Annotated in this window: 50 protein-coding genes (1 of these 50 running past the window's edge); 31 read left to right on the top strand and 19 right to left on the bottom strand. The window is 34.3% G+C overall.

Annotation, left to right across the window (positions count from 1 at the left end):
* Together Q5Y73_RS13185 and Q5Y73_RS13180 are read left to right on the top strand one after the other, a co-directional pair.
* Positions 1 to 3,283, top strand: a 3,283-nt coding sequence (locus Q5Y73_RS13185) for an S-layer homology domain-containing protein (RefSeq protein ID WP_305992375.1), incomplete at its 5' end; no start/stop codon positions are given.
* Positions 3,284 to 3,474: 191 nt separating this feature from the next.
* On the top strand, positions 3,475 to 3,780 hold the full coding sequence (locus Q5Y73_RS13180) for a DUF2019 domain-containing protein (protein ID WP_305992381.1): 306 nt from the start codon (positions 3,475 to 3,477) through the stop codon (positions 3,778 to 3,780).
* Positions 3,781 to 3,842: 62 nt separating this feature from the next.
* Here the strand turns inward: Q5Y73_RS13180 and cuyB are convergent, their stop codons facing one another.
* The 5 genes from cuyB to Q5Y73_RS13155 form a co-directional block, all read right to left on the bottom strand.
* Positions 3,843 to 4,586: a cysteate racemase gene (cuyB, locus tag Q5Y73_RS13175; protein WP_305992374.1), complete on the bottom strand. Its 744-nt coding sequence runs from the start codon at positions 4,584 to 4,586 to the stop codon at positions 3,843 to 3,845.
* 55 nt (positions 4,587 to 4,641) lie between these two features.
* Positions 4,642 to 5,709, bottom strand: a complete 1,068-nt coding sequence (locus tag Q5Y73_RS13170) for a C39 family peptidase (RefSeq protein WP_305992373.1) — start codon at positions 5,707 to 5,709, stop codon at positions 4,642 to 4,644.
* A 25-nt stretch (positions 5,710 to 5,734) separates the two neighbouring features.
* On the bottom strand, positions 5,735 to 7,630 hold the full coding sequence (gene asnB / locus Q5Y73_RS13165; protein ID WP_305992372.1) for an asparagine synthase (glutamine-hydrolyzing): 1,896 nt from the start codon (positions 7,628 to 7,630) through the stop codon (positions 5,735 to 5,737).
* A gap of 170 nt (positions 7,631 to 7,800) precedes the next feature.
* A complete protein-coding gene (locus Q5Y73_RS13160; protein ID WP_305992371.1) occupies positions 7,801 to 9,291 on the bottom strand; it encodes a UDP-N-acetylmuramoyl-L-alanyl-D-glutamate--2,6-diaminopimelate ligase in 1,491 nt (496 codons plus the stop codon).
* Between the two features lie 32 nt (positions 9,292 to 9,323).
* Positions 9,324 to 10,550 carry a carboxylate--amine ligase gene (locus tag Q5Y73_RS13155; protein ID WP_305992370.1) on the bottom strand — a complete coding sequence of 409 codons (1,227 nt, stop codon included), beginning with the start codon at positions 10,548 to 10,550 and terminating at the stop codon, positions 9,324 to 9,326.
* 456 nt (positions 10,551 to 11,006) lie between these two features.
* On the opposite strand from Q5Y73_RS13155, the gene Q5Y73_RS13150 reads away from it, so the two are divergent.
* Complete coding sequence (locus Q5Y73_RS13150; RefSeq protein ID WP_305992369.1) at positions 11,007 to 11,639, top strand: nitroreductase family protein; 633 nt, start codon at positions 11,007 to 11,009, stop codon at positions 11,637 to 11,639.
* Between the two features lie 393 nt (positions 11,640 to 12,032).
* On the opposite strand, the gene Q5Y73_RS13145 is transcribed toward Q5Y73_RS13150, so the two are convergent.
* The 5 genes from Q5Y73_RS13145 to Q5Y73_RS13125 form a co-directional block, all read right to left on the bottom strand.
* Entirely contained in the window at positions 12,033 to 12,776 is a 744-nt protein-coding gene (locus Q5Y73_RS13145; RefSeq protein ID WP_305992368.1) for a YwmB family TATA-box binding protein, read from the bottom strand.
* Between the two features lie 166 nt (positions 12,777 to 12,942).
* A complete protein-coding gene (locus Q5Y73_RS13140) occupies positions 12,943 to 13,260 on the bottom strand; it encodes a DUF4870 domain-containing protein (RefSeq protein ID WP_305992367.1) in 318 nt (105 codons plus the stop codon).
* Positions 13,261 to 13,458: 198 nt separating this feature from the next.
* Positions 13,459 to 13,962, bottom strand: a complete 504-nt coding sequence (locus tag Q5Y73_RS13135) for a hypothetical protein (RefSeq protein ID WP_305992366.1) — start codon at positions 13,960 to 13,962, stop codon at positions 13,459 to 13,461.
* Between the two features lie 115 nt (positions 13,963 to 14,077).
* Positions 14,078 to 14,353: a hypothetical protein gene (locus tag Q5Y73_RS13130; RefSeq protein WP_305992365.1), complete on the bottom strand. Its 276-nt coding sequence runs from the start codon at positions 14,351 to 14,353 to the stop codon at positions 14,078 to 14,080.
* 127 nt (positions 14,354 to 14,480) lie between these two features.
* Complete coding sequence (locus tag Q5Y73_RS13125) at positions 14,481 to 14,603, bottom strand: hypothetical protein (protein WP_305992364.1); 123 nt, start codon at positions 14,601 to 14,603, stop codon at positions 14,481 to 14,483.
* Positions 14,604 to 14,769: 166 nt separating this feature from the next.
* Here Q5Y73_RS13125 and Q5Y73_RS13120 point away from each other — a divergent pair, with 166 nt between their 5' ends.
* On the top strand, positions 14,770 to 15,162 hold the full coding sequence (locus Q5Y73_RS13120; RefSeq protein WP_305992363.1) for a DNA/RNA helicase: 393 nt from the start codon (positions 14,770 to 14,772) through the stop codon (positions 15,160 to 15,162).
* Between the two features lie 77 nt (positions 15,163 to 15,239).
* On the opposite strand, the gene Q5Y73_RS13115 is transcribed toward Q5Y73_RS13120, so the two are convergent.
* A complete protein-coding gene (locus Q5Y73_RS13115) occupies positions 15,240 to 16,499 on the bottom strand; it encodes a BaiN/RdsA family NAD(P)/FAD-dependent oxidoreductase (protein ID WP_305992362.1) in 1,260 nt (419 codons plus the stop codon).
* 141 nt (positions 16,500 to 16,640) lie between these two features.
* Here Q5Y73_RS13115 and Q5Y73_RS24865 point away from each other — a divergent pair, with 141 nt between their 5' ends.
* Positions 16,641 to 16,730, top strand: coding sequence for a putative holin-like toxin (locus Q5Y73_RS24865; protein ID WP_371320205.1), 90 nt, complete (start codon positions 16,641 to 16,643; stop codon positions 16,728 to 16,730).
* Between the two features lie 190 nt (positions 16,731 to 16,920).
* Here the strand turns inward: Q5Y73_RS24865 and mgrA are convergent, their stop codons facing one another.
* A complete protein-coding gene (gene mgrA, locus Q5Y73_RS13110; RefSeq protein WP_305992361.1) occupies positions 16,921 to 17,916 on the bottom strand; it encodes an L-glyceraldehyde 3-phosphate reductase in 996 nt (331 codons plus the stop codon).
* A 201-nt stretch (positions 17,917 to 18,117) separates the two neighbouring features.
* On the opposite strand from mgrA, the gene Q5Y73_RS13105 reads away from it, so the two are divergent.
* The 5 genes from Q5Y73_RS13105 to acpS all read left to right on the top strand — a co-directional run bounded on the left by Q5Y73_RS13105 (position 18,118) and on the right by acpS (position 20,836).
* Positions 18,118 to 18,261, top strand: a complete 144-nt coding sequence (locus Q5Y73_RS13105) for a hypothetical protein (RefSeq protein WP_305992360.1) — start codon at positions 18,118 to 18,120, stop codon at positions 18,259 to 18,261.
* 17 nt (positions 18,262 to 18,278) lie between these two features.
* Positions 18,279 to 18,674, top strand: a complete 396-nt coding sequence (locus tag Q5Y73_RS13100; RefSeq protein WP_305992359.1) for a DUF3905 domain-containing protein — start codon at positions 18,279 to 18,281, stop codon at positions 18,672 to 18,674.
* Positions 18,675 to 18,866: 192 nt separating this feature from the next.
* Positions 18,867 to 19,304, top strand: coding sequence for a BrxA/BrxB family bacilliredoxin (locus Q5Y73_RS13095; protein ID WP_305992358.1), 438 nt, complete (start codon positions 18,867 to 18,869; stop codon positions 19,302 to 19,304).
* 332 nt (positions 19,305 to 19,636) lie between these two features.
* Positions 19,637 to 20,446: an NAD(+) synthase gene (nadE, locus tag Q5Y73_RS13090; RefSeq protein WP_305992357.1), complete on the top strand. Its 810-nt coding sequence runs from the start codon at positions 19,637 to 19,639 to the stop codon at positions 20,444 to 20,446.
* A gap of 6 nt (positions 20,447 to 20,452) precedes the next feature.
* Positions 20,453 to 20,836, top strand: coding sequence for a holo-ACP synthase (acpS, locus tag Q5Y73_RS13085; protein WP_305992356.1), 384 nt, complete (start codon positions 20,453 to 20,455; stop codon positions 20,834 to 20,836).
* A 134-nt stretch (positions 20,837 to 20,970) separates the two neighbouring features.
* On the opposite strand, the gene Q5Y73_RS13080 is transcribed toward acpS, so the two are convergent.
* From Q5Y73_RS13080 to Q5Y73_RS13070, 3 genes are all read right to left on the bottom strand, one after another.
* Positions 20,971 to 21,327 (bottom strand): c-type cytochrome, encoded by a 357-nt coding sequence (locus Q5Y73_RS13080; RefSeq protein ID WP_305992355.1) that lies wholly within the window; start codon positions 21,325 to 21,327, stop codon positions 20,971 to 20,973.
* A 175-nt stretch (positions 21,328 to 21,502) separates the two neighbouring features.
* The gene (locus tag Q5Y73_RS13075) at positions 21,503 to 22,516 is read right to left on the bottom strand and encodes an anthranilate phosphoribosyltransferase (protein ID WP_305992354.1); all 1,014 of its coding nucleotides are present in this window, start codon (positions 22,514 to 22,516) and stop codon (positions 21,503 to 21,505) included.
* 17 nt (positions 22,517 to 22,533) lie between these two features.
* Complete coding sequence (locus Q5Y73_RS13070) at positions 22,534 to 23,133, bottom strand: ANTAR domain-containing response regulator (RefSeq protein WP_305992353.1); 600 nt, start codon at positions 23,131 to 23,133, stop codon at positions 22,534 to 22,536.
* Between the two features lie 584 nt (positions 23,134 to 23,717).
* On the opposite strand from Q5Y73_RS13070, the gene Q5Y73_RS13065 reads away from it, so the two are divergent.
* The 12 genes from Q5Y73_RS13065 to Q5Y73_RS13010 all read left to right on the top strand — a co-directional run bounded on the left by Q5Y73_RS13065 (position 23,718) and on the right by Q5Y73_RS13010 (position 41,473).
* Complete coding sequence (locus tag Q5Y73_RS13065) at positions 23,718 to 25,199, top strand: NarK family nitrate/nitrite MFS transporter (RefSeq protein ID WP_305992352.1); 1,482 nt, start codon at positions 23,718 to 23,720, stop codon at positions 25,197 to 25,199.
* A 303-nt stretch (positions 25,200 to 25,502) separates the two neighbouring features.
* The gene (gene nirB, locus Q5Y73_RS13060; RefSeq protein ID WP_305992351.1) at positions 25,503 to 27,923 is read left to right on the top strand and encodes a nitrite reductase large subunit NirB; all 2,421 of its coding nucleotides are present in this window, start codon (positions 25,503 to 25,505) and stop codon (positions 27,921 to 27,923) included.
* A gap of 46 nt (positions 27,924 to 27,969) precedes the next feature.
* Positions 27,970 to 28,326, top strand: coding sequence for a nitrite reductase small subunit NirD (nirD, locus tag Q5Y73_RS13055; RefSeq protein ID WP_305992350.1), 357 nt, complete (start codon positions 27,970 to 27,972; stop codon positions 28,324 to 28,326).
* A 90-nt stretch (positions 28,327 to 28,416) separates the two neighbouring features.
* Positions 28,417 to 30,552, top strand: a complete 2,136-nt coding sequence (locus Q5Y73_RS13050) for a molybdopterin oxidoreductase family protein (RefSeq protein WP_305992349.1) — start codon at positions 28,417 to 28,419, stop codon at positions 30,550 to 30,552.
* A gap of 378 nt (positions 30,553 to 30,930) precedes the next feature.
* Entirely contained in the window at positions 30,931 to 31,545 is a 615-nt protein-coding gene (locus Q5Y73_RS13045; protein ID WP_305992348.1) for a PH domain-containing protein, read from the top strand.
* A gap of 235 nt (positions 31,546 to 31,780) precedes the next feature.
* Entirely contained in the window at positions 31,781 to 32,113 is a 333-nt protein-coding gene (locus tag Q5Y73_RS13040) for an ArsR/SmtB family transcription factor (protein ID WP_305992347.1), read from the top strand.
* Positions 32,114 to 32,188: 75 nt separating this feature from the next.
* A complete protein-coding gene (locus Q5Y73_RS13035; RefSeq protein WP_305992346.1) occupies positions 32,189 to 34,261 on the top strand; it encodes a heavy metal translocating P-type ATPase in 2,073 nt (690 codons plus the stop codon).
* Positions 34,262 to 34,453: 192 nt separating this feature from the next.
* Entirely contained in the window at positions 34,454 to 36,790 is a 2,337-nt protein-coding gene (locus Q5Y73_RS13030; RefSeq protein WP_305992345.1) for an ATP-binding protein, read from the top strand.
* Between the two features lie 144 nt (positions 36,791 to 36,934).
* Positions 36,935 to 38,161 carry an MFS transporter gene (locus tag Q5Y73_RS13025; protein ID WP_305992344.1) on the top strand — a complete coding sequence of 409 codons (1,227 nt, stop codon included), beginning with the start codon at positions 36,935 to 36,937 and terminating at the stop codon, positions 38,159 to 38,161.
* A gap of 24 nt (positions 38,162 to 38,185) precedes the next feature.
* Entirely contained in the window at positions 38,186 to 39,319 is a 1,134-nt protein-coding gene (gene mutY / locus Q5Y73_RS13020) for an A/G-specific adenine glycosylase (RefSeq protein ID WP_305992343.1), read from the top strand.
* Between the two features lie 383 nt (positions 39,320 to 39,702).
* Positions 39,703 to 40,398 (top strand): response regulator transcription factor, encoded by a 696-nt coding sequence (locus Q5Y73_RS13015; RefSeq protein ID WP_305992380.1) that lies wholly within the window; start codon positions 39,703 to 39,705, stop codon positions 40,396 to 40,398.
* Positions 40,388 to 41,473 (top strand): sensor histidine kinase, encoded by a 1,086-nt coding sequence (locus Q5Y73_RS13010; protein WP_305992342.1) that lies wholly within the window; start codon positions 40,388 to 40,390, stop codon positions 41,471 to 41,473. Before Q5Y73_RS13015 ends, Q5Y73_RS13010 begins: the two co-directional genes overlap by 11 nt.
* Positions 41,474 to 41,524: 51 nt before the next feature.
* Here Q5Y73_RS13010 and Q5Y73_RS13005 read toward each other — a convergent pair whose 3' ends face one another.
* Complete coding sequence (locus Q5Y73_RS13005) at positions 41,525 to 42,133, bottom strand: hypothetical protein (RefSeq protein ID WP_305992341.1); 609 nt, start codon at positions 42,131 to 42,133, stop codon at positions 41,525 to 41,527.
* 218 nt (positions 42,134 to 42,351) lie between these two features.
* Entirely contained in the window at positions 42,352 to 43,368 is a 1,017-nt protein-coding gene (locus Q5Y73_RS13000) for a transporter substrate-binding domain-containing protein (protein ID WP_305992340.1), read from the bottom strand.
* A 338-nt stretch (positions 43,369 to 43,706) separates the two neighbouring features.
* On the opposite strand from Q5Y73_RS13000, the gene Q5Y73_RS12995 reads away from it, so the two are divergent.
* The 6 genes from Q5Y73_RS12995 (at position 43,707) to Q5Y73_RS12970 (ending at position 52,106) form a co-directional block, all read left to right on the top strand.
* Positions 43,707 to 44,855, top strand: a complete 1,149-nt coding sequence (locus Q5Y73_RS12995; RefSeq protein ID WP_305992339.1) for a copper amine oxidase N-terminal domain-containing protein — start codon at positions 43,707 to 43,709, stop codon at positions 44,853 to 44,855.
* 362 nt (positions 44,856 to 45,217) lie between these two features.
* Positions 45,218 to 45,757: a hypothetical protein gene (locus Q5Y73_RS12990; protein WP_305992338.1), complete on the top strand. Its 540-nt coding sequence runs from the start codon at positions 45,218 to 45,220 to the stop codon at positions 45,755 to 45,757.
* Positions 45,758 to 46,248: 491 nt separating this feature from the next.
* Complete coding sequence (locus tag Q5Y73_RS12985) at positions 46,249 to 46,977, top strand: ABC transporter ATP-binding protein (RefSeq protein ID WP_305992337.1); 729 nt, start codon at positions 46,249 to 46,251, stop codon at positions 46,975 to 46,977.
* The gene (locus Q5Y73_RS12980; protein WP_305992336.1) at positions 46,946 to 48,202 is read left to right on the top strand and encodes an efflux RND transporter periplasmic adaptor subunit; all 1,257 of its coding nucleotides are present in this window, start codon (positions 46,946 to 46,948) and stop codon (positions 48,200 to 48,202) included. The genes Q5Y73_RS12985 and Q5Y73_RS12980 overlap by 32 nt, the downstream gene beginning before the upstream one ends.
* A 13-nt stretch (positions 48,203 to 48,215) precedes the next feature.
* The gene (locus Q5Y73_RS12975) at positions 48,216 to 51,164 is read left to right on the top strand and encodes an ABC transporter permease (RefSeq protein WP_305992335.1); all 2,949 of its coding nucleotides are present in this window, start codon (positions 48,216 to 48,218) and stop codon (positions 51,162 to 51,164) included.
* A 3-nt stretch (positions 51,165 to 51,167) separates the two neighbouring features.
* Positions 51,168 to 52,106, top strand: coding sequence for an ABC transporter ATP-binding protein (locus tag Q5Y73_RS12970; RefSeq protein WP_305992334.1), 939 nt, complete (start codon positions 51,168 to 51,170; stop codon positions 52,104 to 52,106).
* Between the two features lie 285 nt (positions 52,107 to 52,391).
* On the opposite strand, the gene Q5Y73_RS12965 is transcribed toward Q5Y73_RS12970, so the two are convergent.
* Positions 52,392 to 53,003: a superoxide dismutase gene (locus tag Q5Y73_RS12965; protein WP_305992333.1), complete on the bottom strand. Its 612-nt coding sequence runs from the start codon at positions 53,001 to 53,003 to the stop codon at positions 52,392 to 52,394.
* A gap of 194 nt (positions 53,004 to 53,197) precedes the next feature.
* On the bottom strand, positions 53,198 to 53,401 hold the full coding sequence (gene yfhS, locus Q5Y73_RS12960) for a mother cell protein YfhS (RefSeq protein ID WP_305992332.1): 204 nt from the start codon (positions 53,399 to 53,401) through the stop codon (positions 53,198 to 53,200).
* 233 nt (positions 53,402 to 53,634) lie between these two features.
* Between yfhS and Q5Y73_RS12955 the strand changes: the two genes are divergently transcribed.
* The 3 genes from Q5Y73_RS12955 to queG form a co-directional block, all read left to right on the top strand.
* Positions 53,635 to 54,000: a GNAT family N-acetyltransferase gene (locus Q5Y73_RS12955; protein ID WP_305992331.1), complete on the top strand. Its 366-nt coding sequence runs from the start codon at positions 53,635 to 53,637 to the stop codon at positions 53,998 to 54,000.
* Positions 54,001 to 54,463: 463 nt separating this feature from the next.
* Positions 54,464 to 54,907 carry a ribonuclease HI gene (rnhA, locus tag Q5Y73_RS12950; RefSeq protein WP_305992330.1) on the top strand — a complete coding sequence of 148 codons (444 nt, stop codon included), beginning with the start codon at positions 54,464 to 54,466 and terminating at the stop codon, positions 54,905 to 54,907.
* Between the two features lie 6 nt (positions 54,908 to 54,913).
* Positions 54,914 to 54,975: the beginning of a tRNA epoxyqueuosine(34) reductase QueG gene (gene queG, locus Q5Y73_RS12945; RefSeq protein ID WP_305992329.1), read on the top strand. It continues 1,111 nt past the right edge of the window; 62 of the gene's 1,173 nt are visible here — the first part of the coding sequence; it begins with the start codon at positions 54,914 to 54,916; the stop codon falls past the right edge of the window.

Genomic DNA, 54,975 nt, shown 5'->3' with positions numbered 1-54,975 from the left:
TGTAACGATCACAGTGAATCCAGTGAATTCGAAACCAGCAGCAAATAATCAAACTGTGGAAACGAATGAAGGAGAATCCGTAGAGATTATCTTAACGGGTAGCGACGCTGAGACATCTGACTTAATCTTTAGTGTAGATGAAGACAGTATTCAAAACGGAACATTAGTAGTGGAAGGCTCGAAAGTGACGTATACCCCAACAAAAGGATATAACGGAGAAGATAGTTTTACCTTTACGGTCACAGACTTGGGAGATGGAAGTGCAGAAGCAAAAACAAGTGAAGCAGCAATAGTTGAAATTCTAGTGAAACCATATCTTGACGGTTGGGTAGGAAATCGAGAACAAGGAGATGAAACTCCTATAATCCTCTTACGAGGAAACCCGCTAAAAATATCAGCAGTAAGTTCACTAGATGCTGATAAAGTTATTGCAACCTATTCTTATAAAAGCAATGATCTTGAAATTATAGAACAAGTAGAATTGACACTATCTAATGAAGATACAGCCGATTTAGATAATGAAAAAGTTTGGACTAACATCGAATATTACTTGCCAGATCATATTTTACAAGATGAATACGAAGTAACGTTTATTGCTTATGATGCAAGTAATAATGAGGTGCAAACTGAAGATCAAATCCGTATAGGCGAAGATAACAAATTTCATGTAAGAACAAACATTAATTTGGAAGGAACAATCACTGATCAAGAGACAAAGGAAATTATTGAAGGTGCCAAGGTTACATTATTTGATTCAACGGGATCTATTCAAATAGGTGAAGTATTTACAAAAGCAGATGGAAAATACACCTTTGAAAACATTAAAACAAATACTTATTTAATTGTTATTCAAAAATCTGGGTATGCAGTTAAAAGGAGTTCTATTTATGCCATTCCTGAAAATATAGAAGATACTACGATTAAGAAAGACTTTGAACTAGTAGAATTTAGTTTAGAATTATTTGCAGATCCAAGTGCTATCGTAGGTGATGGTAAATCTACATCTCAATTAAATGCCTTATTGAAGGATAAGGATGGAAATGTCATTCCTGGGGTAGATGTTGAATTTACAGCGCCAAGAGGTTCATTTGAGAATTCGACTGATCTTTTAACTGCAGTATCACAAACAAATGAGCAAGGAAAAGCTTTTGTAACCTATGCTTCCGAAAAAATTGAAGGGGTAAATTCTCAAAGCATAGTTGTCCAAGCAAAAGCAGAATACAATGGATTAATTGCGATTGAACAAATCATTGTGACGTTCCTACCAGGTTCTGTTAAGGGGATCGTTACTCAAAATGAGGATTTAGATGGTGACGGAAAGCCAGATCCTATTGAGGGAGCAACAGTCATCATTACAAAAGACTTTGATGGTGATGGAAATATTGATTTCTCTGAAAAGGCAATCACTGACTCAGAAGGTAAGTACTCAATTGCTATTCCACGTGGTGATGTTGATTACGATGTGACGATTATTAAAACAATTGAGCTGGATAATGAAACAAAGGAAGTTGAATTTCATCAAAGTGCTGAAGTTGGTGAAGTAACAGGTAAAGGTGATGAAGATTTTGATTCTACGAAGACGATTACTGGATTGATTGCAAGTAAGGAGTCTAGTGGTGATTCTGAATTAACCCCTCCTGTTGATCATAATATGAAGGTTTATTTAAAAGATTCAGATGACCAATATTTATTGGATAATGAGGGTCAACCTATAGGGCATACAGTGGATAACAATGGTATTTTTAACGCAGAGGATATTAAACTGGGTGAGTATACATTAGAAGTACGGTATGTGCATGATGATGGGGAAGAGATCATTATTAATGAGCGTGAAGATGGTACTCTGCCTAAAGTCAAAGTGACTGATGATGGCCAGTTAAACATTGTTGAAGAATTGATTGATCCTTATGGTGTGATTACAGATCAAAAGACGGGAGAAATCATTGAGGGAGCAAAAGTTATTCTGTTTTATGCAGATACTCAAAGAAATAGGGATAACGGAATAACACCAGGTACGAGAGTGGAACTTCCTGAACTAGTAGATTTTGCACCGAATGATAACCATAACCCACAATATAGTGATAGCTACGGAAATTATGCTTATATGGTTTATTCCTATACAGATTATTATTTAATTGCAACTAAAAATGGTTATTATACTTACACAAGTCCAACCATTTCGGTGGAAGAAGCCATTGTACGTCATGATATAGAAATGGAGAAAAAGCCTGGTGGTAACAGCGGAGGAACAGAGTCACCTTCCACAGGGGGCGAAGAAGAGAATCAGATGGACGTAGCTACAAACTTATCACTAGAACAAAGCATCTATCCAGAGGGCAGTCAAGCGCCAGTAAAAGTAGATTTTATAAATCTATCAGAAAAGATGTTGAATAAAGGAACTTTACAAGTGAAAATTCCTTCAGACGTGAAAGTGATTGATGCAGATGGTGGAATAGTAGAAGGTACGATCATTTCTTGGGATTTAGAAAATGTAGCTTCGGATGAAATCATTAGTTATGAAATGATGATAGAATTGCCGATGATTGATTCTGAGGAAAAACTGCTGGAGCTAACTTCTGATTTTATATACTCTGGAGAATTAGTACATCCTGAATGGGCTAAATCATCAGTTAAACTCAAAGTGGTATCCAATCGTTATGGTTCGCATGAACATGAAAGATATATTATGGGATATCCAGATGGTACGTTCAAATCAGAAAAATCATTAACTAGAGCAGAGCTTGCTGCGATGATGGCAAGATTAATTGGCAAATATAACAGTGAAGAAGCTTTTTATAGTGATGTGGATAGCGAGCACTGGGCGTATAAATACATCAATGTAGTAACGGAGGAAGGTTTATTCAATGGTTATACAAACAATGAATTCCGCCCAGATCAAGCTATAACTAGAGCAGAACTAGTATCTGTTATGACTAGATACTTAAAGCTAAATGTAAGTGCACCGATTGAGACTCATTTTGAGGATATTGAAACACATTGGGCAGAAGCAGCCATCGAAGCTTTATATCGAAATGGTATGATTAATGGATATGAAGATGGTACTTTTAAACCGTCTAATTCGATCACTCGTACAGAAACGGTTGTGTTAATCAACAATATGCTCTACCGTGGACCATTGGAGAATATTGCCCCTACATTCCCTGATGTTGACTCATCTTATTGGGGATTTGGACACATTGAAGAAGCATCCGTATCACATGAATCAGAGTATGAGGAAAGGCATGAGGAGTTCGTTAAGGAATTAAAGGATCAAGTGGAATAAAAGCTATCAACAAGAAAGAATCCTATGCGGAGTTCATCCGCGTAGGATTTTGTTTAACAAATCACAATGCTTATGAATTAGTTATCAATACTTTCTGTACATTAAAGTCAGATATAAGAGTAGGGATTTAAGTTGAATAAGATTAAACAGTTTTGTATTAAATTAAGATCGGGAGTAGTTATATGGTGACTATGGTGACTTTAGAAAAGCTTATTAATGAATTTACAGATACTTCAATTCAATTTGGTGAGGCAATAAAACAAGGGGATTTACAAGAATCCAATAAGCAAATGAAAAAAATATATGAGATAAGGAAAGAGTTGAGTTTGAGAGATTCGACGACTGAGATGGTTCGATTAATGAATCATTCAGATGAGTTTGTAAGATTAAAAACAGCTTACAGCCTTTTATTGATACTACCTGAACAGAGTAGAGAGGTTTTTAAAGAGCTTTCTCAATATGGGGATTTTTGGTCTTTAGGTTTAAAAAAAGATTAATGTGATTTTGTATTTCAGTATGTGAAATAGACGCTGGAGGGCGTCTATTTTTTCATTCTTTATTAGATAATCGCAGCATTCGATTTGTTTGGCTGCAAACTCTTTACCTGTTTTCCGGACAATTCAATCGATTTTCTCACAAGTACATCCATTGCGTCGATGGTGTGATTTTGAGCTTCCTCACTCAATTTAATAACAGAGAATTCAGTGCAAGCAAGGATGACACAGCTGCAGTCCTGCTTAAAAATAAAATCATGAATGATGGCTTCGATTTCATGGGTATCTGCATCTAAATCATTTTTAATATCATGATAGATGATATTCATGATCTGCTCTTGAAGTTCCTTGTCTGGGACACACAAGTCTATGTTATGTTTATTGCAGCTCTTTTCATAGATTCCACTGCTTATGGTTCCGTTGGTAGCCATAATCCCAACCTTCGTACCTGCACCATAGGTTTCTACTAAATGTTTTACTGTTTCATCAACCATATGGATGATGTTGATATCTGTCATTTTTACTAGTGCATCATAGAAATAATGTGAGGTATTGCATGGAATGGCAATATTGTCAACACCAGCAACCTCAAGAAGATTAATATCTTTCTGAATTGCGTTTAAAAATGTTTCTTCATTTTTATCTAGTATGACACGAGTACGATCAGGAATAGAAGCATGGTTTAAAATCACCATATCAATATGATCCTGGTCTTTATGTGCTTCTGTTGATTCTACTACTTTATCAAAAAATACAGAGGTTGCTTTTGGTCCCATTCCGCCAATTACACCTAAGATTTGGTCTTCCATAATTTCACCCTACTTCGATTCACTGTTTTCATGATTTAATATAGTGGAGTATAGATTATTTAGCGTTTTCTTTAGTAATCATCATAGCATGACTTCCTAGTGCATAGTAACTGCCAAAAAATGTATTAGCATCATAAGTCATTTCTCCTTTTAACGGGTCCATGACATACACGTTGTTTTGATCGTAACCGTGTAGTACCATTACATGCAGATTGGATGGAGCAGAGAAGAATTCACCTGTATCGTTGAAATACCATGAAAAGTCCATCTGTGGTTTATTAAGATCGATGGTTACCCATACCATGATGGGAACCCCTTGATTTAATTGCTCTATGATGTCTTCTCTAGAGCTTCCAGTAAGGTCAACGACACTATAATTCCCATCAACATTGTCAAAATAATGATTTGCTGCTTTAACGATAGGAGGGGTATATGAAAATAAACCTCCATTTTTATCTCTAGGATTACCAGCATATGCTTTATATGGATTAGCACTATATAGCTTGTTGTTTTTTCTAATTAATGGCTCCTTAGGTAAGTAATGATCTGCCATTTCTGTTTTGCTCACATGATAACCATAAAAGTGAAGTACAGAAGTTAATGCAGTAATTTCACATCCCTGAGGCAATTCAGGATTCTGTAATAGAGGCTCAAAAGGAAAGTACAGTTTAGTAATTTCACTTTGTCCAGTTTCTGTTAGTTTCGTATTTTTCACAAAATCAAACATCTTATTTTTAATGATTATAGCTTGGTTTTCTTCTGTGATTTCAATATGAAATATGGTTTCATTCAATTCATAAGGTGATTTGATTTTACTTTGTTTCATTGTATAACTTGTACCTGCTGAAAATGCCTCAGATGCAGCTCTGCCAGTTTTGTCAGTAATTAATACATCTACGACATTTCCCTGGCTGTTAATAACTAGAAACTCTGTCTCATTAATAGGAAGATCAGTATCTTCTTCCATATTAATGATGGTTATGATTCCTTGTTTGCTGGTATTTTTACTAGCGGCGGGATTTAATAATATATGATCTCTAACTAGTTCAGCTATAATAAGAAGGGCTAATATGAAAACAAGGAAAAATATAATGGTTGATATTTGTTTTAATACTTTTATCAAAATGTTTTAATCCCCCTAGACACACCTACGGAAATTCCACCTTTGACTGTTCTTCTTCGCTTTTTGAGGTGATTTGTTCATCTATAAAAAACGTTTTGTACCAAACTAAAAACACATATACCGTCCAAATATATCTTGCGTAGTTTTGCTTTTCCGCATAGTGGTCATCAAGAAAATTCATAAGCTCATTGGTATTAAAAAATTCTTCTGCCATATCAGACTGAAACATTTCTTTTACAATGTTATAATATTTTTCTTCTCTTAACCAGTATCGGATAGGTACAGGAAATCCTACTTTTGGTCGATTTGCCCATTCCTCAGGTAATGATTCTTTTGCCGCTATTCTTAAGGCATGTTTCGTATTTTCTTTACTCACACGTTGATTAGCAGGAAGCTGTGAGGCTAAAGACATGACTACTTTATCTAAAAAAGGGACACGAAGCTCAATCGAGTGTGCAGAGCTCATTTTATCTGCTTTTAATAAAATGTCACCTGGTAACCACAGCTTTAGATCTACATATTGCATTTTAGTCAGATCATCTTTATCACTTACTTTATCATATGCTTCTTTCGTAATTTTTTGGATAGAGGGGCTTTTTTTGTAGTCCTCTTTTAGCACTCTCAAAGCATCTTCTTCTTCAAATACTTTGGCTTGACCAATAAATTTCTCTTCAACCTTTTGACCGCCTTTTTCTAAAAATGCAGTGATTCGATTTCTAGGAAGTTTTTGACTCAACTTTGAAATCGGTCTGCGAACAGTAAAAGGAAGTTTTTCATATTTGCTCATTGCAGGTGTAGGTTGATACCAAGCATATCCGCCAAATATTTCATCCGCGCCCTCACCAGACAATACAACAGTCACATGTTTACTTGCTAGTTCTGCTAAAAAGTATAACGGGACTGAGGATGGATTGGATTGAGGTTCATCCATATGATATTGAATCTTAGGAAGCATGTTAAAGCATTCATCCGCATCAATGATTGTTTTATGATTTTCGATATGCAAAATATCTGATAAATCCTTTGCTAGATTTGTTTCATTAAAAATTCCTTCATGATCCTGAAAGCCAACAGAGAAGGTTTTATTTGGATTTAATAGGGAAGTAATATAACTTGAGTCAACCCCACCTGATAAAAAAGATCCTACTTTTACATCACTAATTTTATGATATTTTACAGATTCTTTTAAAGTATCTTTAATTTGCTGAACGTAATAGTCCATACTATTATCCTTTTCAGAAAAATCAGCATCCCAATACGGTTTGATTTCAATATTTCCTTTTTTATAGAGCATATAATGACCTGGCTTTAGCTTATACACGCCTTTGAAAAAGGTTTCATCCATGACGGAATATTGAAAGGTTAGGTAAGGTTTCAAAGCATCTTTATTCATCTCTTTTTTAAAGCTTGGATGTTTTAAAAAGGATTTGATTTCTGAACCGAATAAAAAGGAATCGTCTGTTGTATTTTGAGTATAGTATAAAGGTTTGATGCCGAAGAAATCTCTTGCAAGGAACATGGTCTCGTTTTTTGAGTCCCATATTGAAAATGCGAACATACCTCTTAATTTCTGTAAAATGTCAACGCCGTATTCTTCATATCCATGAAGAATAACTTCACTATCTGTTTTGCTAATAAATTCATGACCTTTATTAATTAGGTCCTCACGTAATTCTTGATAGTTGTAAATCTCTCCATTGAAGATAAGTACACAGCTCTCATCTTCATTGTACATGGGTTGGTTGCCTTCTTCTACTAAGTCAATGATCATTAGACGGCGGAAACCGAAGGTGACCTTTTTATCAGAAAAGACCCCACCACTGTCAGGGCCTCTATGAACGATGCTATCCATCATATCTTGAATTGTTTTTGTTTTATCTACTGATAAACTGGTATCTGCAAAACCTACAAAACCACACATAAAGTAATCACCTTTCGTTGTTTTAAACTAATATTTAACAGTTTTATTGGCTATGGGCCCCGCAAAAGTAATCGGTCGACTAATATCACACCACGTCCATGTGGTGAACATCGACACCAGTTCGTCCAAGAACTGGGATTCATAGTAGTGAACTTCACTTTTGGGGTTCATTATATTTCAAGAACTTGATTTTTATTTTTTATGATATCAAGCACGATTTCTTTTTCATTAAATGGAATTTCTGTTGTGCCAATAACTTGTGATGTTTCATGTCCCTTGCCAGCGATAAGTATGATATCGTCTTGCTCGCTGATGTCGATGGCGTATTTAATGGCTTCTTTACGATCAACCACAGCATCGTAAGTGTCTGTTCCACCCGATTCTTCGATGGCTTGAGTAATTTCTTGAATAATTAAATCAGGATCCTGATCCTTGGGATTATCAGAGGTAACAATAGAGAAATCTGCATAATTTGCAGCAACTTGTCCCATTGCTCTTCTTTTGTCTGTACCTGATTCTCCAGGGTCTGCATAGACACCAAACACAACGATAATTCTTCCTTTTGCATGCTGTTTTAACGTAAGTATCGCATTTTTTAGTGCATCTTCAGTATGGGCAAAATCAATCACAATTTTATAATTGTTCTTTTGATATACAACTTCAAACCTACCTTTAATACCTTCTAGCTTTTGAATGCCCTCTTTGGTTACCTCTAGAGGAATTTGATTGCAGTAGGCACAAGCGATGGCAGCTAAACTATTATATACATAAATGACACCAGGAAGATTCACTTTCATATCCATATTGCCTGAAGGAGTGTGTACTTTATAAGTTGTACCGTCTGCTGAATATTTAATATTTGAAGCAAAAATATCAGCATCTTTATCTAAACCATAGGTTAATAATTTTGTTTCATACTTTTCTACTTTGTTGATTAATTTTTTGCCGTAATCATCATCTATGTTGATAATATTATAATCTTTAGACAGCTCAAATAGTTTGGCTTTTGCTTCAAAATATTCTTCCATATCATGATGCAGCTCTAGATGGTCTGGCGATAAATTAGTAAAAATGGCAGTATTAAAATGACTGTAAGCCACTCTATCTAGATTTAAAGCGTGTGAAGAGACCTCCATAATACAATGATCTGTTCTGGCCTCTATCATTTTAGAGAAAGTATGCTGTAAATTCAATGATTCTGGTGTTGTATTTAAATTTTTTTCAACTTTGTTGTTTATGACTGTTCCAATCGTGCCGATCAGACCTATAGAACGTTCTGCATGTTCGAATATAGATTTTAAAAAGTAAGAAATAGAAGTTTTACCATTTGTCCCTGTAATCCCTACTACATTTAATTTTTCTGTAGGACGATGATAATAATTGGATGAAATTCTAGCAAGTGCATTTCTAGAGTTTGTTACTTTTAAGACCGTAATATCTTCTTCGATTTTCACGTCTTCTTCAACAATAATTACGGTTGCTCCCTTGTCAATTGCTTTATCAATAAAGGTATGCCCGTCCACTGCAAACCCAGAAATAGCAAGAAATAAACCGTTTTTTACTACTTTTCTAGAGTCATATGCAATAGCGCTTATTTCTATATTAGTATCTCCCTTAATTTTATCATATTTAAGGTCCTGAAGTACTGAGGATAATAACATAAGGCCATCTCATCTCCATATCTATTACTTAATTATATTGATTTTTTTGTTTTATTTGACTTAGAACCTGTTGGTATTCTTAGTACTCTCTTTAATACTTTTGAAACAATCATGCCAGAGTTTGAGAACGCGGGTATAGGATCCTTCCAATCCCAAATGGCGTAGGCTTTTGGTTTGAACAATAGCGACTTAATAATGCTCATTAAAGAGAGCTGTTTTGTTTTTACATAATCTCTTATCGCATATAGGTCTTCGTATCCACACCAAAAACGTACATCCGTATCCTCTTCAATGGCTTTAGGAGGTACAGGTGATCCCGTTAATTCTTGGTAAGTAATGTAAGGTATATTTACGCCTACTTTGTATAATAATTGATTTATATTAGTAATTCGAACATTGATTTCAATCAAATAATACTGACCTGTTTCAGCGTCCTTTTTAAACTCTATCTCAGCAAAACCTTTATATCCGATTTTTTCAAAAAATGTAGCTCCGATTTCATGAAGCTCTGGTACATATTTTTGTCCTGTGTAAACAGAAGCACCGAAATTGATTGGATATTGTCGATATTTCTGACAAGTTAACCAGTGAGTTACTTTTGAATTCTGATCTAGATAAGCATCATAGGTATACATGTGATCGTCAAAACCAGGGATGATTCTTTGAACAATCACTTCTAAATTCGCTTTTTTTGCTTTTTCTAATGCAGTTTTTAATTCTTCTATATTATGAACTTTAAATAACTTTCTTCTAAATTTTGCAACAAAAGTAGGGGAGTCAACAGGTTTGACTAAGCAAGGGAATTTAATGATGTTTTCAACCTTTTCTATTAAGTTCTCATCATTAACTTTAACAGTCTCAGGAACCTTTACTCCATTTTCTTGTGCGATTTGATGAAGTATTTCTTTATTCATAAGTTTGGTATATAAACCTGTTTCCGTTTGAGGGATAAGGTAACATTTTTTAAGCTCTTCTAAATGTTCATCAATGATTTCAACATAGGAATCGTGACAAGGAATAAGAACAGGTGGTGCACTTTGCTCACGTGCATAATTAATTAAAAATCGAATGAATTTTTTAGTCTCTTTTTTATAATGGGGGGCAATGAGCCTCTCTGAACAATATTTTGATTTAGCACCATAAGCACCTTTTTCTGAATAGTCTACAGCCACGGTATGTATGCCATGGACACCTAAATTACGTATAGTGCTTAAACCTATATAATAATTACATCCTAAAATAACTGCTTTATTATTCATTACTTCACCTCATACTATCTCTATAAGACCTATTAAAAATGATATTGTTACTATATAACTTTGTAGAACCTAGTAGTATTTTAATATATTGATCTTTACATAGATACGATGGAGTTGCAAGAGTTTTTAGCTTGAAAAAAGTGTATATATTTATTATTTCATGGCTTCATGTTTATATACGTTTACGATCCAGGTCTGCACGAGGAGTTTTGTACAGTAAATTGAAAAAAATAAAGCTTGTGATTAACAGGGAAAATGGATTTCTAAAAGTTAACAGGATCATAACAGAGTTGAATTGAGCGTTTATGGAGAAAGTAATAGTGTATGAAAAAAAGTTGCAGCTGTCCTAAGACAACAATGATTTGAAAAGTTTGATTTTTAAAGCAAAAAGAGTATAATTAGTAACTGTAAGTTTTTAAATTACAATTAGTTAGTCATTGAGGAGGAGTTAATATAATGTTATCCACGAAACAAGATATTTATGAAATTATTAATGACCGCAAATCCGTGCGCGTATATGATTCATCTGTGAAAATCGATAGAAGTGAAATGAATGAAATACTTGAAGAAACAGCAAAGGCACCATCTTCTTGGAATCTTCAACATTGGAAGTTTCTTGTTATTGATGATGAGCAATTAAAACAAACTTTATTGCCAATTGCTTTTAATCAGCAGCAAGTGGTTGATGCTGCAGCTACAATTGTAGTTCTTGGAGATCTTGAAGCGAATAAAAATGGGGAAGCAGTTTATGGTGAGGCAGTGAAACATGGTTTTATGACTCAGGAAGCAAAGGATACATTGATGGGTCAAATCAATGGTGCTTACCAAAATCAGCAAGCAGCATTTAGTGAAGCGGTATTGAATCCTTCATTGGCAGCAATGCAGTTGATGTTAGTGGCTAAAGCAAAAGGATATGATACTTGCCCAATGGGTGGTTTTGATCGTGAAAAGATTGTATCCGAATTTAATATTCCGGCGCGTTATATCCCAGTCATGTTGTTAACGATCGGAAAACAGGCGAAACCTGCTCATGAAACTCCAAGGTTCCCTGTATCACAAATTGCTTCTTATAATACATTTGAGGGTTAATCAAAATATTTAATTGAAAAAAATAGGTGAATAGAAAAATAAGGTCTCTTGAGTAGAATACTCATGAGACCTTATTGATTATTAGCAATAACTTTATACTATATGCATTGAACATTGGTATGGCACCAGTGCATCCAAGAACTGGGATTCATAAGTAGTTAACCATCACTTTTTTGGTTTAGTATTTGTTCCGGGGTCCCCGAAAAGTATTAGGTCGACTAAATGCACACCACATCCATGTGGTGAACGTCGACACCAGTTCATCCAAGAACTGGGACTCATAGCAGCTAAACATCACTTTAGGTTTATACTTTTTGGGTTTATATGCTCCGGCCCCCGCAAAAGTAATAGGAGACTCCATCATTGAATTCCCATCACTTTTGTGGGTAAATATTAGTATTCGATTGTAATGATAGGAGATCCTATTGTTAACTGCCATTCATCATTGATTGAATTTTGGTGAAGCGCTACTTGAAGATTCATCCGATTAGAACCACTCAATATTTCTGAGTTTAATTTAGATGAATAAAAAGAAGTACTGACAGTTCGTTCATCTGTATAAGTTTCAATTTCATTTAATTGTAACTTATTGTTCAGGCTTTTCCATAAATCATTAAAATCATCATCACTATGGTTTGAGTATTTTCCCTGGAGCATTGTGTTCCAATTCGTTTGTATATTTAATATTTCTAAAACAGTCTCAATTTGTGTTTTATCTGTAGATAAAGATCCTAAACTATGTTGATCACTTTCCAATATGAGTGTTAAATAAGTTATTTTTTCATTTTCGATCCCAGCTAACCTTACAACTAAATTTGTTCCACTATCTAATTCAACCTCTGATTGATATACAAGATGGCCAGAATCTATTAAACTTTCACTTTGGGGCATATGAAACTCGGACATTAGTGAATCTCCTAATTGCTCAAAACTTCCTTGCTCTTCATAACTTTTATATAAACCACTGTGCTTCAGGATAAATTGATAATTTTCTGGGAAAACATCTCCCGAAAGTGATACGAATTGAGAGAAATCATCTTCAGCACTGGCATATATGTAATAAGATAAACTGCTAAATAACAATGCTATGAAAATGAATAAACTTAATATCGTTTTATTTTTAAATATGGATACCATAAGATCACCTGTATTTGAGATTATTTTGTTTACTAGTAATTAGTTTATCCAAAACTATTATTCATAAACCTAATCTATGAATAAAAATAGGAGAATTAGTAGATTTTAAAGTATAAAAAACAGTAGATACGAAAGAATCTACTGTTTGCAGTAACCTTTTTTAAGGTTATTTTATGATTTCAAAATTTCCGATTAGAGGTAGGGGTTTTATTTTTCCTGAGGCTGATTGAATAATGCCGATAATTAGATAAACCATAATGGCCAAATTACCAAATGGAATAATAAGCAGCCATCCCAAAACAGGAATAACAGCCCCAATCACGTTGATGGCAACTGCAAAAATCAATAAAATAAGTCCTTGGTTTGCATGATACATTGCAAACTTTGATTCTCTAGCGGTTACTAACGGAATGAAAAATAAAAAATAAGCTAATACAGCCCAAATTTTATTATCTTCTACATCTTTTGAATGTGGTTGCTGCACAAAATAACCTCCTTTATTAGGTGAATAGGATAGGTATTGAACGACATATCTCGTATTACTAATTTTATGTTGGAGTACTTGAAATCATGATATTTATAAATGAAGCAAACAATGACAATAAGTCCCCCAGTTTAAAATTTACATGATCAAGTCCCCCAATTTAAAATTTAAATGGGGGACTTGATCATGTAAAAAAAATTATGCCTGTGCTGTATCAATTCTTGTGATTTGACAAGTGGAAATGGCAGTATTTAGGGTGAAACCATTACCATCAGTGACATTTTCTAAAATAACAATACCTTCTCCAATGTTTGCAATGTTTCCTATTAGTGGAATGTCAAACTCATCACCTGGGACTTGTGTTACAAATTCAATCTCAACAAGAGCACCCATACCGAGTGAAACTAACTCGTTAGTAGCTGGGTCTTCACAACATTTACATTCTCCTTTGACATCCTTTTTCAGAGGTTTTAAAGTGGTACTGCCTCCTAATACATCACTTGAAACTGAAGTAACATTACAGACAGCAAAAAAACCAACAGAAGTATCCGCTATGAAATTCTCTACAGAATTGATTGTCGCCACTACTTGACTTACCGGTGTAGAAATAGTTACATCCGGCTGATTAACTACCAATTGTTGCATCACGCATTGCATCGGACAGACACAACAATCACAAATTGTTCTATCAAAAACGCCCATAAATTTCACTTCCTTATTTAAGGTTAAATTCAAAATTATATTATGCGTAAACGGATGAATTGGATTGGATTAATGCCCTTGTTGGAGTAATTTCAGCAAACGTCTATGGAAAGGGTTATACTGTATTAATGGGTTCAAATCTAGTAATATGACATGTGGAGATAGCAAGGTTTCGAACTTCTATACCCTCTCGATCTAAAACATTATTTAATATAACGATTCCTTCACCAATTGAGACGATCTTCCCACTAACTGGAATATTGAATTCTTCTCCATTTGGAGATTCTGTTATAAATTCAATTCTAACCTCAGTGTTAACACCAAATTTCATTAATTCATTCGTAATTGGATTTTCACAACAACTGCACTCACTTTTGATATCCTTTTGCACTGGTTTTAGAGTAGTACCGCTGTCTAATGCATTACTTGAAAGTGCTGTGACATTACATACGGGAATAAATACATTTATTGCACCATCAAGGGTATCCGCAATAATATTATCAACAGAATTGATTAAATTAAGTTCTTTCTTGACTAACTGGAGTACAAATGACTACTGGGCCTCGATTCACTAATTGTTGCATCACACATTGCATAGGGCAAACACAGCAATCACAAATTGTTTTATCAAAAACCCCCATAAATTCACCTCCAAATGTAAAGTAGTTCTACTTATTGTATTCAAAGAAATTAGTTGTGACTGGATGAAAGCCTTATCTACTGGAAATTCAACATTCGTTTAGTTGTATTTGTATAGAACACATTTTTGGGGGATAAGCTATATAAAAAACTTAAAGGAATGAACCGATGGATAAAAAACCGATTATTTTTGAATTTGAGGATAAAAGATCCGCATTTTTGGCTTTAGATACGTTAGAAGAGCTAGGTTATGAGGTGTTTTATCATGATGAGTTCAGTAAACCAACATTACACATTCATATTGAAAAAAATGATCTCACATCTGCATTGGAAATCATTCAAGCGCATGGAGGAACCATGGTAGAAGAAGCGGCTGCAGACGAAAGCCGTTACGTTAATGCTGCTTATGGGATTGAAAAGGATCAGATCTCTATACCAGCTCATACTGTTGTTGAAGATTTAACAGAGGAATATTTAAGTAATAATAAGGATGAATTAAAAGAACAAACTACAGACTTTGAGGAGACCAATTATTTATCCGCGGACGATGTTCATATATAAGTATTAAAAAAATAGCCATCTAAGAGAGGTGGCTATTTTTTTTTTAATACTTTTTGGATTATGTTAGAAAACGATTCTCAATGTATTACGGCTGCATGTTTTCCAGCAGTATGTCCAGTTACAAACGCGGCAGTAATGTTGTATCCACCAGTGTATCCGTGAATATCCAATATTTCACCACAGAAAAACAGACCATTCATTATTTTGGACTCCATCGTTTTAGGGTTTACTTCCTTTAGATTTACTCCTCCACCAGTAACAAAAGCTTCCTCGATGGAACGAGTTCCTTTTACATAAAAGCTAAATTTCTTTAGGATGGATATTAGTTCTAACCATTTGGAGTTTGCAACATTGTTAAAAATCATATCTTCTTTTAAATCAACTTTTGCCAATAATATGGGGATTAATCGTTCAGGCAGCCATTTTTTTAATAAGTTTTTAATTTGTTTTTTTGGCTCGTTTTCACCTAAGTTTTTGACTTGCTTTAGAAGTTGATCTTCAGATTGCTCAGGGAATAAATCAATCGACATCTGTACTTGAGCTATCTCAAACTTTTTCATTGTTTTAATGACAAATTGACTACATCTCAAAGCTACTGGCCCAGAAATACCAAAATGGGTAAAAATCATGTCTCCTTCGTGAGTGATTACTTTTTTATTTTTGGGATTCCATAAGGTGAGCTCAATATTTCGTAAAGATAAACCCTGCAGCTCTTTCTTTTGAATGAAGGGCTCGTTTGAGGTAATAGGAACCTCTGTAGGATAAAGCTCAGTAATCGTATGACCAGCATCTTCAGCCCAAGCGTAACCATCTCCAGTAGAACCTGTATGTGGAACTGACTTTCCTCCAGAAGCAATAATAACTGAACTGCCTTTTATCTTTTCACCAGATAGCAATTCAATTCCTTGCGTGTGTTGATCCCCATAAATGACCCGTTTTACTGGAGAATTGGTTTTCATATGTACACCTAATTTCACCGCAGCATGAATTAGAGTACGAACAACGGTCATTGCTTTGTCTGAAACTGGAAACATCCTGCCTCGATCTTCTTCTTTTAACTGAATCCCTAAATTTTCAAAAAAATGAATGATATCTTGATTATTAAAATTGGAAAATGCACTATGTAAAAAACGTCCATTCCCAGGAATGTTTTTTATAATCTGATCTACTTCATAAGCGTTAGTCACATTGCACCTACCGCCTCCAGAAATAGCCAGTTTCCTTCCTAATTTATTGCCTTTATCGACAAGTAACACCTTGGCTCCGTTTTCGCAAGCTGAAATACTAGCCATTAATCCAGCAGGACCTCCGCCAATTACGATTACATCATAAGACATTGTTCAAACCCCTTACCCTTTTGCAATTTAATATAATTAACAAAATTTAACTTATTATTGTTATAATAATCATAAGTGCTATAGACTGGCTCGATGAAAAGGCGGTTAGGCTCACTTCCCTAATTATTTAGAGAGGGGGTGATGTCTATGACAGTATTTGAAGGAATATCTCTTATGATATCTTTTGGTCTGCTAATTGTTGCAGTACTGTCCTTTCATAAACGAAAGTAAACCGTCTTTGCCCCCAAGCAACTAGACGGTTTACAACAAAATTATTATGAGCTGACCGCCCTATTGGGCAATCTATTGTACTTAGACCGCAGATATTCTACGTATCTGTGGTCTTTTTCTTATATTCATATTATACACTAAAACATTTGTTTATAACAGAATACTCCATCTATAAAGAAAAAAGAAAATGTTATCCTTTTAAAATATTCTCAATCTTCTCTAGTTCTTCATGGCTAAATTCAAGATTATTTATCGTTTTTACGTTTTCTTCAATCTGACTTACTTTGCTAGCTCCAATGAGTGCAGTTGTAACACGTCCTCCACGCAATACCCATGCTAATGACATTTGTGCAAGACTTTGTCCACGATTTGAAGCAATTTCATTTAATTGTTGTACTTTGTTGATTTTCTCTTCGGTTACGTCTCCTTTATTTAAGAAGATGCTTTCTTCTTTTGCCGCTCTGGAATCAGAAGGAATACCTCCAAGATATCGGTTTGTTAGCATACCTTGTGCAAGAGGGCCAAAAGCGATGGAACCAACTCCACCTTCATCAAGTACATCTTGCAACCCATCCTCAATCCAACGGTTAAACATAGAGTAATTTGGTTGATGGATTAATAAAGGTGTTCCTAACTCATTTAGAATGCGAATAGCTTCTTTAGTTTCTTCTGCACCATAGTTTGAAATGCCGACATAAAGTGCCTTTCCTTGTCTAACTACTTGATCAAGAGCACCCATTGTTTCTTCTAAAGGAGTATCTGGATCAAATCTGTGACTGTAGTAAATATCTACATAATCTAATCCCAATCTTTTTAAGCTTTGGTCTAAACTGCTGATTAGATATTTTTTAGAACCCCATTCTCCATAAGGTCCTTCCCACATTCCATACCCAGCTTTTGTAGAAATAATAAGCTCATCACGATAATTGGATAAGTCAGCTTTCAACACTTGACCAAGTGTTTCTTCTGCTGATCCTGGAGGGGGACCATAATTATTAGCGAGATCAAAATGAGTAATTCCTAGATCAAAAGCGCTGAGTAACATAGATTTAGCGTTTTCATATGTATCAACTCCACCAAAGTTATGCCATAATCCTAAAGAAATAACGGGAAGCTTAAGTCCAGAACGACCACAATAATTATATTTCATTTCAGTATATCTGTTATTGCTTGCTATATATTTCATTGATAATTCCTCCTAATGTTTTGTACTACCGTGTAGTACCTCATCTACATTCTAGAAAAACAGAAGTAAAAATTCAAGTGATTGCAATTTTATTCAATCTAAAAGAACTGTTAATGGATGCATTTGAATCATTTTTCAAAACCTACACATAATAATCATAGTTAAAAAATGTTCAAAGGATAGAAAGGAGAAAAAACAATAATGAATACAAACTCTAATCAAGATTCAAAAGAACAACAAAAACAGGAACAACAAAATCAAATGAAGCAGCAAAATGAAAATGCAACAGAAGATTTGAAGAATATAGATAAGAAGTTGGAAGGTCCTAATCAGCCTGCAACATAAATTAGGAGATAGAAATCATGGGTAAAAAAAAGAAAACTGAACAACAGAACGATCAAAATAAACCATTTGATCTAGATCCCTACGAAATCAACTTTCTACCTCAATTCAAAAAAGGGAGAGGACCAAAGGAAGCTTTTGTTAATGAACATGGCGTAACGATTGGCGATCATGAATATGAGTCTCCAAACTCTCCTTTAACTAAGTGGACCGATGAAACTGATCCTGCGATTATGGCAGGGGATGAATGGGTGCATCCATACAAAGATATCGGGTTTCAAACGGAAGAAAATAAAGACTATTTTGAAAGAGGGATTGAACCTGAAAGGGGAAAGTTTACGCATCCAGATAAAGATGTCTCATTCCAAGCTCCGATTCGTAAAAAAGAGAACAAAGATTTATCTGGAAGAGAATAGTGGGCATTGCATTCACACCTACAACAAATTCATGATGAGAACATCGCCCCATTTTATTTAAGCTCTGGGGCTCATAGCTGCCTGCTCCTTTTTGAATAGAACTGCAACCATTGCTTTCATTCCTCATCTCTATGTATAATAAACTAAAGAAACGTTTAAATTTGAAAACTATTTTTCGAGGAGTGAAAGCACATGTCTATGTCTTTTGATATGTATATGAATGATGTTATACAGCCAATGCGTGACGAGCTAACTAGAATAGGTGTAAAGGAGCTTAGAACGGCTGAAGAAGTGGAAGGGAATTTTGAAGAATACAAAGAAGGAACCTCACTAGTTGTTGTAAATTCAGTGTGTGGTTGTGCAGCAGGACTTTGTCGACCTGGAGTGGCACTTGCATTAAATCATGAGAAAATTCCAAACCATTTGTTTACTGTCTTTGCAGGACAGGATAAAGAAGCTACAGCAAAAGCGCGTGAATATTTTGCGCCTTATCCTCCATCATCACCTTCTATTGCGTTGATGAAGGACGGGAAATTAGTTCATTTTATTGAAAGACATGAAATTGAAGATCACTCAGCTGAGCAAATTGCTAAGAACTTAACGGATGCTTTTGATAAATATTGCGAATAAAAAACTTGAATATTACACATTTCCTTTTTAGCAATAGGATTTAAACTAAAAGGGATATCCACTAAGTCATTTATAGACTATTGGATATCCCTTTTTAAGTACAAAAAATGGCAAATCAATAATTTATTTAAATACCAAGATTCACGATTTTTATGCCGTATCAACATCTTCTTTTAGAGAGTTGGCGGACTGTAATTGGTGAAGTTGAATACCATCACTAGAAGAAAGTTTCATTATAGTGTATTTTGTACATAAAAATCGTGTTTATTCTTTCTTCATGGTAAAATAAGCATATATAGATGATGTTATAGAATTTATTTGAGGTGATGGATATGAGTACACAAAGAGAAATCATTGCTGCGTTAGGTGTGAAACCTGAAATTGATGTGGATGAAGAAATCCGCAAAAGAGTGAACTTTTTAAAAGAATACATTGTGCAATCAAATACAACAGGTCTATTGATTGCGATTAGTGGTGGAGTAGATAGTGCTGTTACTACTGGATTATGTAAAATGGCTACAGATGAGTTGGCTGAAGAGACAGGGAAACCTTATGAAACCTTAGGTGTTTTTCAACCCTACGCTAAACAAGAAGATATCGAAGATAGTTATGCAGTTGCTAAAGCTTTTCAATTAAAATCTGTTACCGAAACTAATATTCAAGAAGCTGTAGATGAAATTGCGCTAGAAGTAGAATATGCATTAAAAAATCTTGGAGATTCCAGACATATAAGTATTAAAGGAAAAGGGAATGTAAAAGCAAGAACTCGCATGGTCATGCAATATGCTTTAGCTTTTGAAAGAAATTTACTTGTTGTAGGAACGGATCACGCTTCTGAGGCGCTTACAGGATTCTTCACGAAATATGGAGATGGCGCAGTAGATATAACACCTCTTAGTACATTATCTAAAAGACAAGTAAGAATGTTGGCTGGAAAGCTAGGTGTACCTAAAATTGTGATTGAAAAAGCACCAACAGCTGGTTTATGGGCGGGACAGACTGATGAAACAGAATTAGGTATTACATATGAACAAAATAGTGACTTTCTTGAAGGTAAAGAAGTGGAGCTAAAAGTTAGAGAAAAGTTAGAACAATTATATTCAAACACTGAACATAAAAGAAACTTGATTCCAGGTATTTAGGTCATTATGATATACGGCATTGGGAATGATCTAATTGAAATATCTAGAGTGAAAAAGATTATAAGCAAAAATCATGGAGATAGATTTGTTAATCGTATATTAACGACGCAAGAAAAAAACATTTATTTGGAACGCGGAAAAAATAGGGTAGAATTTTTAGCAGGTAGATTTGCAGCTAAGGAAGCTATTGTCAAAGCTTTGGGCTGTGGAATCGGAAAACACATTGGTTTTCAAGATATCAACATTGTCCCTAACTCATTAGGAAAACCTGTGTGTAATATTTCTTCAGATATTGTCAATAAATTGGGGATTAAATCTGAGGTGAAATTACATATCAGCATAACACATAGTGATACAATGGCAGCAGCTTTTGCTGTAATTGAAATTTAAAAGAGAATGTATATACAAAAAAACCATCCATATTTATTTGGGTGGTTTTAACAATGTAATGATTTTTGTTTTGTGTAAGTGGAACCATGAATAGTAACTTGTTTGAAAGCTAATCTAATTTCATTCAATTCATGCTACTGGTTTTCGGATAACCAACTGGTTAAAGTGTCTATGTCTTCTTCTGATAAACTTTCGCCATATGCAGGCATGACCGTTCCTGTTTTCCCATTCAATAATGTATTTTTGATCTCATCTTCGTTTAAACGAGCTCCAACGTCTTGCAAATTAGTGAGCGATCCCATTTTTCCTTCCAAATCAGTTCCATGACATGAAATACAACCGTTTTGTTGATAAATCTCATATGCTGGGGAATTTTTATCTACGGCGGTACTTGTTTGATTTTCTTCGGAGACGTTATTATTATCCCCACATGCTGTTGTGAAAATTGTGATTAAAGAAATAATAATAAACACTTTTTTCATTTTGGACATAAATCTCCCTCCAACCTTTATATTTTTGATTGTTATTAACATAGGTTACCCAGATTTACCTTTATCATAAATAAAAAAAGGGAGAAATACAAAGGAGAAAATGTGAAATATTTGTCAGAATTTATTTCCCGAGAAATAAATAGAATGTTGTAAAATAAACACTAAAACATGACTACTAATGGATGGCACGAATCCACTTTTGATATTGTTTATATGCTAATCCCTGTTCAAGAATGTGACGCACACTATATATACCTTGTTCAATTGAATCGACTTTATCTGCAACCCACAAACGAACAGCACTATTCAATATGACCATATTATGAAATGGAAGCTCTGCAGTTCCTTTTAATACGTCTAATGCTGTAGAAGTTTGTTTTTCTACAGTCCAATTTACTTCAGGAAAATCACATTGCATTTCTAATACTTCTGGATCGATAATAAATAATTCATGCTGTTCATCTTTAACTATTAACGTGCGCGTTTGTTTTTCTACAGAGATGTCTTCTGAACCTTCCATTCCCTGTACAATGATTCCTTTTTGTATACCCAGATTGGATAGAAGTTTTGCCATTTTTTCGAATACAGTTCCATGGAAAACCCCAACAGCCATATAAGAGGAATTAGAGAAGCGTAAATATTTTTCAACTGTGTTGAATAAAGTACGCATACCGATTTCTTCTCGAATTGTCCTCATTTTTTCTAGTGGAGGACACCACTTTTCGGTTTCAACAAACAATATCCCAGCTTCTTCAGCACCTTTAAGAAGGTTTTTGTTAGAAATGTTACCATCCCTACACATCTCATTCATGACATCATAAAGAGTTACGCCTAATTTAGGAGGTAGAGTTTTACCTCCGTGTAGTGTAACTGGCAATCCACAAGCAGCTAAAACAAAAGCTGTAGGAATGGTTGCTATAAATGAAGAATTTCTACCGTCATATGGGCCAGCGCAATCTATGCTGTTTTCCATGGGATATCTTAAAGAGTGTAATTTACAAACCTCTATGAAAGCCTGTATTTCTTCTTGTGATTCCATTTTTATACGTTCTGCAATGAGGAAAGCACCAATTTGAGATGGTGTAGCTTTACCAGTTAAAATATGTTCTGCCGCTTTTAATGCCTCTTTGTAGGATAAATCTTTAGCACCTCTTTTTCCCCTGCCAACTTCCTTTAATAAAGATATCATTTTTTCCCTCCCAGTGATTAATCGTTAAGTAATTGATGAACCTTTACTATGGATATCGCTACATCTGCCAGTCTTTTTCTATCGTTCATCGCTTGTTTGCGTAAAAAATCGTAAGCTTCAGCTTCTGAGATGTTTTTGATTTTTGATATAATTCCTTTAGCCTGTTCAATCCACTTTCTTTCTTCTAATTTAGACAAAAGCTGTTCTCGTTCTTTTTTCCACTGCGTTTTCTGTAAGTGCTGGTTGGAGCATAGGTGGAAGGTCCAATGAATTTCGACAGATTTCATTTGAGGAAAAACAATGCCGTCAATTCCAAGATCAAGTTTACAATTATCGTTTACTGCAGTGTGAGAATCACACCACCAAATGAAAGGTAAATCTTTGATCGCACTTAATTTTTGAGTCCACTGATTTAAATTGGATATTCTCATTTGTAGAATGATAGCATCAATAGAATCTAAAGATTTTTTTTCAATATGGTCTTCTGTTGTAATGGATTTAACTCGATAACCTAATTCCTTTAACATTTCTATAAACTCTGAAATAGATTTAATACTTTCCTCTCCCAAACCTGAAACATCTGCTGAACTTTTGATGAGAAGGAAATTTTGTATCATAAAAATACCCCCATCAATGTTATATTTTCTATCTATATATAATTGGAATAAATAAAACATCTAACTAAAATCTAATGTTATACGAAAAAAAAGGCTAAATAATTGAAAAGGACAACTATATGTCATATATACTAACATCAACTAGTTATAAATATATCATAATTATCAATAAAAAGTCCATTATTGAATGGAATTAAACATAAAATGAGAGTTGAATTCCCTGGAATCCGAATTATTGTTTGTTATTTTTCTATAAATATACGTATTAAGAGAGCGTTTTCATAATAATAGTGTATAATAATTCAATATTTACGAATGATTTATGAATTTATGTAAATGAGAAAATTATGTGAATTAAGTTGACATAGAAAATAAAAATACTTTATAATGACATTAATTAAAAACGTTTCAACACGATGAGGTGTTGGATTCAAGTTAGTAGGCAAAGGAGCCTACCTATATATGATTTGTTATTATTGGATCATTTTATGGGTAGGTTTTATTTATTGGACACAATGGGGTGTCTGATGAAACTCACAAAAGGTTTACAAATTCTTATTACTATTTTTTAAGGAGTGATTGTATTGAGTACGAACACAGGCAACCCATACAAAGGAAATATTAGAATTTTATTGTTAACGACATTTGCATTTTTTATTACATTTGTAGTTTGGTTTAATATGGCCCCTTTTGTAGCAACCATTAAGGAAACGTTAAATTTAACAGATCAACAAGTTGGTGTCCTACTTACAATGAACGTTGCTTTAACAATTCCTGCACGTGTTATTATTGGGATGTTGGTAGATAAATTTGGACCGCGTAAGGTTTATTCTTCATTAATGGCCATCATGAGTATTCCTTGTTTTATGTTTGCTTTGGGAGATAGTTTTACACAGCTTTTCATAGCACGTACGTTGCTTGCTATGATTGGAGCAGGTTTTGTAATAGGGATTCGAATGGTATCTGAATGGTTCCCTGCAAAACAAGTTGGTATTGCTGAAGGAGTATATGGAGGATGGGGAAACTTTGGTTCTGCAGCAGCAGCTTTCTCTCTCCCTTTAATCGCGCTTTACGTTTTTGAACAAACGATTGGAGTAGAAGAAGGTTGGAGATGGGCAATTGGCTTAACTGGATTAGTAAGTTTAATTTATTCCTTTATATATTTTAAATCTGTGAAAGATACTCCTGATGGCCGACAATTTAAACGTCCTAAGAAAAGTGGTGCAATGGAAGTTAGTAGTTATGGAGATATGATCTTCTTGATGGCGATGACATTGCCAATGTTTGTAATTCTAGGTGTTCTGACTTGGAAAGTACAAGGATTAGGATTGATTAATGGCACGATATCAGGTCTTATTTATGGATTATTAACATTTTTATTTGTCTCAAATTGCTATAAGATATGGTCAGTGAATAAAGATCATTTACGAGCGGGTGTTAAGGAAAAGGAAAAGTATTCATTTAAGCAGGTAGCTATTTTAGATTTAGCTTACTTCTGTACATTTGGTTCTGAATTAGCGGTTGTATCTATGCTGCCTCTATTTTTCTTAAATACATTTAACCTTTCAGTAACTCAAGCAGGGATGGTAGCTTCTAGTTATGCATTTATGAACTTGGTTGCACGTCCAAGTGGTGGTTGGTTAAGTGATAAGTTTGGCCGAAAGAAAACCCTAACGATTTTGGTAGCTGGTTTATCAATTACCTACTTTGGGTTGGGATTCGTTGATTCTAGCTGGTCTATTGTAGCGGTACTTGTATTAACTATGACTTGTTCGTTTTTTGTGCAAGCAGGTGAAGGTTCTGTGTTCTCAATGGTGCCTTTAGTTAAAAAACGTTTAACGGGCCAAGTAGCAGGTATGGTTGGAGCATATGGGAATGTAGGTGCTACAACATTTTTAACGATATTAACTTTTGTTAGTCCTCAAGCATTTTTTGTAGTTATCGGTTGTGCTTCTCTTGTTTGTTTTGCAGCATGTTTCTTCTTGAAAGAACCTGACACGGAATTGATTGAAAAACAAGCAGCAGAGATAGAGGAAGAAGTAATTGGAGAAAAAGTTGTAGCATAGTTAACATGAACATTACACGAAAGCATCAAATTGAAGTAAAAAATCATTAAATCACCTATAATAAAAGTTTTGTGTAAACAAACTTGACACAGGAAATAAAAAGACATATAATTGTGTTAACAAGAACGAATGACACAATGGCGTGTCGGTAAAGAAATGATGGCAACGAGGCCTATCTATTGTGAGAAACTTCACATTGGTAGGTCTCTTTTTGTTATAGGATAGATAATAATTTCTTTTAGAATTAGTAAACATGCAAAGTTAGTCATAATGATTCACAAATAAAGGAAGGGGCGAGTTAATATGAGTCAGAAGGAAAAACTAGTGGTGATAGGAAATGGGATGGCTGGTGTGAATACAGTTGAACATATTTTAAAGCTAGCTCCAAATCAGTTTGATATTACTATTTTTGGTTCAGAACCGCATCCAAACTATAATCGTATTTTACTATCTTATGTATTAGCGGGAGATTCCAAAGTTGATGATATTGTAATTAATAGCTACGAATGGTATGAAGAACATGGCATTTCATTATATACAGGGGAAACGATCACTGAGATCAATACAGAAGGAAAAACTGTCACAAGTGATAAAGGAACTTCAGTTTCTTATGATAAATTAATCATTTCAACCGGATCTGATCCGTTTATGCTTCCATTGCCAGGTGCAGATAAAGAAGGTGTAATTGCTTATCGTACGATTCAGGATTGTGAATACATGATGGAAGCTGCTAAGAACTATAAGAAAGCTGTTGTAATTGGTGGAGGGCTACTTGGTTTAGAAGCAGCAAGAGGATTTTTGAACCTTGGAATGAAGGTTGATGTTGTTCATATCTGTGATGCGATCATGGAAAGACAGTTGGATCGAACGGCTTCCAAAATGTTGCAAGACTCACTAGAAGAGCAGGGTATGAACTTTCTACTAAGTAAACAAACTGAGAAAATTTTAGGTAAAAAGAGAGTGACAGGTTTAAAATTTGCTGATGGTTCAAAAGTTGATGCTGACTTAGTAGTTATGGCGGTGGGTATTCGTCCAAATATCCAGCTTGCTAAAGACTCTGGCATTGAAGTGAACCGAGGTATTGTGGTAAATGATTATTTAGAAACCAATGTTGAAGACGTGTTTGCAGTAGGAGAATGTGCAGAACACAGAGGGATTGGTTACGGATTAGTTGCTCCTTTATTTGAACAAGGTGCAGTACTAGCAAAGAAAATTGCGGATGTAGATACAGCTCCATATGAAGGTTCTGTCGTTTATACAAAATTGAAAGTATCTGGTGTAGATGTATTCTCTGGTGGCGACTTTAACGATGCTAAGGATACAAAAGCAATTAAAATAGAAGATGAATTTTCAGGTATATACAAAAAAGTAGTAGTTAGAGACAACAAAATTGTCGGTGCAGTGTTATTCGGGGACACTTCAGATGGCAATAGATTAATGCAAATGATACGTAATGAAACAGATATTACTGGATTTGAAAAATCAGCGATACTACAAGAGCCAGGTGCTAATGCAGGTGGGGGTTCTAGTGTTGCTGACATGAGTGATGATGAAATCATTTGTGGTTGTAACGGGGTAAGTAAAGGTGCAATCTGCTCAGCAATTAAAGAGCAAGGATTAACCTCAGTTGAAGAGGTGAAAAACTGTACAACGGCTTCGCGCTCTTGTGGAGGATGTAAACCGTTAGTAAGTGATTTACTAGAGTACACATTAGGTGATGAATTCGATAAATCAGCTCAGAAAGAAACGATGTGTGAATGTACTGATTTAGAAAAGGACGAAATAGTAGTACAGATTAAGGAAAAGGGACTTTCTCATGTACGTGAGGTTATGAGTGTCCTAGGTTGGAAAAATGAAGAAGGCTGCTCTAAGTGTAGACCGGCTATCAACTACTACCTTGGCATGGTGCATCCTGAACAATATCAAGATGATTCCACTTCACGTTTTGTCAACGAGAGAATGCATGCGAATATTCAAAAGGACGGTACGTATTCAGTAGTTCCTCGTATGTACGGCGGTGTGACAAATCCAACGGATCTGAAAAAAATCGCTACAGTAGCTGAAAAATACAATGTACCGAAAGTGAAAATCACTGGTGGTCAAAGGATAGATTTGCTAGGTGTTAAAAAAGAAGATTTAACAAACATGTGGGAAGAGCTGGATATGCCTTCAGGGTATGCGTATGGTAAAGCTGTGAGAACTGTAAAAACATGTGTTGGAGAAGAGTTTTGCCGATTTGGAACAGCAGACTCCATGGGAATGGGAATTCAGATAGAAAAACGTTTCGAACGTTTGAATACACCTGCAAAAGTAAAAATGGCTGTATCGGGATGTCCACGAAACTGTGCTGAATCAGGTATCAAAGATTTAGGCGTTGTGGCTATTGATGGAGGCTGGGAGTTATACGCTGGTGGTAACGGTGGGGTTAAACTCCGCAAAGGTGATTTAGTAGCAACAGTGAAAACAGAAGAAGAAGTCATTGAATATACAGAGGCTTATTTACAATATTATCGTGAAACAGGGGTTTACGGAGAGCGTACATCCGAATGGGTTGATCGTTTAGGTGTACAACATATTCAAGATATTTTATTAGATGAAGAGAAACGTGAAGAACTTTGTGCCAGAATGGATACAGCCCTTTCTGTATTAAAAGATCCTTGGAAGGAAGCTGTTGAAAGTGAAAAAATTCAAAAAGATTTATATGAAGTGATAGAAGCGAAGTAGTCTTGTATTAACAAATCATACAAATAAAATAGGATGGTGAAACGAAATGGGTAACTTAAAAGGCGATAATTCATGGGTTGAAGTGGCTAAATATGATGATCTACCAGTAAATTCAGGAAAAACAGTTCGTTTTAAAGATAAGGAGCTTGCGGTATTTCGTTTAACAAGTGGTAAAATACTAGCAATTGAAAATCGTTGCCCACATAAGGACGGTGTTTTAGCAGAAGGTATTGTAAGTGGAGAGTATGTATTCTGCCCTTTACATGATCGTAAAATTGATCTAACCTCAGGTTTAGTGCAATTGCCGGATACTGGATGTGTTGAAACTTTTGATGTATCTGTGGAAGATGGAAAAGTGTATATTGCCCTACTAGAGAAAAGTGAAATTGCAGCTGTTAAGTAGATATGAATTTGTGAAGACCCGCGAAAGTAAAAGAATCATGATTCAAGGATAACTTTACTTTCGTGGGTATTTTTTCAGGGGGTGAGTTTGATGCCAACTATGTTGTTTAAGAAAAAGAAAAAAACACAAAAAAACCAGCCCGTATCTAATCAATCTCACTGTTGTTATTGCAGTATGCAGTGCAGTTTACAGTTAGTTCCTAGCGACAAACATGAATCAGGGCTTGTGGTCAAACCCAGTCCTGATTTTCCTGTAGCGACGGGTAGGCTTTGTCAAAAGGGATTGAATTCATTGGATCATGTTGTGCACCCATCACGTATTAAGGAACCATTAGTAAGAGTGGATCAAGATCGTAATAATAAATGGTCCAATACGAGTTGGAATACTGCGTTTGATCAAATTTCGGATAAAATAAAAGAGTTGCAAACGACTTATGGAAAAGATGCAGTTTCAGTATTTGGCGGTGGTTCATTAACGAATGAAGTTTCCTATTTACTGGGAAAATTTACTCGTGTTGCATTGCAATCCAAATATATTGATTACAACGGACGTTATTGCATGTCTTCAGCAGCAGCAGCTGGAAATAAAGCCTTTGGCGTTGATCGGGGTTTAACACTGCCTTTGTCTGAATTGGAGAATGCAAAGTATATTATTTTAGCGGGTACAAATATTGCAGAATGTCAGCCGACAATGATGCCTTATTTAATGGCAGCGAAAAAGAAGGGTGCAGTCATTGTAACGATTGATCCTAGAAACACAAAAACTTCTAAATTAGCTGATATCCATGTTCGTTTACAACCTGGTTTTGATGCGATGTTTGTTAATTCCTTGTTGAATGTGATTGTGAATGAAAAGCTGTATGATGAGAAGTTTATAAAGGATAGAACAAATGGTTTTTCTGAATTAGTCGAAACAGTACAGCCTTTTACACCAGACTATGTAGAGGAAATGACTGGTATTCTAGCTCCTAAGATTCGAACGATTGCCCGTGGTTTTGCTAAAGCAAAAACAGGTATCGTCTTTACTGCACGTGGACTTGAACAACAAGTAAATGGTGTTGAAAATACATTAAATTATATTAATTTATGTTTAACTACAGGCAAAATAGGTAAACCAGGAAGCGGGTTTGGTGCAGTTACTGGTCAAGCAAACGGACAGGGGGGAAGAGAACATGGTCAAAAAGCGGATCAACTCCCAGGTTACCGAATGTTAGAGAATGAATCAGCTAGAGCGCATGTTTCCAAAGTGTGGGGAATTTCACCTGATGAACTACCTAAAAGTGGTGTCTCTGCCTTTGAACTGTTTGAAAAAATAAATGCTGGTGACATTAAAGCCATGATCGTATTAGGCTCAAATCCGATCGTTTCCAGTCCAAATAATGCTGTCGTTGAGCAAGCGTTTAAAAAGCTGGAGTTACTAGTAGTGGTAGATTTGTTTGAAACAGAAACAGCAGAATATGCAGATTGGTTATTGCCTGGCTCTTCATTTTTAGAAGCAGAAGGAACTTTAACAAATCTTGAAGGTCGTGTTTTTCACAGAGGAAAGGTATTGGATACGCCAAATGAGAATCTATTAGACTATGAAATTATATGTGAGCTTGCGGAAAGATTAGGACGTGGACAATACTTTCAATATGAATCGATTGAGGATGTATTTAACGAATTAGCTAAAGCTTCAGCCGGTGGGAAAGCAGATTACAGCGGAATCACCTATAAACGTTTGAAAGAGGAGAAAGGTTTGTTTTGGCCGTGTCCAGATCCAGAACATCCCGGAACACCTAAGATGTTTACGAAAGAGTTTTATCACGAGGATGGGAAAGCCAAAATCTTTGCAATCAAACCAGAAAAACCTGCCGAACCGATAGATTCTGAATATCCTTACATTTTAACAACAGGTCGACTAGGAAATCATTATTTAAGTGGTGCCCAAACCCGAAGAACTGAAAACCTAAATAAAAAATCTCCTATACCAGTAGCAGAAATTCATCCGTGGTTAGCCAAAAAAGTAGGTCTAATTCCGAATCAAAAAATGAAGATTACAAGTCGTAGAGGATCACTTGAATTCCATGTGAAAATCACAGAAGGGATTCAACCAAAAACGATTTTTGTCCCCTTTCATTGGGGCAAAGAATTAGCCATTAATCAATTGACAAATGATGCACTGGCTCCAATCAGCCGCATGCCTGAATTTAAAATCTGTGCGGTGAAAGTGAAAGCCATAAAGTGAACCTAACTTTCAGTGGGGGAAGTATAGTTCCGCTGAGAGTTAGATTATTCCGTATTAACAGTCCATTGTTTCCCCCTCCACAACGACAATCTTTTCGGACTGTTAATACGAGATAAGTAACATGAAGCCTTTATCCTTTGATAGAGGTTTTTTTATGATGGAAATCTGTTCATCTTATATAAAATTTTAAGGACAGAAGATGTGCAAAAACCAGACTCACGGCATGTTCAAACCTTCGCGGTTTTAATGCAAAATGGGAGAGTGTACATTTTGTTATTAGAAAAAGAGAATGTGAGTTAAATAAATGAGATAAAAATGTTCTAATAACTTGGAAGCATTGCTAAAATAAGGTTGAGGATACTTTGAGGAGGATGAAAAATGTTTAAAAAGATAGCTGCTGATGCACTAGGTTTATCCGATATTGGAACGATTATATCACCTGGAGATTTTGACAAAACGGATGCTGACGATTATGTCTTGCATGAAGATGGGGAAAAAATTTATTTTTTGATTAAAACAAAAGCAGATGAATACTGCTTTACGAATCTTGCACTAATTCATGTAGATGGGGAAAATGCAATATCTTCCAAGAGAACATTAAAACGATACCCTTATTCTCAGCATAAAATTTCTAATGTAATACTTGAAACAGCTGGCAAAATTGATTTGGATGTAGAAATAAAATTTAATATAAGCACAATTGCTTTTGATATCGATGTAAAAAAAGAGCAGATTGAACAGTTGAAAGATTTATATAAGGCTTTAATGCGCATCTCTGAGATTGCAGCTGAAAATGAAAAATATATTGGGATGGCTTCTCAAGGTTTAGACAAAGCAGTCTCAGTATTGCAAAACTCAAGAATCCATGATGAGAAATTAGCGGAAACGTATGGTGAGTTAACAGATTTCGGTTTTAGTTGGTTAAAAGCCACTCATGAACAGTATCATATTAAAGACTTTGGAGATGTTTTTGAAAAATACATTAATAATTAATAGGAACCTAATTAGTAGTCAATGAAATAACAATATGTAAAACCCCCAGTAGAAGTGCCCAGACACTTTTCTAATGGGGTTTTTTAATGTTTTGTGGAGCAAATACCTAATATTCAACATGTTTTTAAAGAATACACCTCTTGTTTATTGACGGTTTGTATCATTTTATGGTATTTTTGATTTAATTAGTGACAATATGAACATATGTGCATATATAGTAAATGGAGGGTTTAAATTGTCTGAGGAAAACAATATTCAATCAAATGGAAATGACTATAATGAATTAGATAAGGAAACATTATTTATCGTGTCGCAAACATTTAAAGCTTTATCGGATCCAACTAGAATTCGAATTATACATTTGTTGACGAATCATGAGTATTCAGTAAATGAGATCTCAGAAAAGCTTGGACTGCTGCAATCCACTGTTTCACATCAGTTGAGGTTTTTAAAAAATTTAAGATTGGTAAAATATCGCAGAGCAGGTACAACGATGTATTATTCTCATGATGATGAACACGTAGTGGACTTATTGCAACAAGCCATAAATCATTCTCAGCATCTGTAATTCAATTTTTTTGAAAGAATTCATCTAACGAACTGTTTACACGGAGAAAATGACTTGAGTGAGAGGAGGACAAGTATGAAGGAATATAAAATAGAAGGCTTAAGCTGTGCTAGCTGTGCTGCAGATATGGAAGAAAAAATTCAAAAGTTAGATCATGGGGAAACTGCGGCTATATTATATAATTCTTCAAAGTTAAAGATTGACGAAGAAGCTAATTTATCAAAAGTAAAGAAAATTTTAGCCAGTGATGGAGCCGCTATAGTAAGTGATGAAGAACAAGAACATGGCCATGTTCATACTCACGCTCACAACAATAAGTTAAAACTATTTTTGGGGATTTCCACAGGTTTGTTTTTATTAACTATTATTTTTGAAGCTTTTTTACCAAACATACTGTCCGTTCTATTTTATTTGACTGCGATTACCATTAGTGGATATCAGACCTTTATAAAGGGATTGAAAAATCTATTTAGATTGAAATTTAATATTGATACTTTGATGACGATTGCTTTAGTTGGAGCTATATCGATTGGAGAATGGAAAGAGGCAACGCTAGTAGCCATTTTATTTGGTTTAAACGAGTATCTTGAGGGTTTGGGTATGGAGAAAGCTAGAAAATCTATGGAAAAGCTTTTGAAAGTAGCACCCAAGGAAGCGACTTTAATTCATGATGGTAAAGAAAAAGTCGTTCCAATTGATGCTTTACAGAAGGATGATATCGTTTTAGTGAAATCTGGTGAAAAAATTCCTTCTGACGGTATCGTTGTTGATGGAGTCAGTTCAGTGAATGAGGCGGCCATCACAGGTGAATCGTTGCCAGTTGAAAAAGAAGTGAATGCTAAGGTTTTTGGAGGTAGTATTAATAATGAAGGTGTTTTAAAGATTAGAATAACGAAAGCATTCGAAGATTCTTCATTAGCAAAGATACTACATCTAGTACAAGAAGCACAGGAAACGAAAACTCCAACAGAGCAGTTTATTAATAAATTTGCAAAATATTATACGCCTTTCATCATGATCATTTCTTTGTTAGTTATGACTGTACCCCCATTATTATTTGGAGCGGTATGGGGAACATGGTTTTATCAAGGTTTGGCGGTTCTGATCGTAGGGTGTCCTTGTGCACTAATTTTGTCTTCACCTATTGCGATTGTATCAGGGATTACACGAAACGCACGAAATGGAATTTTGGTAAAAGGCGGTGTGTTTCTCGAACAACTAGGTAAAATCAATACGATAGCATTTGATAAAACGGGTACTTTAACTAAAGGTGAACCACATGTAGAAAAGATAGTGGAGTACGACAATAACTTATTAACGATTGCAGGTGCGGTCGAAAAGAAATCTTCACACCCTCTAGCCAAAGCGATTATGAAAAAGGTGGATGAAGCTGAAGTTCACATCAAGGAATCAGATGAAATCAAAACACTTTCTGGTCGTGGTATTGAAGCCATGGTAGATGGCAATAAGTATTATGTTGGTAATGAAATCAGCATCGAACATCTTAATTTTGATGAAAAAGTGCTAAAAGATATTGAAGAGATGAAGGCTCATGGATTAACACTGGTGATTGTTGCAGATGTAGAGCATGTTTTAGGAATCTTCGGAATTTCAGATGAGATACGTCAGGAAAGCAAAGAAGTGATGAATAAACTTCATCTATCAGGCATTAAACATACAGTCATGCTGACAGGTGATCATGCACAGACTGCGGAGATAGTAGCTAATGAAGTGGGGGTATCAGAATATCATGCGAACCTGTTGCCAGAACAAAAAGTAGAAAAAATTAAAACATTACATGAACGTGGCAATATAGCGATGATTGGTGACGGTATTAATGATGCACCGGCGTTAGCAGTAGCTGATCTTGGTATTGCAATGGGAAAAGGAACGGATAGCGCAATAGAAACTGCAGATATTGTATTGATGCAGGATCATTTAGGAAAACTTCCAAGTGCTGTAGCCATATCCAAAAGAGTAAATCAAATTATTAAGCTTAATATTTCACTAGCCTTAGGTTTGAAATTAATTGCACTTCTCTTAACAATTCCAGGATGGTTAACTTTGTGGATTGCTATTTTGTCAGATATGGGCGCTACTATTTTAGTATCCTTAATTAGTTTAACGATTATGATAGATAAAAAATAATCTACGATTTAATAAAGGGAGGACAATTTTAATTTGTCCTCCCTTTTTTATTATGATTTTTTTCAAGCTCCCCCAGCCTCTCTTCAAGTGGGATGTAACACCATGAGAAGATGCTTTGATTTTTAATATAATAAACTCTTATAAGAAATCTTTTTCTAGTGTAATATAAAGTGGCAGGGAGGAAAGAACGTAATGAAAACAACAATAAACCGAAAAGAAATCTTAGTCCTATCTGTTATTATCGTGTTAGCCGTCTATTTCTTTTGTATTTCTTTGAAATATACACACATTGGGATCTATGCTGAACAGAATCAAAATGGCGATTGGACTGTAACTAGAGTCTTGAATTCAGTCTCTTGGGCATCCGTAAATCAAATTGAACCAGGGGATAATATAAATAAAATAAATGGTGAGGATCCATCACAATTCAAGAAACTTATCAAGTTTGGGAAAGTAGAGATGGTGGATAGTCTTGTTATAAAACAACAAAACGGTATAGAAATTGTATACAAATCCCCCTCATATAATCAATCTCAAATTGAATATGTAATTATCCCAATGCTTGTATTCTTTCTATTATTGCATATTAGTATATTCATCTATAAAAAACAGGGGATAAAATCAGATACTAGATTACTAGTTTCTTTTTCCATCATGTGTGCTTTAACTTATGCAACTACAGGGGCTACATCGAGATACAATGAAGTAGGAGAGTTGGTACTCTCATTTTCATATCCCATTCTCCCAGTCCTATTGTTACATTATTTATATCGTTATTTTTCAATTAGAGGAGAAAAATTTATCGCTTTTTGGATCATAAAAATGGGTTATATCATTATCCTTATTCATGCTGTTATTGTGGCAGTATATTTAGTCTCTCCAATATTCAATTATAAGATCTATACATATATTATTATAAATTCATATTCAAGTATTTTTATCCTATATAGTCTTTTTACATTTGTCATTAGCGTGTATCGATATTTAAAAGGAAATCCAGCATATCGACCTGTGTATAAAATTATTTTATTAGGTTTAGTCACCTCTTTTTTTCCATTTATATTTTTTGTTGGGATCCCTGATATCTTGTTTGGCATCTATTTAATGCCTTACCAATTTGCCATTATGTTTGCAATCTTTATGCCCATCATGTATCTATATTTATTGTCTGCCAATCAGCTGATAGATATTGATTACATATTAAAAAGAGTACGCTATTATTGGATTTTGGCAGTTATTCCTACCGTATTCATTATGGTTATTATCTATTTGATTTGGGACATTGATAGTACAAATATTGTAAAATGTTTTGAAACCTATATGGTTATTCATATTGCTCTTGTCCTGTTTTTATATATTAAAGAGAATTTAGATTATCGATTAAGTGCATTATGGTTTAAGGAGAAGCATCACTTTCAAAATAGTATGAATGAATTTACTCAACAGTTATCAAAAATGATGAATACTTCTGAGTTAGAAGCTGCGATGATAAAAACGTTAAAATCTGTACTACCTATTGGCTCAGTTATTCTTTTAGAAAAACCTTTGAATGAATCTTGTGTTGTTAAGGAAAAACTAGGTTCTTTACCTAATCCTAGTATCTTTGCACAAATTAATAATTCTGCAGATCATACTGCAGTAGGGCATTTCATTCCTGTGGATTCTGGCATTTGTTTTTTATATGGTAATACTGGAAACTGCGGGCGGATGGTATGGTTTGATAATAAAGTGAATCATACAAGATTTAATCGTGATGAAGTTTCTTGGATCAAAACGTTGTTAAGTTACGTGGCTATCGTATTTGAGAACTTTCAATTAATTGATGATTTTATTGGGAATTTAGAACAAAATATGTCACAAGATAAAAACAGACCTGCTTGGTTATTAAGGTTATTATTTTCGATTTCTGAGAATGAACGGCGTCGTTTAAGTTCTGATCTTCATGATACGGTGTTACAAGACCAAATTGTTTTGTATCGTCAGCTAGAGCAGCTTTTGAAAGAATCAAATATCCCTAGACACGTACAAGATCAGATGCAGCTCATTCATGATGGATTAATTGATGTTATAGGAAAAATAAGAGAAGCCTGTAATGAATTACGGCCCCCATTTCTAAAAGAATTAGGGATTGTTGAAGCAATTAATAAATTGTTAAGTCAATTGAAATTGAGGAATTCTGTAGAGTTTTATGCAGCAGATTTTCAAGCTGAACTAGATGACGATCAAGTGATTACGATTTATCGTATTGTTCAAGAGCTGCTTCAGAATGCAAATAAACATGCACAGGCATCACAAATTAATTTAATGCTCTCAAACACAGAGGATGCCATTTATTTTACATATACAGATAACGGAATTGGAATGGACCTTAAAAAACTTGAGTATTCTTTGACACATATGGGACTATGGGGCATTCAAGAACGAGTAGCTAGTCTAGAGGGAACGATTCATTTTCACTCTACTCCTGGTGAAGGTTTTCTAGTAGAGATCTCTATACCATTACAAAATTCTGTTGGAATTCATCAATAAATCTAAATCATTTCACGTGGTTGCTTGGTAAACTAGTAAATCTGGCTTAGCAAATTCATTAACCTTTTTTTGGAATATAAGTACAAATCTGATACAATATCTTCTGTATTGGTTGTATTTCAAATGAAGGAGTAAGAACATCTTATGCTAGCAAGATTAAATTCAATTCATCCAATTAACAAAATACTTATTTTAGGTACTCTTTTTACTAGAACCGCCGTTTTTATGACAATACCTTATCTATCTATTTATTTATATAAAGTAAAGGGCATTAGTTTGGAGATGATCGGATATATTCTTGGAACGAGTCCTTTAGTAAGCATAATAGGTGGTATAATAGGTGGGGGTCTATCAGATCGGTATGGTAGAGAGAAGATTATCATTGTAAGCATATTTATATGGTCCATCGTTTTTATTGGGATAGGACAAGCTGATCATCTCATTCTTTTTTTCTGCTTAAGTGGTTTAAATGGTTTATGCCAATCCTTCTTTGAACCTACTGCCAGAGCACTTTTGTCTGATTTGACTAAGCAAAAAGAGAAGTTATTTGTTTTTAACTTGCGATATACGGCTATAAATGTAGGGGCAGCTCTAGGTCCATTAATTATACTATTGTTAGGTTCCTCCAATAACACAATTACTTTTTATGTGACTTCGAGCATTTATATTATATATGGAATTGTTTTAGTGATCGTTTTTCATAAGAACAAGCTGCAAGAAGTAGGAGTAATTCCAAAAGAGCGTATTCAACTCAAAGAAGCGGTTCATACGGTAAAAAGTGACAAGGTATTGTTATTTTCTATCGTAGGATTTATATTTGGTGTGATTGGATTTAGTCAATTTGGTTCAACCCTGCCGCAATTTTTTGAAAATGCACCTCATATAACAAACGGAGTGAAGGTGTATTCCCTTTTAATTATATTGAATGCAGTTACCGTATTAATTATTCAATATCCTGTCACAAGGATAGGGAAATGGATATCCCCTTTATTTTCTATTATGATAGGAACGTTAGCTATTTCAGTTGGTTTATTTGGAATGGGTCTATTCAAGTCACCATTACTCCTCGTTCTTTCTATGATTATTTTTACAATTGGTGAAGTGATGATGTTTACGATGACCGATTTATTTGTAGATCAGATAGCAAAACCATCTTTAAAAGGAACCTATTTTGGAGCCATGGCTTTGTCCGTATTAGGTGGTGCAATTGGACCTGCTATCGGTGGAGTATTACTTGGACATTACGGTTTTGCTGCATCAGAAATTGTTTTTGGAATTTTAGCAGCTATCAATGCAATGGCATTTCCTATTCTAATCTATGTGAATTATTTAATTAAAAAAACGAAGCGTAATGCTGACTATACATTATAATCTTCAAAAACTCAGGAGAGAAAGATGACAAACTTGACAGAACAAAAACTAAATTTTGTAAAAGAACTATTGAGTTGGTTCAGAGAAAATAAAAGGGACTTACCTTGGCGTAAGAATAAAAATCCATATCATATTTGGATTTCAGAAATCATGCTGCAGCAAACTAGAGTGGATACGGTGATCCCTTATTTTGAAAACTTTATAGATAAATTCCCCACTATCGAGGCTTTAGCAAATGCCCCTGAAGAGGATGTCCTAAAAGCTTGGGAAGGTTTAGGCTATTATTCTAGAGCTAGAAACCTACACAGTGCGGTGAAAGAAGTAAAAGCTAGTTATGGATCAGTAGTACCGGATAATCCAAAAGATATTTCTTCATTAAAAGGAGTAGGACCCTATACTGCTGGTGCTGTATTGAGTATTGCATACGATAAGCCTGAACCTGCGGTTGATGGGAATGTGATGAGAGTGCTGTCAAGATACTTTTTAATAGAAGAAGATATTACAAAAGTGTCCACTAGAACGGCAATGGAAAAGATTATAAGAGAAATCATTCCGTCTGATGCTGCAAGTGATTTTAATCAAGGGCTTATGGAATTAGGAGCGTTAGTATGTACGCCTAAATCACCGAAGTGTACAACATGTCCAGTAATGGAGCATTGTGATGCACGTTTGCAAGGAAAAGAAGAAGCTTTGCCGATTAAGAAAAAAGCAAAACCACCAAAACTCGAGCAAAGATTAGTTGCATTTATTGAAGGAACGGGTACGAATGAAGGGAAAATATTGATACGCCAAAGACCAGGCAAAGGGTTATTGGCTGGTATGTGGGAACTGCCTCATTATCTAACTGAGAATCCATTAAAGGATTGGATGGGCTCTGAAGAGTTAAATGAAGACTTTGTCATTGATCAATATGCTTTGGAAACAGGGACAGAGCTTGGGAGCGGACAGTGGATGCTTGATATCAATCATGTGTTTAGTCATATTTTATGGGATATGAAAGTGTATCAATTTACAGAGAGTCATAGTTTAATAGAAAAAGAAGCCATCCAACTAAGTAGTGAATATCGCTACGCATGGATTTCTTTAGATGAAGTTGATGAATATGTTTTTCCGAATGTGTTTTTGAGGATTTTTAAAGAAGTTAAAAGAACAAAATGATAAACTGATCTCTAAAACTTAGATCGTCCGATGAATTTTTCGGGCGATTTTTTTTGTTTCCATTCAAGTTAATTTATATTAATGTTCTTTAGTTTTTCTTTAGGTTTTATTAAAAGTTTCTTTAAAGTAAAATTGTATGCTTTTGTAAGGGGTTAACGGTGATCTATATTATGGATCATAGTTTATACTCCTATAATTCATTCCCGCATAATTAGTGTCTATTTTTGAAAAAATATATGAGAAATGAAAAATTCCATTTCCTATTTTTTGTTACCTATTAAAATTTTCATTGGTTTTTTTCAGTGAAATGGTTTGATTGGATTATTTTTAGTCTTGCAGAATTCACATGGGCAACCCATGTTTTATTGGAAAAGGAGAAAGTCATTATGGAACATATTCTTGTTGTGGATGATGATAAAGAAATCGTAAATTTAATACATATTTATTTGGAAAATGAAGGGTTTAAGGTTTTTAAAGCTTTTAATGGGGAAGAAGCTATTGATATTTTTAAAAAGGAAGAAGTTCATTTAATCATAATAGATAATATGATGCCTAAAAAAACTGGAATAGAAGTCATTAAAGATCTAAGAGAAAACCATCACACACCCATTTTAATGTTAAGTGCAAAATCAGAAGATATAGATAAAATCACAGGGTTGACAGTGGGTGCAGACGATTATTTGACAAAACCTTTTAACCCTTTAGAGTTAGTAACTCGAGTAAAGACATTAATGAGGCGAGCCTATCGATATCAAGATAAAAGCATGGGTAAGAATGATGATGTTATACAAATCAATGGACTTGAGATAAATAAAAAACTACATACAGCTAAGGCAAATAACGAACTTATTCAACTAACTGCAAAAGAGTTTGAGATTCTATATGTTTTAGCAACAAATCCAGGTAAAGTATTTAGCTCTGAAGATTTGTTTCTAATCGTTTGGAAAGAACGATATTACAGTTCTAATAACACTGTAATGGTTCACATGAGTAATCTTCGAGAAAAATTAGAAAGAGCACTAGGGCATAAGATTATTAAAACGATTTGGGGAGTAGGATATAAAATCGATGATGAATAAATTAGAGAAGTACTTTGGAACTCTAAAGTTTGTAATTAGCTCGTTATTAGCAATTGCTACTACATTTGTATTGATTAAAATCATTGCATGGATAAAAAACGCACAGCCAGAATGGGAATATACTGATTTTTTTGAGTACTTAAGGTATGTATTAACGATTGAAAGTATTGCTGGCAGTATATTGATTCTTTTTATATTTTATTCATTCATTTTCACAATGATTTATGACAAGTTTAAAATAAATAAGATTAGGAAAGCAGTGGACAAACTAGTAAAGGAAAATTTTGATGAAGAATTAAATATAAACAGAAACCAGATTATCACATACATTAATAAAATGAATAAGGAGCTATCAGTTTTAATTGATAAAGAAAATAGTGCGATTAGTTTAAAAAATGAATTAGTAAGCAATGTTTCACACGATTTAAGAACACCTTTAACATCAATAATCGGTTATATGAGATTAATACATGATAATAGATATAAAGATGAAGTAGAATTAATGTATTACATTGACATTGCTTATGAGAAGTCGCTGAGGCTAAACAGAATGGTCAATGATCTATTTGAATTTTCAAAATTAAGTAATGATGATATCAAACTTCAATATACTACATTTAATTTAATTGAATTATTTCAGCAGCTTGCAGCTGAGTATTCTCTTCCACTGAGACGGGAAAATATGGAGTTGGAAATTGATTATCAAGAGAAAGAAATGTTGATTACTGCTGATCCAGATAAGCTTATGAGAGTATTTGAGAATTTGATTTCAAATGCAATTAAGTATGGAAAAGAAGGTCATAAAATAGATGTTATCATTGAAAAAGAAGCTGAGCATTGTACAGTGAAAGTAAAAAATTATGGAGAAAAAATTCCTTCTTATGCACTTCCATATATTTTTGATCGGTTATTTCGTGTTGAAGAATCTCGTTCAGACAAAACTGGAGGAAGTGGTTTAGGATTAGCCATTGCGAAAGAGATTGTAAATTTACACAACGGAGAAATAATGGTATTTAGTGATGACGCTGAAACCGTGTTTCAAGTAAGATTACCATTGAAAGAGGTGGTTGGATAATTCCATGCTAGTAGTGGAGATTATTAAGTTGCATATATTCTTTAAAAGTCATTATCTCCAATTTTCTTCTTTTCCAAGTTTACTTAATTTTTCTGGTATTGTATCTAAAGTCAGATAACCTCCATTATATGGATGAGTAAATGAAAAATGAAGGCTAATCTCTTGAGCAGAAGTTAATTCTTCATCTGTAAAAGCATCAAATATCTTGGCTGTATTCACATCTAACTTAAGCGTACCAATTTTATTAAAATATTCACCTGTTTCCTCGATATAAAAGAAACCTATACCTGTTCTTTCATCAATAATAGAATAGTTATAATTAAATTGAAGTTCTATAACGGCAATTTCAAAATCATACTGTTCAGGGTCAAAGGTTTTCAATTCTTCCAGATATCTTTGTTTTTCTAGCGTTTTTTTCTTTATAAGTTCATCTATGTTGTATGAATGAGTGTTTCTTAGTGCATCTCTTAGTTTCTTTATCATCTCAATCCGATATGCATTCATATATTCAGTGTTTGAGGATAAAGCTTCTTTTAGAGCTATTTTTGCTTGATCCTGCTCAATTTGATTGTTATCTTTATTTGCTAGAGAAGTTGTTATTGCTATTCCTGATAATAATATTCCACATGCGAGTACTAAATATAATAACTTCATGAACATATGTAACTTCTCTCCTTTAAAAATTTTATTGGTAAGATCGATCTATATATGTATATATTTTTGCTAAAGGTAAATCTAGTTTTAGCAAGCAAAAAAGGTTTAAAGTAATTCAGAGGTTTAGTTTATCTTAACAATGTGTAGTGTTGATACAAAAGATATCCTATATGTTGACTCTGTTAGTCTTATCTTAAGAATATCTTTTGTATCAATGTTAACTATTACTTATTTGAATGTATTCTGTCGTATAAATTTTCTCCATTATAAAATACGTCCTTTATCTGTTCATCAGTGTTACTTGGGTCTATTTTTTTTAATAATTCCCATTCCTCCGGAGTCATATTCTGAATAGCCACAACATATTTGTTGGAAATTTGATAGAATATATCACCTTTTCCTTTTTCATTCCCTTGTCGTAATCCTTCATTTAATTGGTCTAATAATTGAGTATTCCCCTTTTCAACTGCGATGGACTGAGTGGGTATCGTCATTCCTCCTATCCCGAGAATTTCATCTGTGTATTCTGAAGTACTATCTGGTAGGAGTCTTAATTCATAGTCAGTATTATCAAACAAGATAGCTTGAGCTGCAAATCCATTTACAAGTGAAACATGAGCATTTCCATTTTTAATATCTAATATGACTTCCTCTTCTGTATCATACAATCTAACCTGTGCTCCAAAACGCTCTGAAAGGAGTAGAGCTACATCTGCAGCGATACTTCCTTGTTTAGCGACAATCACGTCCCCTTCTTTTAATTCTTCAATATTTTTAATAGAACCCTCCTCTTGTACCATAGCTCTTATATTCATAGTAGTTAAATATACGTCTTCTGCAGTAAAATCTACCTGTTCTTTTGTCTCATCCGTTACTGTTAATGATGTTCCGGAAATAGCAATATCAATCTCACCTGCTTGTAAAGAAGGAATAAGGTCTCTAAATAAAAGAGGTTTAAATTCAATGGATAATCCTTGGTTGTCAGCAATAGCTTTCATAAAATCTACGTCTATTCCAACTAATTCGCTGTCTTCATTTAAATATGCGAAGGGTTGATTTGCTTTTTCTATGCCAACGATCAATACTTCATCTATATTTTCCTTGTTTTTATTTTCGTTTTGGTTTTGACTGGTTGTTTCCGTTTCACTGCTTTCTTTGTTACTGTTTTGTTCAGCTAGTTCTGCACTGCAACCTGCTAAGACAAATAAAAGTGCGATTGTTAATAAAAATATACGTTTCATTACAATACCTCCAAGTTATTTTTTTCTCTTCAAAATAAATTCTAAGATGAATTTCTTAAGAAAATATAAAAAAAATATCAAGATATTATAAAGAAACAATTCATTGCATCGTTTTCCTTATAAACGGAAGTAAACCAAGCATCTCATCTTTATTGTTCCAACAATTTATAAGGTTATGTAAACCAAAGAAATAACGTTTCTCACAGTTACTTTATTATAAAGCGATTCGATTCCAAATCTTTTTCTTTAAGATTTCTTAAGAAAGTTTTAGGTTTACTTAAAAAATAACGTAAATCAAACCTATACAATAAAGTTAATATTTAAGGAGGTTAGTAATCATGAATAGTATTAAAAAGTTTGTAAGAAGTACAACCCTTGCAACTGTTTTAGTTGGAGGTGCATTATCAAGTAATTTGTTAATAGGAGGTGGTAATGAAGCATTTGCTGAAGAAAAAGGAATATCAGTCACGATTGATCAAACTTTGCAACAATTTGAACAATCCCCTTTGATGATAAATGGTAGTGTAGTTGTTCCATTAAGGGGCATATTTACTGCTTTGGGTGCTGAAGTAAAATGGGATAGTGAGACGAAAACAGTATATGCAGAGAAAGATGAAGATGACATTCGATTAGTGATTGGAGAACAGACAGCTCAAGTGAATGGAGTATCTGTTCAACTTTCCCAACCTGGAGAAATCATTGAAGGTGCAACGTATGTTCCACTTCGATTCGTAAGTGAAGCGCTTGGATCTGAAGTGAATTGGGATGGCAGTGCAAAACGAGTAGAAATTGTATCATCTAATATGTCACCATCCAATGTGTTTTCAGTAAATACGATTGTAAAGGCAAAAACTTATGATGATTTTGATAAGATTCAATACAAGGATTACAATTTCATTGACATGATGACAGATGGTGTTTCAGTACAATACGAAATGGGTGATTTGAGCAAAGGATATAAATTTCTTGTAGAAGGTCTTGTTCCGAATGAAAAATGGACAGTAGCAGATAAAGAGTTATTTGATCAATACGGACCTTATGCATTGAGTTTGGTTGATGATCCATCCACAGCATCAGAGAGTGAACTGAAGCAGGCTAAAATTGAAGCAGATAAAATCATTGCACAGAAAGATAAATACGACATACCCGGAGATCCTTGGGGGATAGTATATGAAAAATTATATAGTACCGATGCTAATATTAGTACGGAAGGAAAAACATTTGAAGAGGTTGGACTAGAACTTTTCGGTGACCAATACTACCCAACTATGTATCAACATGAAGATTTTCCAAAAGCTGGGGAATCATATGAAGAAGCAATGAATAAACTAGCATCTGTTAAGGGATATAGTTCTGTAGAAGAGTTACTTGAAAATGATGCATATTTTAGATTAATAGAAGAAAGTAAAAATTTACCTTACGATGAAAATTGGTTAGTAGAGGAAGTAGGTTGGTATGTAAAAGAGTTTGGTGAATTTATTGAATAAATAAGAAATATTGGAGATTTTGAAAAATTAATATAAATAATCGATGAGATAACCTCCTTACATATATGGGAGGTTTTTTTTACACTTTCAGAATTTATAAAAAAATTATTTAATGATGGCTGACTAACATCACACCATACACATGTGGTCAATCATAAACTATCACCTCCGTGTGGGTCGATTGTAAACTTCCACACCCTAAGGAAACTCTGACACCAGTTCAGCCAAGAACATGGTGAATTTATCTCTGTATAGTTAAGGTTTTCTTTAATCAACCTTTAGTTTTACTTTAAATTTTCTTAAGTATTTCCATATATCATATTATTTGAGCAAGAAAAAAAATATAAAGGAGTAGATATACAATGAAAAAAATATTAGCGTTAGGAATTGCCGGAGGATTATTAGCATCAAGTATAGGTTTATCAGGCGTGGTTGAGACGAATGCATCAACGGAGGTTGCTCCCCAAGTAATACAACAGCAATCTAAAGCAATGACGCAAATTCTCGACATACACAAACAATTAGCAGAGATCGAAGCCAACGAAGATGCTAAGGGAGTTTGGGGTGATAAAGTATCAGAACTTGGACCAATCGATTTAGAAAATGATTTTGATTACATCGATGAAAAGACTGGACTTGGTTTCTACTACAATGCTGAAACAGGAGAGTATGTCAATAAATTATTAACGATTAAAATTGATGTAAATACAGATAAAATCTATGACATGAAGACAGGAGAAGAACTAACATCAATTATAGATATTAACGATCTCTTATTTGTATACGATCCTAAAGTAGATATTCATATCAGTGTTGATAATAGACCAGAAAAGTTCTTTGAATTACTTCATGATGAATTGGGTTATGTCCCTAATGTCATTTCAGATGATAGTTCTAACTAAAAAAGAACAATTAGATTAAACATATAGTATTCTAAATAAACGAGATAAAAAACACCTTCGAAATGGTGACTTCATAAAAGTACTTTTCGGGGGTGTTTTTGTTTGGGAAAAACGATGATTTAGTTTGTGTGCATAACAACTATATTTTTGAATTCGATTTCATTAAATTCAAATCAGTTTTAAAATCTATAAAACTTCCTCTTTCTATTTTACTTTGTGTTATCTTAAGATAATTTGTTAATTCATTAGAAGATGAAGCGATTTCATTGTGTTCACATATTTACCTAGTATAATTGGGATAAAATCCACAATAGTGTGTAAAGTTATCTTCCCTCAAAAAGTTTAATCATTTACCACTTTCTCATGCTGTAAATAACAGCATCATTTCACCTGATAAGGTCATCTAACTTTCAGCAGGAGCTATAAAAACTCCCACTGAAAGCAAGATTCTCTTTATTTACATAGTCATATCATGATTTAGGAGGTGTCCAATGATTCCTGAACAACAAATGGAACAACATCAACAAGGACTAATTATGGAAGCTAAAGGAGTCAAAAGAACATTTGGAAAAGGGAACAATGCTGTACATGCTTTAAAAAACGTTAATTTACATATCCCTAAAGGTTGCTTAGTTGCGTTAAAAGGAAGGTCCGGATCTGGAAAGACAACGCTGCTTAATGTATTAGGAACGTTGGATAAACCTACAGAAGGTACTGTATATTTTCAGAACAAAAATATAACAGATTTGTCGGATAAAGAGCGCACAAATTTAAGAAGGAAGGATATTGGACTCATATTTCAATCTTTTGCTTTAACTCCATATATGACAGCGCTTGAAAATGTAGAATTTGGTTTAAGAATTGCTGATATTCCTAGCAAGGAGCGCACCAAGCTGGCTGAAGAAGCTTTAAATCTAGTTGGAATGAAGAAAAGAATGAAACATAGACCCTATGAGTTGTCTGGAGGAGAGCAGCAGAGGGTTGCCATTGCAAGATGTGTTGCCCATCAACCTGCATTGATATTAGCTGATGAACCTACTGCAGAATTAGACAGTAAAATGGCTTTTCAAGTTATACATTTATTTAAAAAACTAATACAAGATACAGGAATGACAGTAGTATTAACCACACATGATCCTGACGTTATGGAGCTGGTAGATTATCTGTACGAATTGGAGGATGGGGAAATTGTTCAAACAAAACAAATTGCAAACATTTAAATTCATATTCATACCTTTTATGGTTTTAGCTTTAGCTGGCTGTTCAGTTATACCTGCAGAAGAAGAGCCATTAGCTCCTCCATTATTAGAGCCTAAAAAAGAAGAAGTGAGGCTCTTAACGGTTGAGAAAGGATCCATCGTAAAGAATTTGAATTTACAAGGCAACTTTAGGTCTTCAAATATGGATTCTCTTTATTTTAAAGAGCATGGGGGCAGAATAACCTCTATTGATGTGAAGTTAGGAGATACCGTGAGTAGAGGAGATGTTGTTGCACAACTTGAAAATGAAGAATTAGCTAAAAGAGTCAGGCAGCAAATACTTGCTGTTGAAAGATCACGTATAGAATTGGAAAAAGCTAAACAGGAAGTGGAGTTGGACCTACCCGATACACAAAACGAACTAGATTTAAAAAATATAGAAGCTTCTATAGAAGATGCTAAGATGAATTTAGAAAGAACGGAGCGTTTATATGAAGAAGGAGCGGTTTCATTACAAGAGTTAGAAGCAATGCAGCAGCAGGTTGAACAACTCCAATTTTCCTACGATAAACTTCTCATTAATACAGAAGGAAATAAAGTATATCCACAGGATGATCAATTGATTCGTTTACTGGAGATTAATCTTGAAACGGCTCAGATCGAGTTGAATTATTTGCAGCAGCAATTAAGCAATACTAAACTAGTGGCTAAAATGGACGGAGTCGTAACCTATACAAACCCTTTAAAATTAGGAGAAGCAGTGACAGCTTATGATCCTATTGTGGAAATCGCAAACTCTGACAATTTAATTGTATTAGCAAGATTAGATAGTCAGGAAGAAATGATAGATGCAAAAGATGCTGAAATTAATCAAGCGGTTGAAATCAAATACAATAATGAAGTTTTTACAGGCACAGTAGTGCAGACTCCTGAAACTGCACCAGCATCTACAGATAGAGAAGTGACGGAATTGAACAAATCAACTATTTTTGTTAAACCGGATGAAGGGCTTCCAGAAGAGATTGAGATCGGTGACCGTGTAGATGTAACCATTACATTAATAGAAAAGGAAGATACGATTGTCATTCCATCTGCTAGTTTACAAACGTATCTAGGTCGAAATTATGTAAAAATACTTGATGGTGAAAGCAGAATTGAAGTGGATGTTGAAGTTGGTATTGAAACGAAAACAGAAGTAGAAATTATAAGTGGAATAGAAGAAGGTCAGCAACTGATTCTTAACTAAGGAGGGATGAATGGTGGCTATACTTACAATGATCATTCGAAAAATGATCAAAAACAAATGGCTTGAAATCAGCCTGCTGCTTGGTTTAATCCTTTCCGTTGCCCTCACTAGTAGTATTCCAATTTATACTAATGCAATTTTGCATCGGATGTTGGTGAAAGACCTTCAAAACTATCAGTTGGAAAATGAAGTTTTTCCCGGTAGATTTAATGTTGAATCGATAACTAGAAGCGTAATGCCTCCTGAGGATCGAGTAAAATATCTTTCTGATGTTGATTCTTATATGGAGGAAGAATTTACGGAGCTAATCTCTTTGCCGGTTATAAGTTATGTTAAACAAAGAGAGACATTGACTTATTCTTTTATCCCCCTAGAAGAATTAAATTATTATAACCAAACAGCGGATGAGGAGAAAGGTGAAGGAATTCCAAAGCGAAGTAAAAAAATAAATGTGATGGGGTTGTCTGAATTAAATGATCATATTAAGATCATAGAGGGCCGCCTTCCTTCAGAGCAAATAGAAAATGATATTTATGAAGTCTTAGTTACAGAGAAATCTCTTTCTTCTTTAAATATTTCGTTAGATAAAGAGATTGTCATTTTAGATGGCAGTCAAGAGCTAATTACTGTGAAACCTGTAGGAATATTTGAACCAAAGGATTATAGTGATTTATATTTTAATAATAATCTTTTCAATACAACATTTTATTTGGATTTTAATTTGTTTGAGCAGCAATTTACGGTTCAGAATGTACTACCAGTAAGAAACAGCAGTTGGACCTTAGCCTTTGATTATCAAAAAATAAAGTTATTATCCGTTCAAAATTTAGTTGATGCCAATACTAGTCTTAAAAGATACCTAGATGCTTATACAAATAGTGATAAAAATATAAAAAGTAATGAAGTTGAATTTCCAATTATCAGTATTTTAGAAAGTTATGATCTAAAACAAGACAAATTAAAAACGATGATTTCCTTTTTATATATTCCTGTATTAATCATGATTGCTTTTTATATCTTTTTAGTATCCAACTTAATTATTGAAAGGCAGAAAACGGAAATTTCAGTACTTAGAAGTCGTGGAGCGAATCGCCTGCAAATTTTAGGTGGTTATTTAATTGAAGGCTTGATTTTAGGAAGTCTTGCTTATTTTTCCGGTATATATATTGCTAAGTTTTTCACTAAAGTATTGGGCTCCTCGAATGGATTCTTACAGTTTGTCCAACGTACCTCGTTGCAAGTAGATATCACTGGTGAGGCTTATGTTTATGCTGGATTTGCGGTAGCTGGTACGATTATTATGATGTTAGTACCTGCCTTTGTCCATACTCGTCAAAATATCGTCAGTCTTAAAAGAAGTATGTCACGAAGTAAAAAGAGTTCCTTTTTACATAAGTTTTATTTTGATATTATTTTTATTGCTGTTGGCTTGTATGGATTATATACGTTTAAAAATCAAATCAACGATGTGATAGCTTCAGGCGTCTTCACTTCTGAACTTTCAATCGACCCTTTATTATTTATTGTTCCTAATTTATTTATTATTGGGATGGGATTGTTTCTACTGCGTATATACCCTTGGATGATACAGCTTATTTATTGGTTAGGTAGAAAAAGATGGAGTCCAGTTTCGTATTCTACATTATTACAAGTCGGTCGTTCGGCTACACAGTATCAGCTGCTGATGATATTTATTATATTAACTTTATCAACAGGGATGTTTAGTGCGAGTGCTGCAAGAACGATTAATAGTAATATGATAGATAAAATCTCTTACACAACAGGTGCAGATGTGACTATGAGTGTGGAGTTTGGTAACGATAATCCTGATCAATATTTGCCCGGAGCTTCAGAACAGGCATTGGATAATACGTATACACAATATGTTGAACCATCCATTGAGACTTATAAAAACTTGCCAGGTGTCGAACATGTAACAAGAGTGTTTAAAGAAAATAATGTTAATTTTACGAATAACAAGGTAAATACTAAAGTTCAGTTAATGGGTATTGATACAGCTGACTTTGGACGAGTGGCTTGGTTTAAAAATGGACTGATGGATTATCATTTTTATGATTACTTGAACTTGATTTCTACAAATCCACAAGCGATCTTGATCTCACAATCTATTGCGGATGCACATGATATTAAAGTTGGAGACACCGTGAATATGGGATGGGTTGGTACAGATAATGTCGAATTTATGGTGTATGGCATTATTGATTACTGGCCAAGCTGGAACCCAAATGCTTTATCATTAGAGGAAATAGCGGAATCGCTGGATATTCCAGTGGCTACACTTGAAGCGAATCCTAATTTGATCGCTTCACAAACCCCACAATTGGTTGTAGGCCATTTGGATTTCATCCAATCTCGTTTAGGACTTAGGCCTTATGATTTTTGGGCAAAATTACAACCTGATTTTACAAATACGGCAGAGCTGTATAATGGCATTTTAGAAGAGCGAATCTGGTTGAAAGAATTTACAAATGCTAAGGAACAAATAATAAAAGTGAAAAACGATCCATTTCAACTTGCGATTAACGGGGTTATGACATTAGGTTTTATCATCTCGATATTGATTAGTTTATGTGGTTTTCTATTATATTGGATCTTAACTTTAAAAGGTAGAACTTTACAGCTAGGAATGCTTCGTGCGATGGGACTTAGATTTTCAGAGTTGATCAAAATGCTGATACTAGAACAAGTGTTAACAACAGGTGCGGCGATGATTATGGGAATTGCAACTGGAATTTTGACGAGCAAATTGTTTGTTACATTATTTCAAATTACATTCAACCCAATTGAACAAGTTCCACCTTTCCAAGTGGTTATCGACCCTTCAGATCAGAGGCAGATTTATATGATTGTTAGTTTTATTATCCTAATCGGCATTATGATATTAGGATATATGCTGTCACGAATCAAAATTCATCAAGCCTTAAAATTAGGGGAGGATTGAGTCATGATTTTGTGTGAAAATCTAGTAAAGATTTATAAGGTAGCAGATCTTGAAGTTGTTGCTTTACAAGGATTGGACCTTGAAATAAAAGATGGGGAATTAATGGCTATCATCGGAAATAGTGGTAGCGGTAAATCAACATTATTAAATATGTTAGGTGGATTAGACCGTCCATCAGCAGGTACTGTTTCTGTGAATGGTATGGATTTATTAAAGTTTAAAGAAAAGGATTATGTAAAATACAAAAGAGAAACTGTAGGCTTTGTTTGGCAGAATAATGCTCGAAACCTTATTCCATATTTAACGGCATTGGAAAATGTAGAGCTTCCGATTCTTCTAAAAGGTCGACGTAAAAAAGAACGAGCCAAAGAGTTATTAGAAGCGGTAGGCTTGGGCCATCGCATGAATAATACATTAAATCAACTATCTGGTGGGGAGCAGCAACGTGTAGCTATTGCGATAGCATTGGCAAACCGCCCGAAGTTATTATTAGCAGATGAGCCTACAGGATCACTAGATACTAAAATGTCTGATCAAATTCTTGACTTATTCCGAACGTTAAATGAAAAGTTTGGTTTGACGATTGTGATTGTAACTCATGATCCTCTATTAGCTAAAAAAGTGAATCGTGTAGTAGCAATTCGAGATGGAAAAACGTCTTCAGAAATGATTCGAAAAAGATCAGTTGAAGACATGAGAGAGTTAGGTTTAAGTTTTGAGGAAGAGGATGAAACGCATGAGGAGTTTGCCATATTAGATAAAGCAGGTCGCTTGCAAATTCCAGACACTTATTTAAAGTCTATCGGTTTAACGGATAAAAATAAAGTACAGCTTCAGCTTGAGGATAACAAGATTATTCTTACTTCCCCTCAAGAAGAAGGAAAAAATGAGAAAGAAGCAAAAAAGAACAGTAAAGAGAAAGAAGTGGAGTTGGCGCAATGATCTCATTTTTAGGAGTAAATATCCGCTAATACCCATAGCAACTATCCGATGGATTTCATAGTATAGAGTAAGCAGTCAGTAATGATTGCGCTGAGGGACTTTAAATACTGTCATAAAACATTCCTTTCTAATTTTGAGACTTCTCCCACTAGTATGGGAGGAGTCTTTTTTTGTTATAAAAAGTAAAAACCCACGATTACGCAAGAAATGCGATTTATCATGGGTTTAATAAATAATACTTTAAGTATTATTTCCACTTATCATAAGTGATCTAGTAAATAGGATTTATTTAGCAGCTTCGTAACGTTTGCCAACTTCTTCCCAGTTTACTACATTCCAGAATGCACCGATGTAATCAGGGCGTTTGTTTTGATATTTTAAATAATAAGCATGCTCCCAAACATCTAAGCCTAAAATTGGTGTTTTACCTTCCATAATTGGGCTATCTTGGTTAGGTGTGCTGCTAACTTCAAGCTTACCGCTTTGATCAACAATTAACCATGCCCATCCACTTCCGAAACGAGTCACAGCTGCATTCGCAAAAGCTTCTTTGAATTTATCCAATCCACCAAGCTCACTTTCAATTGCATCTGCTAATGAACCAGTTGGTGCTCCGCCACCGTTTGGTCCAATCACTTTCCAGAATAAAGAGTGGTTTGCATGTCCGCCTCCATTATTGCGAACAGCTCCGCGAATGTTTTCAGGTACACTGTCTAAATTAGCAATAAGTTCTTCGATGCTTTTGCCTTCAAGCTCAGCGTTTCCAGCAATAGCGTCGTTTAATTTAGTTACATAAGTAGCATGATGGCGATCATGGTGGATCATCATTGTTTGCTCGTCAATATGTGGTTCAAGTGCATTATTTGCATATGGTAATTCAGGTAATTGATGTGCCATAATTAAAAAAACCTCCCATTATATGTATTCATATTTTATTATCACCTATTTTTGATAATAAATCAACATTTATGTTTAAAAAGTCTGTCCAAGCAAGTATCATGGAAAAGATAGTGAAAGTGATCGTAGAAAGCACACTTTTGGATCATTTGAGTGAATGCTAGTTTATGATAGAACTATAGGTTGAGATTAATCTAGTCTGTAAAATTAGTGTCCCCTGTATCCCCTCCTCTTTGTTTGATCTCATCTATAATTTTATGATGATATGAAACCCCCTCCGCATTCAACCATGGGGATAAGTCACTCATCGTTTGATGATGCATTTCTAGTTCATCCATTTTCCAATCCTTTAACTGTATGTCCTGTAAATGTTGTAAGTTTCTTTCATTCAAGTACATCTCATCACCTCATTTATATACTATGCACATTAGAAAAATAGATTATTCTGGATATTAATGAAAACGCTTAATTTAAAGCGTTTTCATGAGGAAATATGAGTAAATTCATATTTTTTTAATATTTTTGCAGGAAAATAACGATTTTTGTCGAAATTTATGTTTTAATAAATATACAGAAATATAAAAGCTATTCTTTAGATTAAGCAATGAAAAATGAAGGGGAGTTTTTTTATATGAATTTACGTTCTTTTCAACTATCTGATTGTGAAAAAGTAACAAACTTATTAAAAGAAGAATTATCGGATACATGTTACAAGAAAACAATAAGGGTTTTTTCGAAACAGCTTTCATATGATAGCGATCTAGTTGTTATAGCAGAAGATGCTCAAGAGGTTGTTGGAGTCATTATAGGGTCTATTGAAAACAACCAAGGCCAGTATATATTAACGGAACATCCAGATTATGAACGAAATGATATTGGAAAGAATTTAGTAAATGAACTAAAGGAACGGTTTACACAAAGAAAAGTGGAAATACATATTTCCGTAAATACTGTAAAATTTAAAAAAGAACAAGAATATGACGCGGTGGGCTTATAATAAGCTTTTAAGATGCACTATTTTTTCTGTTTGTGAACGGTTATCCCGTATCAAATCATTTTGATTTGAAAATAGAGGAAATTGAGGGTCTTATTCCGCATATTGATGTACATTGATCAAAAAATAGAGGAAAAAATTAGCCTTATTTTGATGTATTTTGTTGATTTTGATGAGAATGATACAGATAAGGCTATAAATATCCTCTATTTTTGTGTTTTTAGAATATCTACAAAATACTTAAATAGCAAGAAGTAGTGGTAGGAGCTTTTGCGAGAGTCTTCGATAAATCCAAATGCTCGTAAGTTTGTGCAACGGTTTTAGATAAGAAACCCTTTCTTCAAATGCAAAGTGATGCAGTATTAAGAGGGGGGAGGTTCATGGTATAATGTTACGGGAGACAATTTGACTTCGCTTTTTGGAGTGTATTATGATATGTTGACCCAATAGAAACGGAGGGTTCTTCATGAAAGAAGTTATCGTTTATACAGATGGAGCATGTTCTGGCAATCCTGGTCCTGGAGGCTACGGTGCTATTTTAATATACGAAGAGCATAGGAAAGAAATCTCAGGGGGAGAACCAGACACAACGAACAATCGAATGGAACTCCTGGCAGTTATAGAATCATTAAATAGATTAAAATCCCCTTGCAAGGTAAAAGTGCACAGTGATTCTGCTTATATTGTAAATTGCTTTCAGCAAGGCTGGATTCATAATTGGAAGCGGAACGGATGGAAAAACAGTAAAAAGCAACCCGTAGAAAATCAAGATTTATGGAAGCGGCTTGATGAGCTGATGAAAATACATGAAGTAGAGTATATTAAGGTTAAAGGTCATAGCGATAATGAATTAAATAATCGTTGTGATTTTTTAGCTGTGGAAGCTGCAAAAAAGCAGGCTATGAGGTGACTAGCTTTGAAATATTCAGTTGCTGAATCAACAACAATAGATTGGGAACTTTTAAAAGATGAAATTAA

The sequence above is a fragment of the Chengkuizengella axinellae genome (assembly GCF_030730905.1).
Classification (GTDB): Bacteria; Bacillota; Bacilli; order Paenibacillales; family KCTC-33759; genus Chengkuizengella; species Chengkuizengella axinellae.
This window is presented reverse-complemented; position numbering and strand designations above follow the sequence as displayed.

What these genes read in the sequence shown, in the direction of transcription:
- Q5Y73_RS13180 (WP_305992381.1), top strand. Translation starts at nt 3,475, where the DNA reads ATGGTGACTTTAGAAAAGCTTATTAATGAATTTACAGATACTTCAATT.
- cuyB (WP_305992374.1), bottom strand. Translation starts at nt 4,586, where the DNA reads ATGGAAGACCAAATCTTAGGTGTAATTGGCGGAATGGGACCAAAAGCA.
- asnB (WP_305992372.1), bottom strand. Translation starts at nt 7,630, where the DNA reads ATGTGTGGTTTTGTAGGTTTTGCAGATACCAGTTTATCAGTAGATAAA.
- Q5Y73_RS13160 (WP_305992371.1), bottom strand. Translation starts at nt 9,291, where the DNA reads ATGTTATTATCCTCAGTACTTCAGGACCTTAAATATGATAAAATTAAG.
- Q5Y73_RS13155 (WP_305992370.1), bottom strand. Translation starts at nt 10,550, where the DNA reads ATGAATAATAAAGCAGTTATTTTAGGATGTAATTATTATATAGGTTTA.
- Q5Y73_RS13150 (WP_305992369.1), top strand. Translation starts at nt 11,007, where the DNA reads ATGTTATCCACGAAACAAGATATTTATGAAATTATTAATGACCGCAAA.
- Q5Y73_RS13145 (WP_305992368.1), bottom strand. Translation starts at nt 12,776, where the DNA reads ATGGTATCCATATTTAAAAATAAAACGATATTAAGTTTATTCATTTTC.
- Q5Y73_RS13135 (WP_305992366.1), bottom strand. Translation starts at nt 13,962, where the DNA reads ATGGGCGTTTTTGATAGAACAATTTGTGATTGTTGTGTCTGTCCGATG.
- Q5Y73_RS13125 (WP_305992364.1), bottom strand. Translation starts at nt 14,603, where the DNA reads ATGGGGGTTTTTGATAAAACAATTTGTGATTGCTGTGTTTGCCCTATG.
- Q5Y73_RS13120 (WP_305992363.1), top strand. Translation starts at nt 14,770, where the DNA reads ATGGATAAAAAACCGATTATTTTTGAATTTGAGGATAAAAGATCCGCA.
- Q5Y73_RS13115 (WP_305992362.1), bottom strand. Translation starts at nt 16,499, where the DNA reads ATGTCTTATGATGTAATCGTAATTGGCGGAGGTCCTGCTGGATTAATG.
- Q5Y73_RS24865 (WP_371320205.1), top strand. Translation starts at nt 16,641, where the DNA reads ATGTCTATGACAGTATTTGAAGGAATATCTCTTATGATATCTTTTGGT.
- mgrA (WP_305992361.1), bottom strand. Translation starts at nt 17,916, where the DNA reads ATGAAATATATAGCAAGCAATAACAGATATACTGAAATGAAATATAAT.
- Q5Y73_RS13105 (WP_305992360.1), top strand. Translation starts at nt 18,118, where the DNA reads ATGAATACAAACTCTAATCAAGATTCAAAAGAACAACAAAAACAGGAA.
- Q5Y73_RS13100 (WP_305992359.1), top strand. Translation starts at nt 18,279, where the DNA reads ATGGGTAAAAAAAAGAAAACTGAACAACAGAACGATCAAAATAAACCA.
- Q5Y73_RS13095 (WP_305992358.1), top strand. Translation starts at nt 18,867, where the DNA reads ATGTCTATGTCTTTTGATATGTATATGAATGATGTTATACAGCCAATG.
- nadE (WP_305992357.1), top strand. Translation starts at nt 19,637, where the DNA reads ATGAGTACACAAAGAGAAATCATTGCTGCGTTAGGTGTGAAACCTGAA.
- acpS (WP_305992356.1), top strand. Translation starts at nt 20,453, where the DNA reads ATGATATACGGCATTGGGAATGATCTAATTGAAATATCTAGAGTGAAA.
- Q5Y73_RS13080 (WP_305992355.1), bottom strand. Translation starts at nt 21,327, where the DNA reads ATGTCCAAAATGAAAAAAGTGTTTATTATTATTTCTTTAATCACAATT.
- Q5Y73_RS13075 (WP_305992354.1), bottom strand. Translation starts at nt 22,516, where the DNA reads ATGATATCTTTATTAAAGGAAGTTGGCAGGGGAAAAAGAGGTGCTAAA.
- Q5Y73_RS13070 (WP_305992353.1), bottom strand. Translation starts at nt 23,133, where the DNA reads ATGATACAAAATTTCCTTCTCATCAAAAGTTCAGCAGATGTTTCAGGT.
- nirB (WP_305992351.1), top strand. Translation starts at nt 25,503, where the DNA reads ATGAGTCAGAAGGAAAAACTAGTGGTGATAGGAAATGGGATGGCTGGT.
- nirD (WP_305992350.1), top strand. Translation starts at nt 27,970, where the DNA reads ATGGGTAACTTAAAAGGCGATAATTCATGGGTTGAAGTGGCTAAATAT.
- Q5Y73_RS13050 (WP_305992349.1), top strand. Translation starts at nt 28,417, where the DNA reads ATGCCAACTATGTTGTTTAAGAAAAAGAAAAAAACACAAAAAAACCAG.
- Q5Y73_RS13045 (WP_305992348.1), top strand. Translation starts at nt 30,931, where the DNA reads ATGTTTAAAAAGATAGCTGCTGATGCACTAGGTTTATCCGATATTGGA.
- Q5Y73_RS13035 (WP_305992346.1), top strand. Translation starts at nt 32,189, where the DNA reads ATGAAGGAATATAAAATAGAAGGCTTAAGCTGTGCTAGCTGTGCTGCA.
- Q5Y73_RS13030 (WP_305992345.1), top strand. Translation starts at nt 34,454, where the DNA reads ATGAAAACAACAATAAACCGAAAAGAAATCTTAGTCCTATCTGTTATT.
- Q5Y73_RS13025 (WP_305992344.1), top strand. Translation starts at nt 36,935, where the DNA reads ATGCTAGCAAGATTAAATTCAATTCATCCAATTAACAAAATACTTATT.
- mutY (WP_305992343.1), top strand. Translation starts at nt 38,186, where the DNA reads ATGACAAACTTGACAGAACAAAAACTAAATTTTGTAAAAGAACTATTG.
- Q5Y73_RS13010 (WP_305992342.1), top strand. Translation starts at nt 40,388, where the DNA reads ATGATGAATAAATTAGAGAAGTACTTTGGAACTCTAAAGTTTGTAATT.
- Q5Y73_RS13005 (WP_305992341.1), bottom strand. Translation starts at nt 42,133, where the DNA reads ATGTTCATGAAGTTATTATATTTAGTACTCGCATGTGGAATATTATTA.
- Q5Y73_RS13000 (WP_305992340.1), bottom strand. Translation starts at nt 43,368, where the DNA reads ATGAAACGTATATTTTTATTAACAATCGCACTTTTATTTGTCTTAGCA.
- Q5Y73_RS12995 (WP_305992339.1), top strand. Translation starts at nt 43,707, where the DNA reads ATGAATAGTATTAAAAAGTTTGTAAGAAGTACAACCCTTGCAACTGTT.
- Q5Y73_RS12990 (WP_305992338.1), top strand. Translation starts at nt 45,218, where the DNA reads ATGAAAAAAATATTAGCGTTAGGAATTGCCGGAGGATTATTAGCATCA.
- Q5Y73_RS12985 (WP_305992337.1), top strand. Translation starts at nt 46,249, where the DNA reads ATGATTCCTGAACAACAAATGGAACAACATCAACAAGGACTAATTATG.
- Q5Y73_RS12970 (WP_305992334.1), top strand. Translation starts at nt 51,168, where the DNA reads ATGATTTTGTGTGAAAATCTAGTAAAGATTTATAAGGTAGCAGATCTT.
- Q5Y73_RS12965 (WP_305992333.1), bottom strand. Translation starts at nt 53,003, where the DNA reads ATGGCACATCAATTACCTGAATTACCATATGCAAATAATGCACTTGAA.
- yfhS (WP_305992332.1), bottom strand. Translation starts at nt 53,401, where the DNA reads ATGTACTTGAATGAAAGAAACTTACAACATTTACAGGACATACAGTTA.
- Q5Y73_RS12955 (WP_305992331.1), top strand. Translation starts at nt 53,635, where the DNA reads ATGAATTTACGTTCTTTTCAACTATCTGATTGTGAAAAAGTAACAAAC.
- rnhA (WP_305992330.1), top strand. Translation starts at nt 54,464, where the DNA reads ATGAAAGAAGTTATCGTTTATACAGATGGAGCATGTTCTGGCAATCCT.